Annotated in this window: 54 protein-coding genes, 3 riboswitches and 3 other annotated features (1 of these 60 cut by a window edge); of the genes, 46 read left to right on the top strand and 8 right to left on the bottom strand. The window is 36.6% G+C overall.

From position 1 onward, the window contains the following. Nucleotides 1-182: 182 nt before the first annotated feature. Both ytfJ and BAU27_RS04305 read left to right on the top strand, forming a co-directional pair. On the top strand, nucleotides 183-650 hold the full coding sequence (ytfJ, locus tag BAU27_RS04310) for a GerW family sporulation protein (RefSeq protein WP_071744814.1): 468 nt from the start codon (nucleotides 183-185) through the stop codon (nucleotides 648-650). A gap of 108 nt (nucleotides 651-758) precedes the next feature. After that, entirely contained in the window at nucleotides 759-848 is a 90-nt protein-coding gene (locus BAU27_RS04305; RefSeq protein ID WP_000608227.1) for a hypothetical protein, read from the top strand. 373 nt (nucleotides 849-1221) lie between these two features. On the opposite strand, the gene BAU27_RS04300 is transcribed toward BAU27_RS04305, so the two are convergent. Together BAU27_RS04300 and BAU27_RS04295 are read right to left on the bottom strand one after the other, a co-directional pair. Beyond that, nucleotides 1222-1461 (bottom strand): YkuS family protein, encoded by a 240-nt coding sequence (locus BAU27_RS04300; protein ID WP_002149532.1) that lies wholly within the window; start codon nucleotides 1459-1461, stop codon nucleotides 1222-1224. Between the two features lie 86 nt (nucleotides 1462-1547). Next, entirely contained in the window at nucleotides 1548-1787 is a 240-nt protein-coding gene (locus BAU27_RS04295) for a DUF3911 family protein (RefSeq protein WP_071744815.1), read from the bottom strand. Between the two features lie 59 nt (nucleotides 1788-1846). On the opposite strand from BAU27_RS04295, the gene BAU27_RS33310 reads away from it, so the two are divergent. The 21 genes from BAU27_RS33310 (at nucleotide 1847) to BAU27_RS04190 (ending at nucleotide 20452) form a co-directional block, all read left to right on the top strand. Further along, nucleotides 1847-2062 (top strand): hypothetical protein, encoded by a 216-nt coding sequence (locus tag BAU27_RS33310; protein ID WP_071770197.1) that lies wholly within the window; start codon nucleotides 1847-1849, stop codon nucleotides 2060-2062. Nucleotides 2063-2203: 141 nt separating this feature from the next. Beyond that, the gene (ilvE, locus tag BAU27_RS04285; protein ID WP_071770196.1) at nucleotides 2204-3100 is read left to right on the top strand and encodes a branched-chain-amino-acid transaminase; all 897 of its coding nucleotides are present in this window, start codon (nucleotides 2204-2206) and stop codon (nucleotides 3098-3100) included. A gap of 16 nt (nucleotides 3101-3116) precedes the next feature. Continuing rightward, nucleotides 3117-3343: a binding site (T-box leader), on the top strand. A gap of 72 nt (nucleotides 3344-3415) precedes the next feature. Next, a complete protein-coding gene (ilvB, locus tag BAU27_RS04280) occupies nucleotides 3416-5116 on the top strand; it encodes an acetolactate synthase large subunit (protein WP_071770195.1) in 1701 nt (566 codons plus the stop codon). Next, complete coding sequence (ilvN, locus tag BAU27_RS04275; RefSeq protein ID WP_000822951.1) at nucleotides 5113-5625, top strand: acetolactate synthase small subunit; 513 nt, start codon at nucleotides 5113-5115, stop codon at nucleotides 5623-5625. Before ilvB ends, ilvN begins: the two co-directional genes overlap by 4 nt. 26 nt (nucleotides 5626-5651) lie before the next feature. Continuing rightward, the gene (ilvC, locus tag BAU27_RS04270; protein ID WP_071770194.1) at nucleotides 5652-6662 is read left to right on the top strand and encodes a ketol-acid reductoisomerase; all 1011 of its coding nucleotides are present in this window, start codon (nucleotides 5652-5654) and stop codon (nucleotides 6660-6662) included. A 1-nt stretch (nucleotide 6663) separates the two neighbouring features. Beyond that, the gene (leuA, locus tag BAU27_RS04265; protein WP_071770193.1) at nucleotides 6664-8184 is read left to right on the top strand and encodes a 2-isopropylmalate synthase; all 1521 of its coding nucleotides are present in this window, start codon (nucleotides 6664-6666) and stop codon (nucleotides 8182-8184) included. Between the two features lie 76 nt (nucleotides 8185-8260). Then, nucleotides 8261-9325, top strand: a complete 1065-nt coding sequence (gene leuB / locus BAU27_RS04260) for a 3-isopropylmalate dehydrogenase (protein ID WP_071744820.1) — start codon at nucleotides 8261-8263, stop codon at nucleotides 9323-9325. Further along, nucleotides 9325-10719 carry a 3-isopropylmalate dehydratase large subunit gene (gene leuC / locus BAU27_RS04255; RefSeq protein ID WP_071770192.1) on the top strand — a complete coding sequence of 465 codons (1395 nt, stop codon included), beginning with the start codon at nucleotides 9325-9327 and terminating at the stop codon, nucleotides 10717-10719. The genes leuB and leuC overlap by 1 nt, the downstream gene beginning before the upstream one ends. Beyond that, nucleotides 10697-11278, top strand: a complete 582-nt coding sequence (gene leuD, locus BAU27_RS04250; protein ID WP_071770191.1) for a 3-isopropylmalate dehydratase small subunit — start codon at nucleotides 10697-10699, stop codon at nucleotides 11276-11278. The genes leuC and leuD overlap by 23 nt, the downstream gene beginning before the upstream one ends. A gap of 308 nt (nucleotides 11279-11586) precedes the next feature. Beyond that, on the top strand, nucleotides 11587-12849 hold the full coding sequence (locus tag BAU27_RS04245) for an ATP phosphoribosyltransferase regulatory subunit (RefSeq protein ID WP_071770190.1): 1263 nt from the start codon (nucleotides 11587-11589) through the stop codon (nucleotides 12847-12849). Then, complete coding sequence (gene hisG, locus BAU27_RS04240) at nucleotides 12825-13460, top strand: ATP phosphoribosyltransferase (RefSeq protein ID WP_071770189.1); 636 nt, start codon at nucleotides 12825-12827, stop codon at nucleotides 13458-13460. The genes BAU27_RS04245 and hisG overlap by 25 nt, the downstream gene beginning before the upstream one ends. Before the next feature lie 11 nt (nucleotides 13461-13471). After that, nucleotides 13472-14761, top strand: coding sequence for a histidinol dehydrogenase (hisD, locus tag BAU27_RS04235; RefSeq protein ID WP_071770188.1), 1290 nt, complete (start codon nucleotides 13472-13474; stop codon nucleotides 14759-14761). Then, nucleotides 14761-15345 (top strand): imidazoleglycerol-phosphate dehydratase HisB, encoded by a 585-nt coding sequence (gene hisB, locus BAU27_RS04230; protein ID WP_071770187.1) that lies wholly within the window; start codon nucleotides 14761-14763, stop codon nucleotides 15343-15345. Before hisD ends, hisB begins: the two co-directional genes overlap by 1 nt. Next, complete coding sequence (gene hisH / locus BAU27_RS04225) at nucleotides 15346-15975, top strand: imidazole glycerol phosphate synthase subunit HisH (protein ID WP_071770186.1); 630 nt, start codon at nucleotides 15346-15348, stop codon at nucleotides 15973-15975. Further along, the gene (gene hisA, locus BAU27_RS04220; RefSeq protein ID WP_071770185.1) at nucleotides 15948-16667 is read left to right on the top strand and encodes a 1-(5-phosphoribosyl)-5-[(5-phosphoribosylamino)methylideneamino]imidazole-4-carboxamide isomerase; all 720 of its coding nucleotides are present in this window, start codon (nucleotides 15948-15950) and stop codon (nucleotides 16665-16667) included. The genes hisH and hisA overlap by 28 nt, the downstream gene beginning before the upstream one ends. Continuing rightward, nucleotides 16661-17419, top strand: coding sequence for an imidazole glycerol phosphate synthase subunit HisF (hisF, locus tag BAU27_RS04215; protein WP_071770184.1), 759 nt, complete (start codon nucleotides 16661-16663; stop codon nucleotides 17417-17419). The genes hisA and hisF overlap by 7 nt, the downstream gene beginning before the upstream one ends. Continuing rightward, nucleotides 17416-17721, top strand: a complete 306-nt coding sequence (gene hisI / locus BAU27_RS04210) for a phosphoribosyl-AMP cyclohydrolase (RefSeq protein ID WP_071770183.1) — start codon at nucleotides 17416-17418, stop codon at nucleotides 17719-17721. Before hisF ends, hisI begins: the two co-directional genes overlap by 4 nt. 11 nt (nucleotides 17722-17732) lie before the next feature. Next, nucleotides 17733-18056: a phosphoribosyl-ATP diphosphatase gene (hisE, locus tag BAU27_RS04205; protein WP_000389488.1), complete on the top strand. Its 324-nt coding sequence runs from the start codon at nucleotides 17733-17735 to the stop codon at nucleotides 18054-18056. Nucleotides 18057-18069: 13 nt separating this feature from the next. Continuing rightward, nucleotides 18070-19089 carry a histidinol phosphate phosphatase domain-containing protein gene (locus BAU27_RS04200; protein ID WP_071770182.1) on the top strand — a complete coding sequence of 340 codons (1020 nt, stop codon included), beginning with the start codon at nucleotides 18070-18072 and terminating at the stop codon, nucleotides 19087-19089. A gap of 68 nt (nucleotides 19090-19157) precedes the next feature. Further along, nucleotides 19158-19334 (top strand): YozQ family protein, encoded by a 177-nt coding sequence (locus BAU27_RS04195; protein ID WP_071770181.1) that lies wholly within the window; start codon nucleotides 19158-19160, stop codon nucleotides 19332-19334. 146 nt (nucleotides 19335-19480) lie between these two features. Continuing rightward, nucleotides 19481-20452 carry an NAD(P)-dependent oxidoreductase gene (locus BAU27_RS04190; RefSeq protein ID WP_071744833.1) on the top strand — a complete coding sequence of 324 codons (972 nt, stop codon included), beginning with the start codon at nucleotides 19481-19483 and terminating at the stop codon, nucleotides 20450-20452. Between the two features lie 32 nt (nucleotides 20453-20484). Here the strand turns inward: BAU27_RS04190 and pssA are convergent, their stop codons facing one another. Together pssA and BAU27_RS04180 are read right to left on the bottom strand one after the other, a co-directional pair. Further along, the gene (gene pssA / locus BAU27_RS04185; protein ID WP_002158661.1) at nucleotides 20485-21186 is read right to left on the bottom strand and encodes a CDP-diacylglycerol--serine O-phosphatidyltransferase; all 702 of its coding nucleotides are present in this window, start codon (nucleotides 21184-21186) and stop codon (nucleotides 20485-20487) included. A gap of 182 nt (nucleotides 21187-21368) precedes the next feature. Continuing rightward, on the bottom strand, nucleotides 21369-23255 hold the full coding sequence (locus BAU27_RS04180; protein WP_071744834.1) for an LTA synthase family protein: 1887 nt from the start codon (nucleotides 23253-23255) through the stop codon (nucleotides 21369-21371). 259 nt (nucleotides 23256-23514) lie between these two features. Between BAU27_RS04180 and BAU27_RS04175 the strand changes: the two genes are divergently transcribed. The 12 genes from BAU27_RS04175 to BAU27_RS04115 all read left to right on the top strand — a co-directional run bounded on the left by BAU27_RS04175 (nucleotide 23515) and on the right by BAU27_RS04115 (nucleotide 34519). Continuing rightward, nucleotides 23515-23913 carry a DUF3888 domain-containing protein gene (locus BAU27_RS04175; protein WP_071744835.1) on the top strand — a complete coding sequence of 133 codons (399 nt, stop codon included), beginning with the start codon at nucleotides 23515-23517 and terminating at the stop codon, nucleotides 23911-23913. A gap of 89 nt (nucleotides 23914-24002) precedes the next feature. Beyond that, nucleotides 24003-24184, top strand: a riboswitch (Lysine riboswitch). 180 nt (nucleotides 24185-24364) lie between these two features. Next, on the top strand, nucleotides 24365-25681 hold the full coding sequence (gene lysA, locus BAU27_RS04170) for a diaminopimelate decarboxylase (RefSeq protein WP_071770180.1): 1317 nt from the start codon (nucleotides 24365-24367) through the stop codon (nucleotides 25679-25681). Nucleotides 25682-25792: 111 nt separating this feature from the next. Next, nucleotides 25793-25901, top strand: a riboswitch (SAM riboswitch). A 72-nt stretch (nucleotides 25902-25973) separates the two neighbouring features. After that, nucleotides 25974-26117 carry a YezD family protein gene (locus tag BAU27_RS04165; RefSeq protein WP_000116163.1) on the top strand — a complete coding sequence of 48 codons (144 nt, stop codon included), beginning with the start codon at nucleotides 25974-25976 and terminating at the stop codon, nucleotides 26115-26117. A gap of 86 nt (nucleotides 26118-26203) precedes the next feature. Continuing rightward, entirely contained in the window at nucleotides 26204-26908 is a 705-nt protein-coding gene (locus BAU27_RS04160) for a phosphoadenylyl-sulfate reductase (protein WP_071770179.1), read from the top strand. 39 nt (nucleotides 26909-26947) lie between these two features. Beyond that, on the top strand, nucleotides 26948-28084 hold the full coding sequence (gene sat / locus BAU27_RS04155; protein WP_071770178.1) for a sulfate adenylyltransferase: 1137 nt from the start codon (nucleotides 26948-26950) through the stop codon (nucleotides 28082-28084). 12 nt (nucleotides 28085-28096) lie between these two features. Then, complete coding sequence (gene cysC / locus BAU27_RS04150) at nucleotides 28097-28690, top strand: adenylyl-sulfate kinase (RefSeq protein ID WP_071744839.1); 594 nt, start codon at nucleotides 28097-28099, stop codon at nucleotides 28688-28690. Between the two features lie 11 nt (nucleotides 28691-28701). Continuing rightward, nucleotides 28702-30324 (top strand): nitrite/sulfite reductase, encoded by a 1623-nt coding sequence (locus BAU27_RS04145; protein ID WP_071770177.1) that lies wholly within the window; start codon nucleotides 28702-28704, stop codon nucleotides 30322-30324. Nucleotides 30325-30335: 11 nt separating this feature from the next. Further along, nucleotides 30336-30536: a DUF3906 family protein gene (locus tag BAU27_RS04140; protein WP_071770176.1), complete on the top strand. Its 201-nt coding sequence runs from the start codon at nucleotides 30336-30338 to the stop codon at nucleotides 30534-30536. An 84-nt stretch (nucleotides 30537-30620) separates the two neighbouring features. Next, a complete protein-coding gene (gene cobA / locus BAU27_RS04135) occupies nucleotides 30621-31397 on the top strand; it encodes a uroporphyrinogen-III C-methyltransferase (protein ID WP_071770175.1) in 777 nt (258 codons plus the stop codon). Nucleotide 31398: 1 nt separating this feature from the next. After that, nucleotides 31399-32151 (top strand): sirohydrochlorin chelatase, encoded by a 753-nt coding sequence (locus BAU27_RS04130; protein WP_071770174.1) that lies wholly within the window; start codon nucleotides 31399-31401, stop codon nucleotides 32149-32151. Then, the gene (locus tag BAU27_RS04125) at nucleotides 32126-32743 is read left to right on the top strand and encodes an NAD(P)-binding protein (RefSeq protein WP_071770173.1); all 618 of its coding nucleotides are present in this window, start codon (nucleotides 32126-32128) and stop codon (nucleotides 32741-32743) included. Before BAU27_RS04130 ends, BAU27_RS04125 begins: the two co-directional genes overlap by 26 nt. Nucleotides 32744-32804: 61 nt before the next feature. Beyond that, nucleotides 32805-33052: a binding site (T-box leader), on the top strand. A gap of 111 nt (nucleotides 33053-33163) precedes the next feature. Further along, nucleotides 33164-34519 (top strand): sodium-dependent transporter, encoded by a 1356-nt coding sequence (locus BAU27_RS04115; RefSeq protein ID WP_071770171.1) that lies wholly within the window; start codon nucleotides 33164-33166, stop codon nucleotides 34517-34519. A gap of 30 nt (nucleotides 34520-34549) precedes the next feature. Here the strand turns inward: BAU27_RS04115 and BAU27_RS32205 are convergent, their stop codons facing one another. Continuing rightward, nucleotides 34550-34711: a hypothetical protein gene (locus BAU27_RS32205; protein WP_175546520.1), complete on the bottom strand. Its 162-nt coding sequence runs from the start codon at nucleotides 34709-34711 to the stop codon at nucleotides 34550-34552. Between the two features lie 99 nt (nucleotides 34712-34810). Beyond that, entirely contained in the window at nucleotides 34811-36085 is a 1275-nt protein-coding gene (locus tag BAU27_RS04110; RefSeq protein ID WP_071770170.1) for a murein hydrolase activator EnvC family protein, read from the bottom strand. Nucleotides 36086-36576: 491 nt separating this feature from the next. On the opposite strand from BAU27_RS04110, the gene gltP reads away from it, so the two are divergent. From gltP to BAU27_RS04065, 9 genes are all read left to right on the top strand, one after another. Further along, the gene (gene gltP, locus BAU27_RS04105; protein WP_071744847.1) at nucleotides 36577-37851 is read left to right on the top strand and encodes a glutamate/aspartate:proton symporter GltP; all 1275 of its coding nucleotides are present in this window, start codon (nucleotides 36577-36579) and stop codon (nucleotides 37849-37851) included. Nucleotides 37852-37918: 67 nt separating this feature from the next. Beyond that, on the top strand, nucleotides 37919-38437 hold the full coding sequence (locus BAU27_RS04100) for a ribonuclease FAU-1 family protein (protein ID WP_071744848.1): 519 nt from the start codon (nucleotides 37919-37921) through the stop codon (nucleotides 38435-38437). 120 nt (nucleotides 38438-38557) lie between these two features. Continuing rightward, nucleotides 38558-38663: riboswitch (SAM riboswitch) on the top strand. A gap of 94 nt (nucleotides 38664-38757) precedes the next feature. Continuing rightward, nucleotides 38758-40074 (top strand): Na+/H+ antiporter NhaC family protein, encoded by a 1317-nt coding sequence (locus BAU27_RS04095; protein WP_071744849.1) that lies wholly within the window; start codon nucleotides 38758-38760, stop codon nucleotides 40072-40074. Nucleotides 40075-40303: 229 nt separating this feature from the next. Further along, nucleotides 40304-40660 carry a lmo0954 family membrane protein gene (locus tag BAU27_RS04090; protein ID WP_048370510.1) on the top strand — a complete coding sequence of 119 codons (357 nt, stop codon included), beginning with the start codon at nucleotides 40304-40306 and terminating at the stop codon, nucleotides 40658-40660. Between the two features lie 50 nt (nucleotides 40661-40710). Further along, nucleotides 40711-41373, top strand: a complete 663-nt coding sequence (locus BAU27_RS04085; protein ID WP_071744850.1) for a PspA/IM30 family protein — start codon at nucleotides 40711-40713, stop codon at nucleotides 41371-41373. A gap of 108 nt (nucleotides 41374-41481) precedes the next feature. After that, the gene (gene liaF / locus BAU27_RS04080) at nucleotides 41482-42222 is read left to right on the top strand and encodes a cell wall-active antibiotics response protein LiaF (protein WP_071770169.1); all 741 of its coding nucleotides are present in this window, start codon (nucleotides 41482-41484) and stop codon (nucleotides 42220-42222) included. Then, the gene (locus BAU27_RS04075; protein ID WP_071744851.1) at nucleotides 42222-43277 is read left to right on the top strand and encodes a sensor histidine kinase; all 1056 of its coding nucleotides are present in this window, start codon (nucleotides 42222-42224) and stop codon (nucleotides 43275-43277) included. Before liaF ends, BAU27_RS04075 begins: the two co-directional genes overlap by 1 nt. Further along, nucleotides 43274-43906 carry a response regulator gene (locus BAU27_RS04070; RefSeq protein ID WP_000598709.1) on the top strand — a complete coding sequence of 211 codons (633 nt, stop codon included), beginning with the start codon at nucleotides 43274-43276 and terminating at the stop codon, nucleotides 43904-43906. Before BAU27_RS04075 ends, BAU27_RS04070 begins: the two co-directional genes overlap by 4 nt. A gap of 10 nt (nucleotides 43907-43916) precedes the next feature. Continuing rightward, a complete protein-coding gene (locus tag BAU27_RS04065) occupies nucleotides 43917-44273 on the top strand; it encodes a DUF3992 domain-containing protein (RefSeq protein WP_139254602.1) in 357 nt (118 codons plus the stop codon). A gap of 24 nt (nucleotides 44274-44297) precedes the next feature. On the opposite strand, the gene brnQ3 is transcribed toward BAU27_RS04065, so the two are convergent. Continuing rightward, nucleotides 44298-45653: a branched-chain amino acid transport system II carrier protein BrnQ3 gene (brnQ3, locus tag BAU27_RS04060; protein WP_071770168.1), complete on the bottom strand. Its 1356-nt coding sequence runs from the start codon at nucleotides 45651-45653 to the stop codon at nucleotides 44298-44300. Between the two features lie 57 nt (nucleotides 45654-45710). After that, nucleotides 45711-45969: a binding site (T-box leader), on the bottom strand. A 262-nt stretch (nucleotides 45970-46231) separates the two neighbouring features. On the opposite strand from brnQ3, the gene BAU27_RS04055 reads away from it, so the two are divergent. After that, nucleotides 46232-46441 (top strand): hypothetical protein, encoded by a 210-nt coding sequence (locus BAU27_RS04055; protein WP_000880630.1) that lies wholly within the window; start codon nucleotides 46232-46234, stop codon nucleotides 46439-46441. A gap of 39 nt (nucleotides 46442-46480) precedes the next feature. Here BAU27_RS04055 and BAU27_RS04050 read toward each other — a convergent pair whose 3' ends face one another. Beyond that, nucleotides 46481-47257 carry a class I SAM-dependent methyltransferase gene (locus BAU27_RS04050; RefSeq protein ID WP_071770167.1) on the bottom strand — a complete coding sequence of 259 codons (777 nt, stop codon included), beginning with the start codon at nucleotides 47255-47257 and terminating at the stop codon, nucleotides 46481-46483. A gap of 108 nt (nucleotides 47258-47365) precedes the next feature. Here BAU27_RS04050 and BAU27_RS04045 point away from each other — a divergent pair, with 108 nt between their 5' ends. Then, nucleotides 47366-47370 carry the 5' portion of a YhfM domain-containing protein gene (locus BAU27_RS04045; RefSeq protein ID WP_071770166.1) on the top strand. 847 nt of this gene lie beyond the right edge of the window, so 5 of the gene's 852 nt are visible here — the first part of the coding sequence; the start codon lies at nucleotides 47366-47368; its stop codon lies off the right edge, out of view.

The following is a 47370-nucleotide window of genomic DNA, read 5'->3' as shown; positions in this document are numbered from 1 at the left end:
GGCTGGGGCGAAGAAGTTAGGTGGGAGTCGGGCTGCCCGTAAACGCCCGATTGGTGAAGGCTAATAATCAGTGGGGGATGAACAAAACCCCACTGATTAAAGTTTCACTTTATCCGAGCCTGTACAGGGAGTAATATCCAATTGGAAAGTGAAAATGTTTTTTTAAAATAGGAAAACTAAGTATGACTTCCTCTATTTTGGAAAGTATAAAAAAGAATAATGAGGAAAGGGTGCAATACATAATGGAACATCCAATTGAAAATTTAATGAAAACAGCAATGACAAATTTAAAAGAGATGGTAGATGTAAATACGATTGTTGGAAGTCCAGTTTCAACAGCTGACGGAAATGTAGTATTAACAGTGTCTCAAGTGGCTTTCGGTTTTGGAGCTGGTGGAAGTGACTTTAAAGGGGAGTTTATTTCTGAAAAACATAATGGCGGACAAGGGCAGCATAAAGAGAACAAGCAAAATCATCCATTCGGAGGCGGAAGCGGGGCTGGGGTTTCTATTAGCCCAGTTGCTTTTTTAGTAGTTGGTTCTAACGGTGTGCAAGTATTGCATCTCAATAGTAGTACACATTTAATTGAAAAAGCTCTAAATACTGTACCAAGTACTGTAGATAAATTTGTAAATGGTCGCCACAAGTGAACTTGCATTTTTTAGGAATTATGATATATTAGAAAAAGTGCGCTTTAGGATGATCGGAATAATTGAACTGTAAATATATATGATGTGTGGAATAAGGGAGAGGAATTTATGATTAATATCAAAAACTTAGTAGTTGGCTTATTTATGTTAGTAAGCGGTTTTGTTGTATATGTAATAAAAGAAAAAGCTCCATTCTAAAACAGACAAACCGTTAATGTCTGTTTTTAATTTGTAAAAAATGTTGACAAGTTATTGTATTGGTGTTAAAATTTTAATTCGTGTCTCGGTTAAAGCTAGTGTAAAGTAAATAAATCTTATGAATATAATACGAAAAGTTTGCGAAAGATCGGGTAGTCTTACCAACAACTTTTGTGAACAAACCCTATAAATTGTATATGTAAGCTTTATATGTATACTAGTGAATCAAGGAGCGGTCAGTGGAACCGTAATGATGAGAGAGAGGTAGGGCTTTCATCCAGTATATGTTACTTTCCCGTTAGGTGAATATAAAAAAGAGGGCTCCTTTTGAAAAGGGGCCCTCTTTCTTTTGTGTATTGTGATTTGTAAAAATTTAAATGCGACTTTCAACTTGCTGACAAATTTCATCTGTTGTTAAACCATGAGCTGTAATTACCGATCCTTTTATTGATGTATCTGCAATACCCATCATATTAGAATCTTGCCCAGTTACAACACAACAATCGCACCCCTGTGCATCGTGTTCTGAGTTAAGTGTAACGACTTCATGTCCATGTTGCTGAAGAGCTTGTTGAACATCTGTTAACGAGTTTTCAACGCCAATTCTAGCCATAATTCTCACCTCCTACCATCTAGTCGTTAGTATGCTCAAGTTTTTACTATATATTTATGAAAAGATGGTAGGAAGAGAATATTTGTTTAGTCGTTATATACACCAGTAAGCATTTGACTTACGAACTGATCGTTTAAAGTATCTTGGGCGGAAGAAGTATTTGAATGAATGCCGATTGAAGCAATAAAATTATTATGTTCTTTATTATTTGGTTCTACCTCTACATAATTATCGAATTTACAAAAACCTTTCGTATCCATTAGATCAAATAGTTGAAGCATTTCTACTACCTCTTGTCTCGTTCCTTTAATTTGTACACACGCCATATTGATTTCCTCCTTCATTTTGACAAATTGTTTTTTAAAAATAGGATTATGATTACGAAATGAAAAATATGAATGTTATTTTTAGACAGCGTTATTTTTATTATTTTCCCCCTTTTTCAGCAAAAGTCGTTGTATATTCCCGAATTTATAAAAACGGACGTCCGTTTATTGAATACAATAGATTCGTATCAATTGACAAAAATCCTGCTTTTAAACAAATATTTTTTTTAGTGGAAATTGGCGAAAAAAAATTTTTGACTTTTTGTAAACGTTAACAATGCTGTTAAATCAATATAATCAAAGATGTACGTACGATCAAAAATTAAAAATTTTCTAAAAATTCACTTGATTTATTTAGAAAGGAGAGTAAACTAGGAAACAATAAAAAACTCATAGAACATAGGGGGCGCTTTCCAGTGAACGAGCAATGGATTTTCTTAAATGGAGAATTTGTTCCAAAAGACGAAGCAAAAGTTTCAGTATATGATCATGGCTATTTATATGGCGATGGAGTGTTCGAAGGGATTAGGGTGTATAGCGGTAATGTTTTCCGTTTGAGAGAGCATCTTGTCCGGTTATATGAATCAGCGAAATCCATCATGTTAGAAATTCCATATACGTTAGAAGAAGCAACGAAGATCGTTGTTGAAACGATTCGACATAACAAACTATCTAATGGATATATCCGCCTAGTTGTGTCAAGAGGACCAGGGAATCTTGGATTAGATCCTGATTCTTGTACGAAACCAAATGTAGTAGTAATTGCAGAACAACTATCTTTATTCCCACAAGAATATTATGAAAAAGGGATTCCAATTATAACAGTTGCAACGCGTCGTAATCGCCCAGATGTTTTGTCGCCTCAAGTAAAATCTTTAAATTACTTAAATAATATTTTAGTTCGCATCGAAGCGAAATTAGCTGGAGTACAAGAAGCACTTATGTTAAATGATCAAGGGTATGTAGCTGAAGGCTCTGGAGATAACGTATTTATTGTAAAAGGAAATAAATTAATTACACCGCCAAGTTCTGCTGGGGCGTTAGAAGGTATTACACGAAACGCAATTTTAGAAATCGGCGAAAAGCTTGGGTATGACGTAAGAGAAGAATTATTCACAAGGCACGATGTATATGTAGCTGATGAAGTGTTTTTAACAGGAACAGCTGCTGAAGTCATTGCTGTTACGACAGTAGATGGTAGAACGATTGGTTTAGGAAAAACAGGTCCATATACAAATCGTCTATTAGAAGAATTTCGTAAATTAGTTGTAGAAGATGGTGAGAAAATTTACGAAGAAAATAAAGTTGGATAATAACTCTTTATGACATGATAAAACGTTGATAGGGAGGAGTAGTTGATTGTGAAGCCTCACAGAGAGTCGGTGGTTGCTGAAAACCGATGGTTCACGTCGACGAACATCGCCCTTGAGTGCTAAGCTGAAGCATTTGTCTAGGCTTAGACGGTAGCTCCGTTATTAGCTAGACTCATCCCGAGTCACTGAGGCAAGAGTATTCTTGCAAAGAAGGGTGGTACCGCGAAATCTTTCGTCCCTTCAGCACATAGCTGGAGTGTGGACGTAGGATTTTTTTATTTTATAAAGGGTATAAAAAGGGGGCTTATAAGAAAAATGTCTTCAAAAACAGAAGAGAAACTGGCAACTGGTGCACAGCTATTGTTAGAAGCGCTAGAAAAGGAAAGAGTAGAAGTGATTTTCGGTTATCCAGGTGGTGCTGTTTTACCTCTATATGATGCGCTTTATGATTGTGAGATTCCGCATATTTTAACGCGGCATGAACAAGGTGCAATTCATGCCGCTGAAGGATATGCAAGAATTACAGGGAATCCAGGAGTTGTAATTGCAACAAGCGGGCCTGGTGCTACAAATGTTATTACTGGTCTAGCTGACGCGATGATTGATTCATTACCGCTTGTTGTATTTACAGGGCAAGTAGCAACAACGTTAATCGGGAGTGATGCTTTCCAAGAAGCTGATATTATGGGGCTTACGATGCCGGTGACGAAACATAATTATCAAGTACGAAAAGCATCGGATTTACCTCGAATTATTAAAGAAGCATTTCATATAGCTAGAACAGGAAGACCGGGACCAGTTGTAATTGACCTTCCGAAAGATATGGTAGTAGAGAAAGGTGAGCGATGTAGTGATGTACAAATGGATTTACCAGGATACCAGCCTAATTACGAACCGAATCTACTACAAATAAACAAATTATTACAAGCGATTGCGACTTCAAAAAAGCCGTTAATTTTAGCTGGAGCAGGTGTATTACATGCAAAGGCATCGAAAGAATTAACAAGCTTTGCTCGTAAATATCAAATTCCTGTTGTGCATACATTACTTGGTCTTGGTGGTTTTTCGCCTGATGATAAATTATTTCTTGGGATGGGAGGAATGCACGGTTCTTACACGGCTAATATGGCGTTATATGAATGTGATCTACTAATAAATATAGGAGCAAGATTTGACGATCGTCTTACTGGGAATTTAGCATATTTTGCTAAAGAAGCGCTTGTCGCACATATAGATATTGATCCAGCGGAAATCGGAAAAAATGTGCCGACTGAAATTCCAATTGTTGCGAGTGCGAAGCGGGCGTTAGAAGTATTACTTCAAACAGAAGGAAGTAAAGAAAATCATCATGAATGGCTCTCTTTATTAAAGAGTAGAAAAGAAAAATATCCATTAACTTATAAACGAAATTCTGAAAGTATTAAACCTCAATACGCGATTGATATGCTATATGAAATTACGAAGGGAAAAGCCATTGTAACAACAGACGTTGGGCAACATCAAATGTGGGCAGCACAATATTATCCGCTGAAAAATCCAGATAAATGGGTAACCTCTGGAGGCTTAGGAACAATGGGATTTGGATTTCCAGCAGCAATTGGTGCACAAATTGCAAAGCCAGAGGAATTAGTTATTGCCATTGTCGGTGATGCGGGATTTCAAATGACCCTGCAAGAACTAAGTGTATTAAAAGAGCATTCTTTACCAGTTAAAGTGTTTATTTTAAATAATGAAGCTTTAGGAATGGTAAGACAATGGCAAGATGAGTTTTATAATAAACGATATTCGCACTCCATACTTTCGTGTCAACCAGATTTTGTTGCCCTTGCGAATGCATACGGCATAAAAGGCATCCGTATTGATGATCCACTTCTTGCAAAGAAGCAATTAAAGCATGCGATTGAATTACAAGAACCAGTATTAATTGATTGCCGCGTACTTCAATCTGAAAAGGTTATGCCGATGGTTGCCCCAGGAAAAGGGGTTCACCAAATGGAGGGAGTGGAGAAAAGGTGAAGAGAATTGTTACAGCGACAGTTCGAAATCAAAGCGGTGTGTTAAATCGAATTACAGGCGTTATGACACGTAGACATTTTAATATTGAAAGTATTTCAGTAGGGCATACGGAATCGTCGGATATTTCAAGGATGACGATTGTTGTACATGTTGAAAGTGAACAGCAAGTTGAACAGTTAATTAAACAACTGCATAAGCAAATCGATGTCCTAAAAGTCTCTGATATTACAGAAGAGGCAATGATTGCTAGAGAACTCGCACTTATTAAAGTGGCAACTTCAAGTGTAACAAGAGCAGAATTATATAGTTTAATTGAACCGTTCCGAGCCGCTGTAATAGATGTTGGAAAGGATTCCATAGTGGTGCAAGTAACAGGTACCCAGGAGAAAGTAGAAGCGTTAATTGAATTGCTTCGTCCATACGGTTTGAAAGAAATTGCTAGAACAGGTGTAACAGCATTTACGCGTAGTATGAAAAAACAAGATAAACAAGTGATGTTAATTCAATAATTATTTAAATATAGGGGGAAATGAAAATGGCAAAAGTTTATTATGAGAAAGATGTAACGGTAAATGTATTAAAGGAAAAGAAAGTAGCAATTATCGGATATGGATCGCAAGGTCATGCGCATGCGCAAAACTTACGTGATAACGGATTTGATGTAGTAGTTGGACTGAGAAAAGGAAAATCATGGAATAAGGCGAAAGAAGATGGCTTTTCTGTATATACAGTAGCGGAAGCAGCAAAACAGGCGGATGTAGTAATGATTCTACTACCTGATGAATTGCAGCCAGAAGTATATGGAGCTGAAATTGCACCAAACTTACAAGGCGGGAATTCTCTTGTGTTCGCACATGGCTTTAATGTTCACTTTGATCAAGTAAAACCGCCAGCTAATGTAGATGTATTTCTAGTAGCGCCGAAAGGCCCGGGGCATCTAGTGCGCCGTACGTTTGCTGAGGGCGGAGCTGTTCCTGCATTGTTTGCAGTATATCAAGATGCAACAGGAGTTGCGACTGAAAAAGCACTTTCTTATGCTGATGGAATTGGAGCGACGAGAGCTGGTGTATTAGAAACAACGTTTAAGGAAGAAACAGAAACAGATTTATTTGGAGAGCAAGCTGTGCTTTGTGGCGGAGTAACTGCGCTAGTAAAAGCTGGATTTGAAACGTTAGTTGATGCAGGATATCAACCTGAACTTGCATATTTTGAATGTTTACATGAATTGAAACTCATTGTTGATCTTATGTACGAAGGTGGACTTGAAAATATGAGATATTCAGTTTCAGATACAGCGCAGTGGGGCGACTTCGTATCAGGACCACGCGTTGTTACTGAAGATACGAAGAAAGCGATGGGAGAAGTGTTAGCAGAAATTCAAGATGGTACATTTGCAAGAGGTTGGATTGCAGAACATAAAGCAGGAAGACCAAATTTCCAGGCGACAAATGAGAAAGAAAATGAACATGAAATCGAAGTGGTTGGACGTAAATTACGCGAAATGATGCCTTTCGTACAGCCACGAGTAAAGGCAGGGATTAAATAATATGAAGCAGATTTTGTTCATGGATACGACGCTTCGTGATGGCGAACAATCACCAGGAGTTAATTTAAATGAACAAGAGAAATTGCAGATTGCAAGGCAACTAGAGAGACTTGGTATTAATGTAATGGAAGCGGGATTCGCAGCAGCTTCTGAAGGTGATTTTCAATCGGTAAAACGTATCGCAAATACCATTCAAAATGCTACGGTTATGAGTTTAGCTAGAGCGAAAGAAAGTGATATTCGAAGAGCCTATGAAGCGGTGAAAGGTGCTGTCTCTCCTCGTTTACACGTATTTTTAGCTACAAGTGACATTCATATGAAACATAAGCTTTGTATGTCAAAAGAAGATGTATTAGATAGCATTCATCGCTCGGTTACGCTCGGAAAATCGTTATTTCCGACAGTGCAATTTTCAGCAGAAGATGCAACAAGAACATCGAGAGTATTTTTAGCTGAAGCAGTAGAAGTAGCGATTCGTGCAGGAGCGAATGTAATCAATATTCCTGATACAGTTGGATATACGAATCCAGAAGAATATTATTCTCTTTTTAAATACTTACAAGAATCTGTTCCTTCGTATGAAAAAGCAATTTTCTCTTGTCACTGTCACGATGATCTTGGGATGGCAGTAGCGAATTCGTTAGCTGCGGTTGAAGGCGGAGCATTGCAAGTAGAAGGAACGATTAATGGAATTGGAGAAAGAGCGGGGAATGCAGCTCTAGAAGAGGTCGCAGTTGCTCTTCATATCAGAAAAGATTTCTATGAAGCAGAGTCTTCTATGACGTTAAAAGAAATTAAAGCGACAAGTACATTAGTAAGTCGTTTAACAGGTATGGTTGTACCAAAAAATAAAGCGATTGTTGGAGCGAATGCATTTGCTCATGAATCAGGTATTCATCAAGATGGTGTTTTAAAAGAAGTGACGACATATGAAATTATTGAACCGACCCTTATAGGTGAATCTCAAAATCTATTTGTACTTGGAAAACATTCTGGTCGTCACGCATTTACGGAAAAAATGAAAGAACTAGGCTATGAATTTACAAAGGAAGAACGTGATGCGGTATTTGAAGCTTTTAAAAAATTAGCTGATCGTAAGAAGGAAATTACTGAAGAAGATTTACGAGCGCTTATGCTTGGTGAAGCAGCATTTGCGGCGCAGCAATATAACATTACGCAATTACAAGTGCACTTCGTATCAAATAGTACACAATGTGCGACAGTTGTGCTGAAGGATGAGGAAGGAAACGTATACGAAGATGCAGCGACTGGTTCTGGTAGTATTGAAGCGATTTACAATGCAATCCAAAGAATTTTAGGATTAGAATGTGAATTGGCAGATTATCGCATACAATCTATTACGCAAGGTCAAGACGCACTTGCCCATGTTCATGTTGAATTAAAAGAAGGAATGCATCAAGTATCAGGTTTTGGTGTTGCACAAGACGTATTGGAAGCTTCGGCGAGAGCTTATGTCCACGCGGCAGGGAAATTGAAATCTTTTATAGCGCTTGTAAAGTAAATGTTAGATAAGTGAGGAAAGTTCTCCTCACTTATCTAATTAAAGTTCTGAAAATTCAGTTAAAGGGGTGCTTAAGTTGGAAAAACGTATTGTTTGTTTAGCTGGTGATGGTGTTGGTCCGGAAATTATGGAAAGTGCGAAGGAAGTATTGCATATGGTAGAGAGGCTATATGGACATCATTTTCATTTACAAGATGAGTACTTTGGTGGGAGTGCTATTGACGTAACTGGGCAACCATTACCGCAGCGAACACTTGCCGCTTGTTTAGCAAGTGATGCGGTTTTACTTGGAGCGGTTGGTGGCCCACGGTGGGATGGTGCGAAAGAAAGGCCAGAGAAAGGATTATTAGCTTTAAGGAAAGGACTTGGTGTATTTGCGAATGTTCGACCTGTAACGGTAGAAAGCGCAACTGCACATTTATCGCCATTAAAAAACGCTGATGAAATTGATTTCGTTGTTGTTCGTGAATTAACAGGTGGCATTTATTTTTCTTATCCGAAAGAACGAACAGAAGAAGTGGCAACAGATACTCTTACTTATCATCGTCATGAAATTGAACGTATCGTCTCGTATGCTTTTCAATTAGCGAGCAAACGGAAGAAAAAAGTTACGTCTATTGATAAGGCGAATGTTTTAGAGTCTAGTAAATTATGGCGAACTGTTACGGAAGAAGTAGCTCTTCGCTATCCAAATGTTGAATTAGAGCATATTCTAGTCGATGCAGCTGCTATGGAATTAATTCGTAATCCAGGTCGATTTGACGTTATCGTAACAGAAAATTTATTTGGTGATATTTTAAGTGACGAGGCTTCTGTATTAGCGGGATCGTTAGGAATGCTTCCATCAGCAAGCCACGCTGAAAATGGTCCTTCGTTATACGAGCCTATTCACGGATCAGCACCGGATATTGCGGGGAGAAATAAGGCGAACCCAATTGCGATGATGCGTTCTGTTGCAATGATGCTTGGACAATCATTTGGATTAATGAGAGAAGGGTCTGCAATTGAATCCGCAATATCTGCAGTTCTTCAATCGGGAAAATATACAGCAGACATTGGGGGAGATGAGACGACAACTTCATTTACGAAGGCAGTTATTCAAGAGATGGAAGAGCAAGCGCTAGTAGGGAGAGGAAGATAATGGGGAAAAGATTACTAGATAAGCTTTGGGAGAGACATGTAGTTGCGACAAACGAAAATGGATTGGATTTATTATATATCGATCTTCATCTCGTTCATGAAGTAACGTCACCGCAAGCCTTTGAAGGCTTGCGGCTTACAAATAGAACTGTTCGGAGACCAGAATTAACATTTGCAACGATGGATCATAATATTCCAACGAAAGATGTTTGGAATATTACCGATCGTATTGCGAAGCAGCAATTGGATACACTTCGTGAGAACTGCAAACAATTTCAAGTGTCATTAGCTGATATTGGTGATGAAGAGCAAGGGATTGTCCATGTTATAGGACCAGAACTTGGACTCACGCAGCCAGGGAAAACGATTGTTTGCGGTGATAGTCATACAGCAACCCACGGTGCTTTCGGAGCGTTAGCATTTGGCATTGGTACGAGTGAAGTAGAGCATGTATTAGCAACGCAAACGCTGTGGCAACGAAAACCGAAAGCGATGGGTATTGCATTAAAAGGAAAGTTACAGAAAGGTGTTTATGCAAAAGATATTATTTTACATCTCCTTTCAAAGTACGGCGTAGCAGTTGGAACTGGATATGTAATGGAATTTTACGGTGAGACGATTCATGCTATGGAAATGGAAGAGAGAATGACACTTTGCAATATGGCAATTGAAGGAGGAGCGAAAGCTGGTATCATTGCACCAGATGAAAAAACATTTTCTTATGTAAAAGGGCGTAAATATGCACCGAAAGACTATGGAACTTTTACGGAAAAATGGTCGGAGCTTTATACAGATTCAGATGCAATTTATGATTTGCATATTTCGATAGACGTTACGGATTTAGCACCGTATGTTACTTGGGGAACAAATCCTAGTATGGGTGTTCGCATTGATGGAAAATTACCAGAAAAGCGTGATGAAAATGATGAAAGAGCATTTTCGTATATGGGATTGAGTCCTGGACAAAGCACTTTTGAAATTCCAGTTCAGCATGTTTTCATAGGATCTTGTACAAATTCCAGGCTATCTGATTTAGAAATTGCCGCATCTGTTGTAAAGGGGAAAAAGGTAAAAGACGGTGTGCGAGCCCTCGTTGTTCCTGGGTCTAAAAAGGTAAGAGAAGCAGCAATGCAAAAAGGATTACATCGCATATTTGAAGAAGCGGGGTTTGAATGGAGAGAGCCTGGATGTTCAATGTGTCTTGGAATGAATCCGGATCAAGTGCCGGAAGGAGAACATTGTGCATCTACTTCAAATCGTAACTTTGAAGGAAGACAAGGAAAAGGAGCACGAACGCATTTAGTTAGCCCAGCAATGGCAGCAGCAGCTGCGTTATATGGTCATTTTGTTGATATTAGAAAGGAGAGTTACGATGGAGCCATTTCGTATTCATAAAGGTACTGCCGCAGTACTTATGAATGACAACATTGATACAGATCAAATTATTCCGAAGCAATATTTAAAGAGAATTGAAAGGACGGGATTTGGACAGTATTTATTTGATGAGTGGCGCTACGATAATGAGCGTCATGAAAATCCTAATTTCCCTCTTAATGCTCCAAAAAGAAAAGGGGCAAGTATATTAATTACAGGTGATAATTTTGGGTGCGGTTCTTCAAGAGAACATGCTCCGTGGGCGCTTGCTGATTATGGTTTCCGCGTTATTATCGCCGGAGGGTTTGCAGATATTTTTTATATGAATTGTATGAAAAATGGTATGTTACCAATTGTAATGGATAAAGTAATGCGAGAACAACTTGCTAAAACTGATGCGAGAGAACAAATAGAAGTAGATTTAGAGAATGAAGTAATTACAACGAGTACGCACAGGTTTCATTTTACAATCGAGAAAATGTGGAAAGAGAAATTATTAAATGGTCTAGACGAAATTAGTATTACGATGCAATATGAACAAGAAATTGGAGAGTATGAAAGGAAAGTAGCTTTACATTAAGAAATAACAGAATTTTTAAAATGTATTTACATTCAGAATTAAGTGTTATATACTATGTAAAAATCAGAGGAGAAAGGGAGTAAGTATTATGAATATCGTACAATCTATTAAAATGCTTACACAACTACATCATCATACATAAAACCCTTGAACCTAGCGTGAAAACGTGTAGGTACAAGGGTTATTCCCGTTGTACCTACACTCTACTAAAGAGCCTTGTAGGTATTTTGTCTACAAGGCTCTTTTTATTTTCGGTTTAGGTGAATGAAATAGGCATACATTAGAAAGGGAAAGGTGTGAGAATTTAGATGACAAAATGGAAACGTGCAAACCCAAGTGGAACGAGAGACTATTTATTCGAAGAATGTACGTTAATTGAAGAAGTAGAACAAAAATTAAGGCGTACTTTTTTAGAGCGAGGTTATGAAGAAATAAGGACACCGACAATAGAATTTTATGATGTTTTTGCATTTCGAAGCAGGCCGATAGATGAGGAAAAGATGTATAAATTTTTTGATGAAAAGGGACGGATTATCGTGTTACGCCCAGATATGACAATTCCTTTAGCGAGAGTGATGGGAACGCAGAGCTGGGATACTCCGCTTAAACTGACGTATAGCGGGAATGTATTTCGGGCGAATGAGTCCCATTCTGGAAAATATAATGAAATCGTACAAAGTGGTATTGAAATTATCGGGATTGATAATGTAAGAGCTGAAATTGAATGCGTAATAAGTGTTATTCAGGCACTTCAAAAGTTAAAGGTGCAATCTTTTACAATTGAGATTGGGCAAGTACAGTTATATAAATGTATTGTAAAAAAACTCTCCATTCGTGATGAAGAAGAGAGTGTGCTTAGAACATATATTGAAAGTAAAAATTATGCTGCTCTATCAAATTTTATTAGAGAAAAAAAATTAGATCGATGTGATGAAACAGTAAGATTACTTGAGAAATTGCCAAGGCTATTTGGAAATTTAGAAGTTATTGAGGAAGCAGAAAAACTCGCCTCAAGTAATGAAATGAAAATGGCGATTGCCAGAGTGAAAGAAATATATGAAGCAATTGAAAAACTAGGCTATGGATCTTACATCTCAATTGATTTAGGTATGATTCAACATTTGGATTATTATACAGGTGTTATTTTCAAAGGGTATATATATGAAATTGGAGAAGAAATTGTTAGTGGAGGAAGATATGATGAGTTAATTGGGAATTTTGGAGAGATGCTACCGGCTGTTGGACTCGCGGTGCAAGTCAATCAAATTGTGAAGGCGCTGCAAGAGCAGCAAGAACCATATGAACGAAAGAAAATAGATATTATGATTCATTATGAGTTAAATAGATTAGCAGAAGCGGAAAGATTACGAAATTTACTTCAAAAGGACGGGAAAAAAGTAGAGCTATCTTTATTCCCTAATTTAAACGACACCTTTCAATTTGCCAGAAAAAATAAAATAGTAACGGTCGTAGAGGCAAAGAACGAATCATTAGTGGAATATGTATGGAAAGAGAAATGGGTATTCCAGAAAGAAGGAGAAACTTCATGCGTAACATTCAAATTGCGTTAACAAAAGGAAGATTAGAGAAGCATGTGATTCCATTGTTTGAGCAGATTGGAATTGATTGTTCGGAGCTCAAAAATAAAGGACGAAAGCTTGTCTTTCAAAGTAGAAATACAGATATCTCATTTATTTTAGTGAAAGCAGTAGATGTTGCTACTTATGTAGAACATGGAGTAGCTGATATTGGGGTCGTTGGAAAAGATATTTTAATGGAAAACGAGAAAGATGTTTATGAAATGTTGGATTTAGGAGTAGGCGTGTGTAAGTTTTGTGTTGCTTCTATTCCTACTTATAATCCGAAGAGTTACCGGAAGAAACGCATTGCTACGAAATATCCACATATTACTTCTAACTATTTTCATGATAAAGGGGAGGATGTAGAGATTATAAAAATAGAAGGTTCTGTAGAAATCGCTCCTATTCTTGGATTGGCAGATGCGATTGTTGATATTGTTGAAACAGGAAAAACATTACAAGAAAATGGACTCATTGTATTTGAGGAAATGTGTTCTATATCTGCTCGAATGATTGTAAATAAGGCTGCATTAAAAACTAAAAAAGACGAAATATTCAGTATTGTAAATATGATGGAGCAAGAAATTTTGTCAGGAAAATAGGGGGGCTTGTAATGGAGATAGTTTGTGTGGATTTCCAAGTTGCGTTATCGAAAATAAAGTTGCTACGAGAAAACGCTAATATAATAGAAGGAACTGTTCAAAGAAGTGTAAACGAAATCGTTCAAAATGTAAGGGAGAGTAAAGATGAGGCTGTATCTTTCTATACAAAAAAGTTCGATGGTGTGGAGGTTAAAGAGTTTCGTGTAAGTGAGGAAGAAATAAAACAAGCGAGTAGGTTTGTAGAGAATTCATTTTTAGATGCGTTAAAAGAGGCAAAGAAAAATATTATTTCGTATCATGAAAAGCAAAAAAGACAATCGATGTTCGATTGCACGAGTGAGGGCATCATTAGAGGACAAATCATTCGGCCTTTAGAAAATGTAGGGGTATATGTGCCAGGCGGAACTGCTTCGTATCCTTCGTCAGTATTAATGAATGTATTGCCAGCAAAAATCGCAGGCGTGGAAAAAATTGTAATGGTGACGCCGCCGAATCAAGGAGGAATTGATCCACATATTTTAGTTGCTGCAAGCCTTGCAGGAGTAGATGAAATTTATACGATAGGTGGTGCGCAAGCAATTGCTGCTTTAGCATACGGGACGGAATCGATTCCGAAAGTGGATAAAATAGTTGGACCAGGAAATTTGTACGTCGCTCTAGCGAAACGAGAAGTATACGGAATAGTAAATATCGATATGATTGCTGGACCATCAGAAATTGTAGTTATTGCTGATGAAACCGGCAATGCAAAATATATTGCTGCTGATTTATTATCACAAGCGGAGCATGACGAGAGAGCAACAGCAATTTGCATTACAACGAGTATAGAGTTAGCGAAAGAAGTAGAAAGAGAGATAGAAAGACAGCTAGCGACATTACCAAGAAGTGAAATTGCACGTGAATCGATAAATAGAAATGGAGCCATCTTTATCGTTTCTTCTTTAGATGAGGCACTAAAGTTATCGAATGAAATCGCTCCAGAACATTTAGAGTTACATATAAAAGAGCCGATGAATGCTCTAGCGTATGTGAAACATGCAGGATCTATTTTTCTTGGACCATATGCACCGGAACCGCTCGGTGATTATTTAGCAGGACCGAATCATGTGTTACCGACAAGTGGAACGGCAAAGTTTTTCTCACCGTTATCAGTTGATGATTTCGTGAAAAAATCAAGCTTTCTATCTTATACGGAGGAAGCGTTAAGAGATGTACAACATCATATTGTAGAACTTGCAAATAAAGAAGGGTTACATGCGCATGCGAGAGCAATTCAAATAAGATTTGAGGAGGAAGAATAATGCGTGAGTCCAGTCAAATACGTGAAACGACAGAAACAAAAATAAAATTAAGTTTGCAGCTTGATGAAAGCAAGAATGTTTCTGTGCAAACGGGAGTTGGATTTTTTGATCATATGTTAACTTTATTTGCAAGGCATGGAAGATTCGGTTTGCAAGTGGAGGCGGAAGGCGATGTATTCGTTGATGCGCATCATACAATTGAAGATGTTGGAATTGTACTCGGAAATTGCTTGAAAGAAGCGTTGCAAAATAAAGAGGGGATTAACCGCTACGGTTCAGCGTATGTACCGATGGATGAATCGTTAGGATTTGTCGCGATTGATATAAGCGGACGCTCATATATTGTATTTCAAGGTGAATTAACAAATCCGAAACTAGGAGATTTTGACACGGAATTAACGGAAGAATTTTTTAGAGCAGTTGCCCATGCAGCAAATATTACGTTACATGCTCGCATTTTATACGGGAGCAATACACATCACAAAATTGAAGCTCTATTTAAAGCGTTTGGTCGAGCGCTTAGAGAAGCAGTCGAAAGAAATACCAACATTACTGGTGTAAATTCAACGAAAGGGATGTTGTAATTGATTGCTATTATAGATTATGGAATGGGGAATATTCGCAGTGTGGAACAAGCATTAAAATATATTGGAGCAGACCACATCGTAACGGATGATAAAGAAGAAATATTGAGAAGTGATGGCGTTATTTTACCGGGAGTAGGCGCATTTCCGAAAGCAATGGACGTTTTAGAAGAAAAAGATTTAGTATGTGTGCTAAAAGAATTTGGGAGTTCGGGAAAACCACTTTTGGGCATTTGCTTAGGAATGCAGCTTTTATTTGAAAAAAGTGAGGAGCTACAAGACTGTAACGGATTAAATTTATTGCCAGGTGTCATTAGAAAGTTAAAAGTTCCTTATAAAATTCCACATATGGGGTGGAATGAATTAAAGAAAGATGGAGAAATATCGCTTTGGAATGGAGTAGAGGACGGTTCTTTCGTATACTATGTCCACTCTTATTATGCAGATTGTCCAAATGAAATTGTGTATGGGTCAAGTGAGTATGGAGTGCAAGTACCTGGTTTTGTAGCAAAAGGAAATATATATGGCGCACAGTTTCATCCTGAAAAAAGTGGTGACATTGGAATGCAAATGTTGAAAAATTTCAAAGGGGTGGTAGAAGCATGGAAATCTTCCCAGCTATCGATTTAAAAGAAGGTCGATGTGTTAGACTTTATCAAGGGGAATTTAGTAAGGAAACAGTAATGAATGAAGACCCGGTTGCGCAAGCGCTCATATTTGAAAAGTTTGGAGCGAAAATACTACACATTGTTGATTTAGATGGTGCAATTGCTGGGGAGTCAGTAAATTTGTCCGTAATTAAAAGGATATGCAGGGCGGTACGTATTCCTGTGCAAGTTGGAGGAGGAGTTCGATCACTTGCGGCAGTAGAGAAGTTATTGTTAGTCGGTGTAAAAAAAGTAATTTTAGGAACAGCTGCTCTTTATGATAAGGCATTTTTAGAAGAAGCAGTTCGTCTATACAAAGAGAAAATCATAGTTGGAATTGACGCAAAAAATGGTTTTGTAGCAACGAGAGGCTGGCTTGATATGTCTGAAATTTCTTACATTATTTTAGCAAAGCAAATGGAGAATTTAGGTGTTCAAACGATTGTGTTTACAGACATTTCGAAAGACGGGACGCTGGCAGGGCCAAATTTTGAGCAATTAGAGTTATTACAAAAAAGCGTAGGCATTCGTCTCATTGCTTCTGGAGGAGTAGCATCTATTCAAGATGTGAAAAAATTAAATGACATGAATATATATGGCGTCATAATTGGAAAGGCACTTTACGAGAAAACGATTGATTTAGAAGAAGTGTTACAGGTGACGAAGCTATGTTAGCGAAACGAATTATTCCATGTCTAGATGTAAAAGGAGGGCGAGTCGTAAAGGGTGTGAATTTTATAGGGTTACAAGACGTCGGTGATCCTGTTGAAATAGCAGCTTTATATAATGATGCGGGAGCAGATGAAATCGTATTTTTAGATATTACTGCGACGCATGAAGGGCGAAAAACGATTATAGATGTTGTAGAACAAACAGCTTCGAAAGTATTTATTCCTCTTACAGTTGGAGGAGGGATTTCAAGTGTGAAAGATATGTACAATTTACTAAGAGCTGGAGCAGATAAAGTTTCAATAAACTCAGCGGCAGTGAGAAGTCCGAAGTTAATCCAGGAAGGTGCAGAACATTTTGGCTCACAATGTATTGTTGTAGCAATTGATGCTAGAAAAGTAGAGGAAGATAAATGGAATGTATACGTGAACGGCGGAAGAGTCGATACAGGGATGGATGCAATCGAATGGGCGAAGCATGTTGCCCAGCTAGGGGCAGGAGAAATTTTACTAACGAGTATGGATGCAGATGGAACAAAAAATGGATATGATCTTCGGTTAACAGAAGCAATTTCAAAAAGTGTTTCCGTCCCAGTCATCGCATCTGGAGGGTGTGGTCATTCGGATCACATTATAGAAGTCTTTCAAAAGACAACTGTTGACGCAGCATTGGCAGCATCAATCTTTCACTATGGCGAGGCAACTGTACAGGATGTGAAGAGGAAATTAAGAGAAGCAAACGTTGAGGTGCGGTTATGAAACCTAACTTTTCAAAAGGATTGATACCAGCTGTTGTTATCGAGGAAGATACGAAAGAAGTTTTAATGCTAGCTTATATGAATGAAGAAGCGTATGAAAGAACGCTAGAAACGAAAAAAACATGGTTCTATTCCCGCTCGAGACAATCGTTGTGGAATAAAGGAGAAACATCAGGTAATGTTCAATATGTTCAGTCACTTTATTTAGACTGTGATCAAGATTCAATCGTTGTTGTCGTAAAGCAAATAGGGCCTGCTTGCCATACGGGAGAAAAAACGTGTTTTCACTATAAAATTATATAGGGGGGATACATATGGAAGATATCCTTAAGTTATTATTTGAAACAATTGAAGAACGAAAGAAAAATCCACTCTCTGAATCATATACGAATTATTTATTTTCAAAAGGTGAAGATAAAATTTTAAAGAAAATTGGTGAGGAGTGCACCGAAGTAATTATCGCGTCTAAAAATAATGATAAAGAAGAACTAGTAAAAGAAATGGTTGATGTGTTCTATCACTGTTTTGTTCTATTAGCTGAAAAAAATATTTCGTTAGAAGATGTCATGCAAGAAGTGAAAGAAAGAAATGGAAAGCTTTCGAGAGTAGGAGATCGAAAAGAAATAGATACATTATAAGGAGGGAATATGGATGAAAGTGGACTATCACCTTCATTTAGAAGAAGGGCCTTATTCAATAGGTTGGCTTGCTAAAATAAATGATGCACTACAATATTATGAACCGCTTAAAGAAGATAAACATTCAATAGGATGGCTTATGAAAGCACAAGAACGCCTGCAAAAACGTGTGAAGGAAGGCCCATTTACAGCGAAATGGATTGATTTATATTTAGAAGAGGCGTTGCGAAAAGGGATAAAGGAAGTGGGCATTGTCGATCATTTATATCGATTTCACGAGGCGAAAGGATATTATGAAAAATATGTAGATATTAGTGATTCAAAACTCGGTCGTTTACAGAAGGAATGGCTAGACCAAGTAAGAGTAACGTCTCTTTATGATTTTACAAAGGCGATTGAAGAGGCAAAAGAGCGATGGAGTAAACGAGGGGTAACGCTCAAACTTGGAATTGAAGCGGATTATTTTATCGGCGGCGAACAAGAGCTAAAAGAGTTACTAGCATTAGGAGACTTTGATTATGTAATCGGTTCAGTCCATTTTATAGAGGGGTGGGGATTTGATAATCCAGATGCGAAAGAGTATTTTGGTAAGCATGATTTACATACTTTATATCATGCGTTTTTCGCTACAGTTGAAAGTGCGGTTCGTTCTGAACTCTTTGATATAATAGCTCATCTTGATAACATAAAAGTATTTAATTATCGGTTAGATGAGAATAAACAGCTTTTTTATTATAAGGAAATTGCGCGTGCGCTAGTAGAAACGAATACCGCAACAGAAGTAAATGCAGGATTGTACTATCGCTATCCTGTTCGTGAAATGTGTCCAAGTCCACTATATTTACAAGTGTTAGCTAAATATGGAGTTCCAATTACGATTTCTTCGGATGCTCATTATCCGAATGATCTAGGGAAATACGTAAAAGAAAATGTGCAAACATTACGGACTCACGGTATTACTCAAATCGCAACATTTTCGAAACGAGTAAGAGTAATGAGACAACTTGAAGAAGAAGTAACAATTTCAAAATAAAACACGATTTTTTGATGAAAACCACCCTTTTTGTTCAAAATAAGAAAGAATGAAAAGGAGGGTAAAAAATGGTGAAACAACAAAATAAACAAAACGTACAAGCGACAGATCAAGTGATAGATCAAGCTTATACTTCTGAAACGAATAATACAGCTAACTCAGTTATCGAGGAACAAATTAGCGATACAGTTGCAGAAGGAACAATTGATGCGAAGCTTGGAAAAGAATCGCAAGAGAAGGCGTAAGAAGAGAGGAGAGATGAATCTCCTCTTTTCTTATGTGAAAAAATGACGATTTTCAAAACTATAATCAAATTCCTTGGTTTTTATATGTGGATTTCTTACAATGAAATATAAGAGATATCTTATTTTGCATAGAAGAGGTGTTAGTAGTGGCGAAAATATTAGTAGCAGGGAAAATTCCAGAAATCGGATTAGAACTATTAAAGGATCATGATGTAGAAATGTATGATAAAGAAGAATTAATTTCTTTAGATGAATTAACAGAGCGTGTAAAAGATAAAGATGCATTGTTAAGCTTACTTTCTACAAAGGTGACGAAAGAAGTTATTGATGCGGCACCTCATTTAAAGATTGTTGCAAACTACGGTGCTGGTTACGATAATATTGATTTCACTTATGCAGGAGAAAAAGGAATTGCAGTATCGAATACACCGAAAGTATCAACTGAAGCGACAGCAGAATTAACATTTGCACTTCTGTTAGCAGCTGCACGTAGAATTCCTGAAGGTGATACGTTATGTCGTACAACTGGATTTAACGGATGGGCACCGTTATTCTTCTTGGGCCGCGAAGTACACGGTAAGACAATCGGAATTATTGGCCTTGGAGAAATTGGGAAGGCAGTTGCAAAGCGTGCGAAAGCATTTGGAATGGATATTTTATATACGGGGCCAAATCGTAAGCCTGAAGCGGAAAGTGAACTGGGAGCAACATATGTAACATTGGAAGAATTATTACAAACAGCAGACTTTATTACAATTAACTGTGCTTATAATCCGAAATTACATCATATGATTGATGAAGAACAGTTTAAAATGATGAAGAAAACAGCATATATTATAAATGCTTCACGTGGACCAATTATGCATGAATCAGCACTTGCTCATGCACTAAAAACGAATGAAATTGAAGGTGCAGCTCTTGACGTATTTGAATTTGAACCGAAAATTACAGAAGAGCTAAAAGGATTAAAGAATGTAGTACTTGCTCCTCATGTAGGAAATGCAACATTCGAAACTCGTGATGCGATGGCTGAAATGGCAGTGAGAAATATTTTAGCTGTATTAAACGATGAAGAACCTGTAACACCTGTAAATCAAAAATTATTAGTTACAAAATAAAAAGAAACCTTCCAATTTCGGAAGGTTTCTTTTTATTTTTCTTTATTTGCTTTTTTAGAAGGTCTTTGTCTAAGGAATTGAGATAGCATATACAAAATATATAGTGGAATGGCAATGAATAAGAAAACAGAAAAATTACCAAAACCTGTTTGGTACATTGTGATAATGCTTCCAACTAAAAATAGTGTAATAATGATGCTATATCGTGGAATTGGTACATCCTTTAAACTTGGGATGCGAATTCGGCTCACCATTAAAAATGCGAACGTTACAAATACTGTAATAAGAACGATTTTTGGAATGGTATTTGAAAATAATGTTAGGAAAGCGACAAGCCCTCCTGCTGCAGTAATCGGAACTCCAGTGAAATATTTCATAGAAGTAGAAGATGGTGTTACATTAAATCGTGCTAAGCGATATGCTCCGAACAGTGGGAATAATCCCGCTATGTATAGTCCAATGATTCCGTAGTTGGAAAAAGATGTGTAATACATTAAAACAGCAGGTGCTGCGCCAAATGTTACAACATCTGCGAGTGAATCAAGCTCTTTTCCCATTTGTGAATCAACGCGTAATAAACGAGCAACACGACCATCAAGACTATCTAACATCATCCCGATAAGTACTAAAATAGCAGCTGATTTATAATATCCTAAAGATGCATAGCCAATTGACAAGAATCCGCTATATAAATTTCCGAGCGTAAATAAGTTTGGAATAGCTGCTCTATACAAAATCTGATCCCTTGCTTTCTGTTATAAATTCTTAATTAGTGTATGAAAGTTTACTTATTTTATCATACCATAAATTTCTTCCTCATACGAAAGAAATTCCCAATTTGTGAAAGATTTCATAGAGGACAAGATTGAAGTATAAGTAAAAAAAGAAGCAACTTTTCATAAAGTTGCTTCTTACATTATTCAAATTTTGTTATCATCGTTCCAGTTTTATATCGATTATTAGGATCGAATCGTAATAAATCTCCATAGATCAGTTTGTCGGATAGTTTTAAATCTGTTTTTGCTTTTTCAATATACGGCTGACATAGCGCTACATCTGCCTCTTCACCGGAGCTTTTTTTGTAGCACATATTTTTTGTGTACACATAATCCTCTGTTACAAAACTACCATCGCGCATTACCATGAGAGGGTCTTTTTCTTTTATAAATAAGTCAGTTCCAAATTCAACTGATTGATTTGTTTTAATACCAAGTAAATGAAGAAGCGTCGGTTTAATATCAATTTGTCCTGATACTTTAGAAATAACTTTTCCTTCTTGACCAGGTACATGAATAATAAGAGGGACGCGCTGTAATTGCATAGAATCAAACGGTGTAATAGCGTCTTTCCCAAGGAACTGGGCCATAGATGCATTATGGTTTTCGGAAATGCCGTAGTGATCTCCATAAATGACAATAACAGAATTGTCGTAAAGTCCTTCTTCTTTTAATTGGTTAATGAATAATTTGAGAGCTTCATCCGTGTAGCGGACCGTTGGGAAATAGCGATTTAGAACGCCGCTTTCCGAATTAAACTCATCAACATATTGATCTTCTGGATTTAGAAGAAATGGAAAATGGTTTGTTAAAGTAATAAATTTTGTATAGAACGGTTGTGGTAAAGATTTTAGCTTTGGAATAGATTGTTCAAAGAACTCTTTATCTTTTAATCCCCAACCGACAGACATTTGCTCCGTTCCTACGTAATCATTTAAATTAAAGTAACGATCATATCCAAGTGCAGGGTACATTACATCACGATTCCAAAACGTTTTATCGTTTGAATGGAAGACAGCAGAAGAATATCCGTATTTCTTTAATTGTTCTGGTGTAGCTGTATATTCATTCGTTGCATGAGTGAAGAATACAGAACCACGGTCTAACGGATAAAGTGAGTTTTCAACGATAAATTCAGCATCAGAAGTTTTACCTTGTCCCGTTTGATGATAGAAGTTATCAAAATAGAAACTATCTTTAATAAACTCATTTAAAAATGGAGTAATTTCTTTTCCATTTATCTTTTTATTAATAACAAAACTTTGTGTAGATTCCATTGAAATTAAAATTACATTTTTACCCTTTGCAGCTCCAAATAAGTTTTTATCAACTTGTTTATCTTTTGAGTCTGTATAGTTTTTAATTTCAGAGAACCCGTCTCCACTTGCAAATACACGCTCGGCTGAAGACTTAGATTGAAGGGTAATATCAAATAGATGATATGTGTATAACCCTAAATTTTTCACGACAGTTTGACGATCAAATGAGCGTGAGAACATTTGTGGTTTATATATAACTGAAACAACAATTTGTAGTGCTAATAATGCTGTTACACCGCTAAAGAAAGTTCGCTTCTCAGAGCGAGAAAGCGGCGTCTTGTCACAGAATGATGGGAATTTACGTGAAATAAACATTAAAATAATTGCATCTGCAAATAAAAGTAATGTTTTATACGTAAATAGTTCTTTAATGCTCGTTCCTAAGTCAGCCATATTATTTGTTTGGAATAAAACAGGGAAAGTAACAAAATCGTTATAGAACCCGTAAAACATTGCATTTCCAAATAAAATAAATGACAGTATAAAACTAATTACAATAATAATTCGGTTTCGGTACTTAGATGCAAGTAAAGCGAAACCAAAAAATAAAAGTAACGAAGCTAGTGGGTTAATAAAAAGCATAAATTCTTCAAAGAAGTTATCAATTCTAATATCAAATGCTAGCTTGTACACAATATATGTTTTTATCCATAATAAAACGACTGCAACTAGTGCAAATCGTAATTTTGGAAACAGACGTTGTAGCATAATATACTCCTCTCTTAAAAGCATGACAGTTCTTGTGAGTCCCTTTGAATAGCGCTTCACTTTATATATACGAACAGTCCTTTATTATTATGATTATTATACTATGAGTATCATTATACGAAAATAAAAGCGGGTTGTGGGCTTTTTTTGCAACAATTGAGTAGAAAAAGCGAAGTGGGAGACAATAAAATGGAATTTCTATGTATGATTATTATCATTCGTTAAACATAGAAAGTATCGCAATGGTACGGAGGTTATGATGCGAAAATTATTATATCTAATAGTATGCATTAGTTTTATGCTTTTTTCTTCACCGAGTGTATCAGTAGCACAATATGATGCACCGCTCATGGAAGATGCTCTTTATTCGGTGTTATTTCCAAAAATAAATGAAGCGATTGAGAAGCAATATGGAAAATTAAAACCGTTTGATTGTCCTAAAATTATTAGTTTAAAAAAACTTTATAGCGGTACATATTTATTTCAAGCAGTAATTGAAATAACGAAATATGAATCAGGAATAGGTGGTAAAGTACTTCCTCCATTTGAGAAGATAAGTATGACATTTAACAATGAAGAAGGAGAATGGACTGTTACAAAAATATCTATAAAGCGCTTACCGGATGAAACGAAATTAAACTGTAAAAAAACAATTTAAAAAATTGTTTGACAAATAAAATGTTCCTTTGGTATTGTTAATAGCAACAATTAGATGTTTGAAAATTAAATAGACTTACCTCATCTACTCTCAAAGGTAGAGGCCGCGATAGGAAAGAGTAAGCTATGGGAGATTTAATGGAATCTGTGATCATAGGTTGAAAGGGACTATTGCCGAAATATAAGAATAACCATCTTATTCATATATTGGGACTGCATTGAATAAATGTAGTACTGTCATAAGATTTATTTTATGGAGAGCTATTTGGAGATGTTGATGCGGTTTCTTATTTTGAGAAGATAACAACTCGTTTATTTTTTCAATATATATTTTTCCTAATAAGAAACGCGTGTGAACATTGTTCCGCGCGTTTTTTGTCTATCTAAAAGCGTGCTGCAATGAATAGAAGATTGGGGTTATGAGTTTTAGAGGAAATAAGGGAGGAATTCAAATGTATTTACACGGCACAAGCCGAATCAATGGGCAAGGACACTTAGAAATTGGTGGGTGCGATACGACGCAGCTAGCAAAACAATACGGAACACCACTTTATGTATACGATGAAGAGTCTATTCGAGGAAAGTGCCGCGCGTTTCATCGTGCTTTTAAAGAAAGTGGTTTCTCTTATCAAGTAGCATATGCAAGCAAGGCGTTCTTGTGCATGGAGATGTGCCGAGTAGCTCGTGAAGAGAATATGTCATTAGATGTTGTTTCTGGAGGAGAATTATATACTGCGCTTCAAGCAGGATTTCCAGCATCGCGCATTCATTTTCACGGCAATAATAAAACAGAAGAAGAGATCGTGATGGCTCTTCAGGCGAATATTGGTTGTTTTGTCGTAGATAATTTCTTGGAATTAGAAATTTTGCATGATTTAGCAGTGCAACATGGAAAGTTTGTGAGCATATTAATCCGTGTAACGCCAGGAGTAGAGGCACATACACACGAATATATAACAACAGGTCAAGAGGATTCGAAATTTGGATTTGGTGTTTCAAATGGTCAAGCGATGCAAGCAATTGAGCTAGCTTTGCAAAAATCAAATTATAATGTGCTAGGAATTCACTCGCACATCGGATCACAAATATTCGAAACGGCTGGTTTTGTTCGAGCAATTGAAGTACTACGTCAATTTTTAGAAGAAGTGAGAGAGCGAACAAACTATGTAGTGAAAGTATTGAATGTAGGTGGAGGGTTCGGTATACGTTATACGGAGTCTGATACACCGTTAACACTTGAAACATATGTGGAGGCTGTAACGAGTACGATAAGAGAGCAGTTTACAGTATGTGAATACCCGCTTCCAGAAATATGGATTGAACCAGGTCGTAGTATCGTAGGTGATGCTGGAACAACAATTTATACAGTCGGATCGGTGAAAGAGATTCCTGGTATTCGGAAATATGTTTCAGTCGATGGTGGGATGACAGATAATTTAAGACCAGCTTTATATAACGCTCGTTATGAAGCAATGTTAGCGAATCGAGGGAATGATGAGAATGAGGAACTCGTTTCGATTGCTGGGAAATGCTGTGAAAGTGGAGATATGCTGATTTGGGATATTAACTTACCGCAAGTTGCTTCTTCTGATTTACTAGCAATTTCTTGTACGGGGGCATATGGGTACTCGATGGCGAATAATTATAATCGTATTCGTAGACCAGCTGTCGTCTTTGCAAAAGGCGGAACATCACAAATCGTTGTAGAGCGTGAAACGTATGAAAATATTATTGGGAACGATCGCATACGTATTAAAGAGCTTGTTTAGGTAGGGAAAAGGAGTTGTTCTGAGGGGCAATTCCTTTTTTATAAAATAATTAAAATATATCGGAAAACTAGGATTGAAAAAAATCAGAATTGTGATAAAATACAAATACAAAGCTTATCAAGAGAAGCGGAGGGAACTGGCCCGGCGAAGCTCGGCAACCTGCTTATAGAAAGCAAGGTGCTAAATCCAGCAAAATGGAATCCATTTTGAAAGATAAGGTAAAATATATTACCGAACAGTCTTTTCGAAATGGGAAAGATTTTTTTTATGAATAAAAAGGGGGGCTGTTCGCGTGAGCGTACGGGAACATTTTGAGGAAGTATCTGAGAAAATTCAAGCGATGCTTGCTGATATGAAATATGGCTCAATTACAATTGTTGTGCAAGATGGAAAAGTAATTCAATTAGAGAAAAGTGAAAAAGTACGTTTAAAGTAAAAAGCGCTGACTAGAAAAACTAGAGGCGGTTTTAACCTATTTTATTAGGTTAAAACCGTCTTTTTGCTTTTACAGGGGGAAAAAACATGTTGACGTATGAAACGTGGAAAGAAAATGGTGTTTCATTTTCAGAAGAAGATGAAACGAAAGGCGCGCTATCCGTATTAAGTTGGGCTTATAAAGAATATAAAGATGAAATCGTATACGCATGTAGCTTTGGATTAGAAGGTATGGTATTACTGCATCTTATAAACCAAGTAAATCCATCTGCTAAAGTTGTATTTTTGGATACAAATGTTCACTTTCAAGAAACGTATGAATTAATTCAAAAAGTGCGAGAGCGATTTCCTTCATTAAATATTATAGAAAAACAGCCAGAGTTAACACTTGAAGAACAGGCGAAGATCCATGGAGAGAATTTATGGGAAAGTAATCCGAACCTCTGTTGTAAAATTAGAAAAATATTACCGTTAGAAAAATCATTAGCAGCGGAAAAAGCGTGGATATCGGGCGTAAGAAGGGAACAATCAGAAACACGTAAGCATACAAATTTTATAAATCAAGATCATCGCTTTCAATCTATTAAAGTTTGTCCACTTATTCATTGGACGTGGAAAGAAGTGTGGCGATATGTATACAAACATAGTTTGCCATATAATCCATTGCATGATATTGGCTATCCAAGTATTGGGTGTGAAAAATGTACGTTACCTGTAGGAGATGGTGGTGACTCAAGAGATGGTAGATGGGCGGGGAAAATGAAGACAGAGTGTGGCCTTCATTTTCAATAAGATAGATTTTGAAATAAAGCTAAGAAGGGATATAAAAAGATGAGTACAACAAATGAATTAGTAAACCGTATTGATGAAACATATGACATATCGAACATTGTAAAAGAAATTGAGCTAGACAAAATTGCGCTTAGTGATTTAGAACTTCTGGCGATAGGAGGATATAGTCCACTTACGGGATTTTTAGGGAAGAGGGATTATGATTCAGTCGTAGAAACGCTCCGTTTAGCAAATGGTAGCGTGTGGAGTATACCAATTACATTACCAGTAACAGAAGAAGTAGCAGAGAGACTGAAAGTAGGAGAGGAGGTAAAACTTGTTAACGATGGAAATGTATATGGTGTCATTCAAATAGAAGATATTTTTGTACCTGATAAAGAAAAAGAGGCGTTACTTGTATATAAAACGACGGATGAAGATCATCCGGGAGTAAAAAAATTATATGAACGACCAAATGTTTACGTAGGAGGAGCTATTATTCTTACAAAACGTTTTGGGAATAATCCATTTCCTTCTTATCATTTAGATCCAATTGAAACGAGAGAAGAATTTAAAAAACGTGGTTGGAAAACAGTAGTCGGATTTCAAACGAGAAACCCGGTACATCGTGCTCATGAATATATTCAAAAGTCAGCTCTTGAAATTGTAGACGGTCTCTTTTTAAATCCACTTGTTGGGGAAACGAAGTCAGATGATATTCCTGCGGATGTAAGGATGGAAAGCTACGAAGTATTACTTCAAAACTATTATCCGGAAAATCGTGTCTTTTTAGGTGTATTCCCTGCAGCGATGCGTTACGCAGGACCGAGAGAAGCGATATTTCATGCATTAGTAAGAAAGAATTTTGGATGTACCCACTTTATTGTAGGGCGCGATCATGCTGGGGTAGGAGATTATTACGGAACATATGAAGCACAAGAAATTTTTACGAACTTTACAGTAGAAGAGTTAGGAATTACGCCACTATTTTTTGAACATAGTTTTTACTGTACTAGATGTGAAGCGATGGCTTCAACGAAAACGTGTCCGCACGGAAAAGAGGACCGTGTCATTTTATCAGGTACAAAAGTAAGAGAAATGTTAAGAAATGGTGAGATTCCGCCAAGTACATTTAGTCGTAAAGAAGTAGTGGAAGTGCTAATTAAAGGTTTGAAAAAAGAAGTAGTAACAGAATAGGGAGAGAATGAGATGGATACGAATACTACTTGGCATACAGCTTCTGTTTCAAAAGATGAGAGAAGAGTGAAGAATGGGCATCACAGCTTTGTAGTTTGGTTTACTGGTTTATCAGCTTCAGGTAAATCTACAGTAGCGAATGCGGTTGCTCGTAAACTGTTTGAAAAGAATATCGGAAATTATGTGCTAGATGGGGATAATATTCGCCAAGGTTTAAATAAAGATTTAGGTTTTTCTGAAAGTGATCGCATGGAAAATATAAGACGTATTGGTGAAGTGGCGAAGCTATTTGTAGATCAAGGTACTGTTGTTCTTACAGCGTTTATTTCACCGTTTCGAGTAGACCGAAAACAAGTAAGAGATCTATTAGCTGCAGATGAGTTTATAGAAGTGTTTGTAAAATGTCCAATTGAAGAGTGCGAGAAACGTGATCCGAAAGGACTTTATAAAAAGGCGAGAAAAGGTGATATTAAAGAGTTTACGGGAATTGATTCACCGTATGAGGAACCAGAACGAGCGGAATTAATTGTAGAAACGCACAAGTATTCTATTGAAGAATGTGCAGAACAAATTGTGAAGTACTTACAAGAGCGTAGTTTCATATAGGGGGATAAAAGATGAGTTATGAAAAAGTGTGGGCTAATAATGAAAAATTAAATCAAACAGAGAAAAAGAAATTAGAGAAAGACGGATTAGAAATATTTAATGATATTCCCTACTATGCGGAGAATGGATTTGAATCTATTCCGAAAGAAGAGTGGGACGCTTTTAAATGGGCGGGATTGTATTTACAAAGACCGAAAGAAGCTGGCTATTTTATGATGCGTGTAAATATTCCTTCGGGGATTATTACGAATGCACAGGCAGAAGTGCTTGCTTCTATCGCTGAGGATTATGGGCGTGATGTAATAGATATTACGACAAGACAGGCGATTCAGTTTCACTGGTTAGAAATTGGGCAAATTCCAGATATTTTCAAACGATTAGCAAGAGTGGGGTTATCTTCAGCAGGGGCGTGTGGTGATATAACGCGTAATATTACAGGGAATCCACTTGCTGGCATTGATGCGAATGAACTATTTGATACAACGCAAATTGTGAAAGAAGTATATGACTATTTCCAACATAATGAAGAGTTTTCTAACTTACCACGTAAATTTAAAATGTCTATTAGTTCTAACATTTATAACTCAGCAAACGCAGAGATTAACTGTGTTGCATTTACACCTGCTACGAAAGAGATAGATGGTGAGAAAAAAGTTGGTTTTCATATAAAAGTAGGCGGGGGATTATCAGCCCGTCCATATTTAGCTGATGAATTAGATGTGTTCGTTTTACCAGAAGAAGTGAAGGCGGTAGCGATTGCAATTGCTACTATATTCCGTGATTTTGGATATCGTGAAAAACGTCATTTAGCCCGTTTGAAATTTCTTGTTGCTGACTGGGGTGCGGAGAAATTTAAAGAGAAATTAATAGAGTATACAGGACCATTGCAAAGCAAAGGGGAAAGTGCACTCAAAGGATGGAATGCAGGATACTTTTATGGCGTCCAAGATCAAAAACAAGAAGGATTAAAATATGTCGGTTTTAATGTACCGGTAGGGCGTTTACATGCAGAAGAAATGTTTGAGATTGCTAGAATTGCAAAGCAATATGGAAACGGGCAAATTCGTACTTGTAACTCACAAAACTTCATTATTCCGAATGTTCCGCCAAAAAATGTTGCAGGATTATTAAGTGAACCGTTGTTTGAAGCAATTTCAGCAAATCCGAAATCGTTTATCGGTCATGCGGTTTCATGTACTGGCATTGAGTATTGCAATCTTGCACTAGTAGAAACGAAAGAAAGATTGCGTAAAATCGCCGAATACTTAGATACACAAATCGCACTCGATGTTCCGGTTCGAATTCATATGGTAGGATGCCCGAATTCATGTGGTCAACGTCAAATTGCTGATATTGGTTTGCAAGGAGTAAAAATGAAAACGAAGGAAAAAGGAATTGTTGAGGCATTTGAAATATATGTAGGTGGAACGCTATTAGACGGAGGAGCATATAACGAAAAGTTAAAAGGGAAAATAGATGGAGAAGATTTGCCTGATGTCCTCGTATCATTTTTGAATTATTTCCAAAAGAATAAACTACTAGCCGAAACGTTTTATGATTTCGTCGGACGTGTTGGAGTGGAAGAATTACAAATTGTACTAAATAACGTATTAGAAGAAGTAATAGCATCTTAGGAGGGGGCAATATGGACTTATATCGATTTGAAGCTGTATTAGTAAATAGTATTGTTCCAATTGTTGTCGTTGCTCAGAGTGAAGAACAGGCATTTAGGCTTGCGGAAATTGAGCTTGAAAAACATTTTTTACCGTTACCAGAAGTGAAAGAGATTTCTTTGTTTGAAAAAAAGAAGATTCGAAAAGGGGCGGCATTTGTTATTCATGAGTAGAGAACATGTAATACGAAATAATAGTAACTTCCATTCGTGATTAAGAGTGGAAGTTTCATTTTATAGTAGAAATGAGGAGAGATGATGGGAAAGGTTTATATCGTCGGGGCGGGTCCTGGTGATCCGGATTTAATTACTGTTAAAGGGTTGAGATGCATCGAGAAGGCTGATGTCATTTTGTACGACCGTCTCGTAAATAAAGAATTGCTTTCTTATGCAAAGCCTGAAGCGGATTTAATTTATTGCGGGAAACTCCCAAATTATCACACGATGAAGCAAGAGACAATTAACACATTTCTTATTAAATATGCGAAAAAAGGAAAGGTTGTAACGAGGCTTAAGGGCGGAGATCCATTTGTATTTGGAAGAGGTGGAGAAGAAGCTGAAGCGTTAGCGAAGCAAAGTATCCCATTTGAAATTATTCCTGGCATTTCAGCTGGTATAGCTGCTCCTGCTTACGCTGGAATTCCAGTAACACACCGCGATGCAAGTGCAAGTTTTGCTATTGTGACAGGGCATCGGAAAGAAGATGCTGAAGAGGAAGTGAAGTGGGAAAATTTAGCGAAAGGTGTGGATACATTAGCGGTCTATATGGGGGTTAGTAATTTACCTTATATATGTGAACAACTTATAAAGTACGGAAAAGAAAAGAGTACACCTGCTGCTATTATTGAGCGGGGGACGACATCTATGCAACGTACAGTTACAGGGACGTTAGGAACGATAGTAGAAGTAGCTAAAAAAGAACAGATTCAAAATCCAAGTATGATTGTTATTGGAGAAGTTGTCCGTTTTAGAGAAAAGATACATTGGTTTGAGAAACAAGCGGAAAATGCATATCCAGTAAGCGGAGTATTGTAAAATGAAGGCTGTCTTATATATATGTCATGGAAGCCGTTTGAAAGCAGCAAAAGAAGAAGCGGTTGCATTTATTACGTCATGTATGAATCGTGTAGAGGCAAATATTCAAGAAGTTTGTTTTTTAGAGTTAGCGAGTCCTTCTATTGAAGAAGGATTTCGTACATGTGTGAAGCGTGGTGCTACAGAGATTGTCGCTATTCCTGTTTTTTTATTAGCGGCAGGGCATGTAAAGAAAGATATTCCGCTTGAATTGCGAAAATTAAACGAGGAATATCCGGATATCAAAATAGTGTATGGTAATCCATTTGGTGTATCAGAAGTGCTTGTAAAAGCGGTATATAACGGAAGTGGCATTAAAGACTATGAAGAAGAAGTAACACTTTTGCTTGTTGCAAGAGGGAGTAGTGATCCGGAAACTTTACAAGACATAAATTGGATCTCTTCTTTATTTCAAAAAGAAGAGAACATTAAAGAGGTGGAAGTTAGTTATTTAGCAGCTGCAGAGCCGAAGTTTGATGAGAAGTTGAAAGAAATTGTAGAACAAAAAGAACGGAACATTGTTGTGTTACCTTACTTATTATTTACAGGCTTACTTATGAAACATGTTGAGAAAGAAGTGTGTCAATATGAGTCGGAAGAGATAAAAATAAGTCCATATTTAGGGAAGAATGTGGCGTTTCGAGAGATGTTAATTCAGAAAACAGAGGAAATACTGAAGGGAGAACAATATGTATCCACTTACAGTGCGAGTTGATAAGAAACGTGTGGTTGTCATTGGCGGAGGGAAAGTGGCAGGGTTTAAAATTGTTCCCTTACTAAAACAAGGTGCGGATATAATTGTGATAAGTACAGAATTAGATGCGAATTTAGTAAAACTTGTAGAAGAAAAGCAAATTCGTTGGTATCAAAGGGAGTATGAGAAAAGTGATATCGACGATGCTTTTTTAGTAGTCGCAGCGACTAGCGATTCGGTACTAAATGAACAAATTGCTGAAGATGCCTCGGCAAATCAATTGGTAAATGTTATTACGAATCCGGAAAGTGGAAATGTTCATTTTCCGGCGGCAATTCATCGTGGACTACTTAATGTAGCTGTTTCTACTGGAGGGGCTAGTCCAAAACTTGCAAAAAAAATTCGTGATGATATTGCAAATAAATATGATGAGACCTATGAATCATATCTTGATTTTTTATATGAAGTTAGAATAAAAGTGAAAGAATTGCAGGTAGAGAAAAGGAAGAAAAATATATTATTGCAAGAAGTATTAAAGTCGGTATATGTTCAAAATGAACAAAAAAGAGAAATTTTTTTACAAGAATTAGAGAGGGAACTTCATGTAGGATAGTGAGTGAATTGTGCTTTACAAATGTAAAAATATAATTTATAATCACAAGTAACTTCAATAGATGAAATCGATGAGCAAGAAGAGTACGTATATTTGAGGCGTTCAGAGAGCTGGGGTAAGGTGTGAGCCCGGTACGATAAAATATACAGAATGGGCTTGCGAGAGGTATGCTGAACATTGCAGTAGGCAACCCGGGTTCCGCCGTTAAAAGGATAGAGTATCGGAGTTTTCCTGTACTTGAACAAGTGGGATTTATCAATCCAATTGAGGTGGTACCACGGTATTTATATTACATATATCGTCCTCTACATGCATATTTGCGTGTAGGGGACTTTTTTATTTTCTAAAGGAGGTGTGCGAGTATGAAATGAAAGTGTATAATTAGTAAAAGTTTAAATATTCAGAAAAGGAGAAATTATAATGAAAGAAACACAGCAATGGACGTCGAAAATAGGCTTTGTACTCGCAGCAGCCGGAGCCGCAGTAGGTCTTGGGGCAATATGGAAATTTCCATATGTTGCAGGTAATGGCGGGGGAGGCGCATTCTTCCTTGTATTCTTACTATTAACTGTATTTATTGGTATGCCTCTCCTTATAGCTGAATTTGTTATCGGACGTAGTACCCAAAAAGAGGCGGTTACAGCTTATAAAATATTAGTACCAAATAGTAAGTTATATCCTTGGATTGGTCGTATGGGAGTTGTTACTTGTTTTAGCGTACTATCTTTTTATAGTGTTGTAGGCGGATGGATTTTACTTTATTTATACTATAGTGTCACAGGTAGTTTCTGGAACGGTGTAGTCGATTATGGGCAATTGTTTGGTGAAACAATTTCAAATCCAGCAAGTGCTATTGGAGCACAATTCATCTTTATGCTTTGTACCATTTTTGTTGTTAGTAAAGGTGTGGAAAAAGGCATAGAAAAAGCAAGTAAGTACATGATGCCGCTATTATTCATTTTATTTATTGCTATCATTATTCGTGCCTTAACGCTTGATGGCGCTATGGCTGGGGTAGAATTCTTCTTAAAACCAGATTTTTCAAAGCTCACAGCAGATACGATTTTATATGCGATGGGACAATCTTTCTTCTCACTAACGGTAGGTGCCTCGGTAATGGTAACGTATAGTTCGTATTTAAAGAAAGAAGAGCATTTAGCTAAATCAGCAACATCTATTGTAAGTTTAACTGTATTTATTACAGTACTTGCAGGATTAGCGATTTTCCCAGCGATTTTCGCATTAGGAGTTAAACCGACAGAAGGACCAGGGCTACTGTTTATCGTTCTTCCTGCTGTCTTTGCAAAAATTCCATTTGGACAATTTTTCTTCATTATGTTTTTAGTATTATTCTTCTTTGCGACTTTAACATCTGCGATTTCAATGCTAGAAATTGTAGTAGCATCTGTTGCGAAAGATAATGAGAAGAAGCGTCCATCAGCTTCGTTATTAATTGGTATTCTTATTTTTGCAGTTGGAATCCCATCAGCGTTATCGTTTGGAATTATGAGTGATGTGAAAATATTTGGTAAGACATTCTTTGATTTCGTCGATTTTTCGGTAAGTAATGTGTTACTGCCATTAGGGGTACTAGCCATTTCGCTATTCGTACCAAATAAAATGAGTAAAGAGTTATTAATGAAAGAATTAGAAGTTACGGAAACGAAAGGAAAAACATTATTTAACATTTGGTTCTTCTTACTTCGTTATGTTATTCCGGTAACTGTAATTATCGTATTTTTAAATGCGATAGGCGTATTTAAAATGTTTGCATAATAAAAAGACGGAGATTTCTCCGTCTTTTTATTATGTTGTAGAAGTATTTAATAAGCGATTATATGCTTTATAAGCTGTGACAACTGCGATAAATGATCCAATTAAAAATAACGCTGAGCCGCCGAATGTAAATAACCGGCCGATGTATGCTTCTCTAGCTTCTTCTAATTCTTCTTGTAATTGTGTATTCATATTTATCACCCCGCAAAATATAGGCATTTAGTTGTAGTTTATGTAAAACGCCTAAAAAGTGTGAAGTAGTAAAAAAAACTCGGTATGCACCGAGTTTTTTTATAATCCGATATAAGGAGACGGATCAACTGCGTTTGTCTTACCAACATTCCATTCCCCAATATGAAGTTCGAAGTGTAAATGTTGTCCGTAAGATTGACCGGTATTTCCCATAAAGCCAAGTTGATCGCCTTGTTTTACAGTTTGTCCATTGGATACAGAGCGACTATTCATATGTGCATACACTGTCGTATATGTTTTTCCGTTAACACGGTGAGATAAGTAAACAACGTTTCCGTAACTAGAGGATAATTCTGAACGGATAACAACACCATCTGCAGCGGCAATAATTGGAACTGTTCCCGAAGCTGCGATATCGATTCCTTTATGGTTATCTAAAGAACGTGCGCCGAATCCAGAAGTTTTTGATCCAGCCGCTGGTTTAATAAATCCACCTTTGTTCGTATCTTGCGGTGTTGGTGCGGCTTGTGTGCTTTCTTTAGCAGAAGCAGCGGCTTGTTTTTTTGCTTCCTCAGCCTTGCGTGCCTCTTCCGCTTTCCGAGCTTCTTCCGCACGTTTTTCCTCTTCAATTGCTTTTTGAACAGCTTGACGCTGGTTTTCTAAAATACCTTGTGACTCTTCTAATCCTTCAATCTCGGAATCTACTTTTGATACTTTCGTATGTAGATCTTTAATAAGAGTTTGTTGCTGTTGTTGATTACTTACTAACTCTTGTTGTTTTTGCTCTAATTTTTGTTCAGATTCTTTCAGTTGTTGCTCTTTTTTCTCAACAGCCTCTTTTTCTGTCGTTACAGCATTTTGATCGTTTGTTTGCTTTTTCACAATATCGGTATCGTTATTTAAAATTAAACTTACAGAGTACATATTATCAACAAGATCGGCAATATTTGCAGAACTTGTTATTACTTCTGTAATGATACTCGTACGAGGCTTTTCTTGCATAGATTGTAGTCGTTGTTTAATAACTTCCTGTCGTGTATCTATGTTCGTTTGTAATTGCTCTATATGCTTCTTTTTTTCAGTAATAACTTGCTGTGTGTTGCTAATTTCTTTTTTTGTATCGTTTAATTCAGCTTCGTTTTTATTAATAGAAGTAGTTAAATCATCAATTTTCTTTTGTAATTCTTGGATTTCTTTTTCTATTTGTTCTTTCTCAGCTGATTTATTTTGTAAGTCATTTTGTTTGCCTTCTAATTCAGATTGAATATTAGATAATTTATTTTCATTCGTTTCAGCGTATACGGGTGAAAGTAACGGGGAAACGAAAATCGTTCCAGCTGCTAAAACACTAAACGCTGCAAATTTCTTTTTCATTGTTGTCTGGCTCCTTTCCCTATGAATGTTATATATCATAAGAAGAAGAGTGTCTATCGTTGTAATCATAATGTAAAGAGAATTTTATAATTTTGCTAAGTTTTGTCGGAATTTAGCATCTTTTCGTAGTGTTTGTCATAAAGTTAAAATTCTTGAATGTATGAAAAAGGTATCAATTTCTATATTGTTTAAAAAAATCATGGGAAATGATGGAGTTTTCCATAATGAAACAGTACTTCAAAAATCTATCAATCACTAGTGAGGAATCGATTTCATGTGAGGTTTTCTGACATGAGGTTTATTTTTGTCAAGAAAATTATTTGCGTTCGGGCAAACTTATTTTGTTGTCAGATTTTAATTTTTGATTTATGATTTTTAACAGGGACAAAATGTAGTGAATTGTCGAATAATATGTAATACTCTTAATTTCAAGTTTTATAGACATAGAATGAGAGATAGAGTGACACATCGAAGAGGGGGTTACCACAAGTATGAAAAGAATAGGACTTGCATGGCAAATTTTAATAGGACTTGCGCTTGGTATTGCAGTTGGGGCTATTTTCTTTGGCAATCCAGAAGTGGTGAAGTACTTACAACCAATTGGTGATATTTTCATCCGATTAATTAAGATGATTGTTGTACCGATTGTTGTAGCGAGTATTGTTGTTGGGGTTGCTGGTGTTGGCGATGTTAAGAAGTTAGGCCGACTAGGCGGAAAAACAATTATTTACTTTGAAATTATTACAACGATTGCAATTGCTGTTGGTCTATTAATAGCAAACATTTTCCAACCTGGAAAAGGCGTTGATATGGATAAGTTAACAAAAACAGATATTTCTAAATATACACATACGACAGAGCAAGTACAAAGTCATTCGTTCGCGGATACGTTTGTAAATATTGTTCCGACGAACATTATGAAATCATTAGCTGAAGGTGATATGCTTGCTATTATCTTCTTCTCAGTATTATTTGGTTTAGGTGTAGCAGCAATTGGTGAGCGTGGCAAACCAGTTCTGCAATTTTTCCAAGGTGTAGCAGATGCAATGTTTTATGTAACGAACCAAGTTATGAAGTTTGCGCCATTTGGTGTATTCGCATTAATTGGTGTTACAGTTTCTACATTCGGATTAGCTTCATTAATTCCATTAGGGAAATTACTCATTGTAGTATACGGAGCAATGATATTCTTCGTTGTGGTCGTATTAGGACTTACAGCGAAAATATTCGGTATTAACATTTTCCAATTCTTTAAAATTTTAAAAGACGAGCTGATCTTAGCGTACTCTACAGCAAGTTCAGAAACGGTTTTACCGAAAATTATGGAGAAAATGGAGAAATTCGGTTGCCCGAAAGCAATTACATCTTTCGTTATTCCAACAGGTTATTCATTTAACTTAGATGGATCAACGTTATATCAAGCAATTGCGGCAATTTTCTTAGCGCAAATGTACGGTATTGAATTATCCATTACACAACAAATTACGTTATTACTTGTATTAATGGTTACATCAAAAGGTATCGCGGGTGTACCGGGCGTATCATTCGTTGTATTATTAGCAACACTTGGTACAGTAGGTATTCCAGCTGAAGGTTTAGCGTTTATTGCAGGTATTGACCGTATTCTAGATATGGCTCGTACGGCAGTTAACGTTGTAGGTAACTCTTTAGCGGCTGTAGTTATGTCTAAGTGGGAAGGTCAATATGACGCTGAAAAAGGACAAGCCTATTTAAAAGAGATATCTGAAAAGGGTCAAGCGGCTTAATTATGATTTGAAAAGCTCTCACATATTATGTGAGAGCTTTTCTGTATGTAGAAGAGGAGCGAAAGTTATGAAACGTAAGTACGGTGATGGTTCTACGTGGAAGCGATTAATAGAGAAGACATACACAGTAAAACGAGTTGAAGCAGGTATGTTAGGAATATTGGATATAAAAAAGGTGAGAGAGCCTAGTTATAAAGAATACAATAGTAAAGAGATTTGCATTGCAGGTGATGGGTATACATGGATGCAATATTTTATAAGCGACAAAAACTTTGCAATTACAGCTATGTTAGACAATCAAAAACAATTAGTGCAATATTATATCGATGTGACGAAAGAATTTAAAATTGACGATCGTGGTTTGCCTTATTTTGATGATTTATACTTAGATGTAGTATTGTTACCGAGCGGTGAGATTTATGTATTGGATGAAGATGAGTTAGAGGATGCCTATAATATAGGTGATGTTACTAAGGAAGAATATGAATTAGCATGGCGTATAACAAAATGGATTGTAGCAACGATAAAAAATGGAGAATTTTCTTGGATTTCAATATTAGATAAAGAAATCGAAAAGTTAAAATGATTGTTGTATTCAAATTTTTGCATAATTACCAAAAAAATCTATACAAAAAATAATTGACTTTTGTTTTGTAAGCGAGTAAAGTTAGGGAAGAAATTATTATTAAAAAATAAATATGAAACCTTCTTATAAAGAGAGGCGGAGGGACTGGCCCTACGATGCCTCGGCAGCGGACTCGATTTCAGAGTGCTGTGCCAAATCCAGCAAGCATGTGCTTGAAAGATGAGAAGAGCGTTTCTTATAGATGTATAAGACCTCTTCTCATTGGAAGAGGTCTTTTGTTATTCATTAGAAAAAGGTTGAAACTAGGGAGAGATGGTACTTTGAAAGAAACGAGAGGAAATGGTTTAGCTTTATTACCACTTGGTATATTTTTGGCGCTATTTATTGGTTCTGGAATTATTACAGGTGATTTCTATAAATTGCCGATACTTGTAGCAATTTCAATTGCTGTAGGGGTCGCTTTAGTGATGAATCGTAAAGAAAGCTTTAATGCGAAAGTAGAACGATTTGCTAAAGGTGCAGGAAATCCGGATATTATGATTATGGTATTAATTTTTGTACTTGCAGGGGCGTTTTCTGAAACAGCAAAAGGAATGGGCGGAGTTGATTCAACTGTTAATTTAGCGTTATCTATTTTGCCACCAGGATTTATCGTTGCTGGAATTTTTGTTATAGGGGCATTTATTTCATTAGCGATGGGAACTTCAATGGGAACAATTGCAGCACTAGCACCAATTGCTGTAGGGATTAGTGGGCAAACTGATATCTCAATTGCACTTGCGATGGCTACTGTTGTGGGCGGAGCGATGTTTGGTGATAATTTATCATTTATTTCAGATACAACAATTGCTGCTGTTCGTTCACAAGGAACAGAAATGAAAGATAAGTTTAAAACGAACTTTTTAATTGTATTGCCAGCTGCTATTATTACAATTGTACTATTAGTAATAATTACTTTAGGAAGTGATACACAAGTTAAAGCCCATAGTTTCGACTGGATAAAGATTTTACCGTATGCAGGAGTACTTATTACGGCGTTACTTGGTTGGAATGTACTTATTGTGTTAACTGGTGGAACTGTATTATCAGGTGTTATAGGGCTTATAGATGGAAGTTACACGTTAGAAAGTTTCTTTAAAAGTGTAACGACTGGCATGGGCAGTATGATGGAGCTAGTATTACTTGCTATATTAATCGGTGGTATGGTTGAACTGATCCAATATAATGGTGGTATTCAATATTTAATGAATCTTTTAACGCGTAATATTCGTTCGAAAAAAGGAGCAGAGTTCGGTATTGCTGGTTTAGTGAGTATGACGAATATGTGTACAGCGAATAATACGATTTCGATTATTTTTACAGGTCCTCTTGCGAAGAACATTGCGGATCAATATGAAATTGATCCACGTAAATCAGCGAGTGTACTAGATCTTTTCTCTTGCTGTATACAAGGGTTAATCCCATATGGTGCTCAAATGTTAACTGCGGCAGGATTTGCTGCGTTATCTCCGGTTGAATTGTTACCATATGCATTTTATCCGATCTTAGTTGGAGTATGTGGAATCATTTCTATATTAATTGGTTTCCCGAGATTTTCTAAAGTGGCGGAAAAAAAAGAGTATCATAAAACAGCATAATTAAATATGGATGTTATTCGTAGTAACAGAAGCCGTACAGAGAATATTCTCTGTACGGCTTTTTATGTGTGATAAAAGAGGGAATTATCCTATCCTACCTTCTGTTTTTACAAAAGGCTGAATTTAACTCAGTCTTAAGTCTGAGTTAAAAACGGTTCTTAAGCTCGTTATGGAAAAAAGAAAAAATAGTTAAGATAAGAGTATCAAATCGAAGGGAGGCAAGCACAAGATGAAACAATTTCTAGCGTTTATCGCGGCCGGTATTTTGGCTTTAATTGCTCTTGGTAGTCTTGCTGGTATTGTAGGATTCGCAATCGGAGCAGGAGTTGTGTACTGGAGCTATAAATCATTTGTGCGAGCACAATCATTTTTTGGAAAGTTAGCTTGGGGTATTGTTGGTTTAATCGGTTTGTCCATTGCACTTTCTCATTCCCCAGCATTAATCGGTATCGCAGCATTAGTAGTTTTATACTACGGATACCGTGAGTGGAAAAAAGAAAAAAACGTAGTTGTTGATTCTGCTCCAGAAAGTTCTAAACCATATAGCAACTTTGAAGATGAGTGGAACAAGTTAATGAAAAACTAATATAAAATAAATTAAATTAAATTATAAAGTAGAAGAGAGGAAGATTTATAATGAAACAATCTTTATTCGGACGTGTACGCGATGCAATTTTAGCTGATTTTCATAATGTGTTAGATGAGAAAGAAAGAAAAAATCCAATTGCTATGTTAAACCAATATTTACGCGATAGTGAGCGTGAAATAACAAAAATTGAGAAGTTAATTCAGCGTCATAAAACATTAAAATCTAACTTCGCTCGTGAGCTTGAGCAAGCACGCTATTTTGTTAACAAAAGATCAAAGCAAGCTATCATTGCTCAAGAAGCAGGCGAGTTACAACTGCATGAACGTGCATTAGAAGAAGTAGCGTATTATGAAGGGCAAGTAACTCGCTTAGAAGAAATGTATGCTGGTGTTGTAGAGCAAATTGATGAGTTAGAGCGTCGTCTTTCAGAAATGAAAAATAAATTAAAAGAAATGAACGCAAAACGTATGGAATTAATGGCGCGTGAAAATATGGCACATGCAAACCGTCGTATGAATACTGCTATGCATAAAATGGATGAAAATAATCCGTTCTTACGATTTGAAGAAATTGATGATCACATTCGTGACTTAGAGCTTCGTATAAATGAAGAGCATGAGCGTGATACATTTGATATGAAAATTGCAAAACTAGAGCGTGAGATGAAAGAGAAAAATGAAGTATCATTAACGAAAGAAGTAACAAAATAATTGTAGTATATAATAAAACAGGCTTATGATATAGTGATAGAAGAAAAGGTGTTGGAAAGCAATGCCTTTTCTTCTATGTATATGTGACAAAGAGGGAGGGGAGCTGAAATGAAGAAGCACTTTTCAAAAACACAATTAATGGGGATGCTCCTCATCATATTTGGATTCGGTCTTTTTCTTGATATGATACTTGGACATTTTGAACCAGGTGGTCTAATATTTGCATTTATTATGATTATGTTTGGAAGGCATTACCGAAAGAAAAATCGTTATGTAAGAGGAAATGTATTTTTATTTGTTGGTGGTATTGTATTCTTATTCTTCTTATTTTCATCAGCAGCATTCGTACTTGTTGTATTTGCTTGTTTAGCTTTAATTGGTTATCAACTTATTCAACAAGGGCACCAGCAAAAAGCAATGAAAGTTGAAATTAAAGAAAAGGGATATATAGATGAAGAAAAACAAATATATCGTATAGAACCGTACATAAAAAATATGTTCGTAGGTAATGTACGAATGATGGATCATATTTATGAACTTGAGGATATTAACGTCCAATATGGCGCTTGTGATGTCGAGATTGATTTAACAACTGCGATGATTCCAGAGGGAGAAACGGTAATTGTTATTCGGGGAGTCGTTGGTAACATTCGTTTATATGTGCCATATGATATCGAACTGTCCTTAAATCATTCTGTTATTGTTGGGCGAGTGCTCTTGCCGGGACACGAAGAAACAGGATTTAACCGTAATGTTACGTTTAGAACAGAACAGTATAAAGAAGCTCCTCGCCGTATAAAAATTATTTCTTCGCTTGTCGTAGGTGATACGGAAGTGAGGAAAGTATAATGAAAAAACAAAAGAATATTTCGTGGATGTATATTCGTTATTCTATGTTGTCCTCTGTGAGTATCGCACTTATTTGTACAATTGTATATGTATGGAAAAGCGAACAACAAGTTTATGATTTACTATGGAAAGAATCCATTGCTTCTGTTCCAATTGGCTTGTTTATTATGAGTACTAGTCTTCTTATCGGAGGAATTGTAGGGTATGCAATCGGTTATTATATAGAGCAGCGTATACAAGGATTAAATACTTTTCTATTTGAAGTAGAGCGAGGGAATTTTCCGAGTGATGTTTCGTTTACTGCGGATGATGAATTTCATGAAGTGGAACGAAAAGTAATCGTTCTGGCTCGTCGATTAGAGGAGCAAGCGGGGCTATTTCAAAAAGTAACGAATGAACGAGCTCATTGGAATGAAGAGATGAGACAAGAAGCGATTTCCCAAGAGAGGCATCGATTGGCGAGGGAGCTGCATGATTCTGTAAGTCAGCAGCTTTTTGCAATGTCGATGATGATGTCAGCTATTAATGAACAAGTAGCTGAAATTCCAGACACGACGAAAAAACAGTTGCAGCTTGTTGAGAATATGGTTGTAAATGCACAATCAGAAATGAGAGCATTGCTCCTTCATTTACGCCCAGTGCAGTTAGAAGGTAAGAAACTAACAGAGGGTATAGAAGAATTATTAACAGAACTGTCTAGAAAGCAACATATGAAAATTGAATGGTTAGTTGAACCGATTCAATTAAAAAAAGGTGTAGAAGATCATTTATTCCGTATTGTACAAGAGGCGCTGTCTAATACTTTACGACATGCGAAGGCAAAGAAAACCGAAGTACGCCTTCGTAAAATTGATCAATATGCGATTTTGAAAATTATTGATGATGGTGTTGGGTTTAAGGTTGGGGTTAATAAGGCAGGTTCATACGGCTTAAGGTCAATGCAAGAGCGAGTTCATGAAATTGGTGGTACATTAAAAGTCCTTAGTTTTCCGAATAAAGGTACGCAAATAGAAGTGAAAGTACCGATTATGATTGAGAGAGGGGGAGAATCATGATAAAAGTATTACTAGTTGATGATCATGAAATGGTTCGAATGGGTGTATCAGCATATTTATCAACGCAGCCAGATATTGAAGTAGTTGGAGAAGCTGAAAATGGAAGAAAAGGTTCAGAGTTAGCCTTGCAGTTAAGACCGGATATTATTTTAATGGACCTTGTTATGGATGAGATGGACGGAGTTGAAGCGACACGCGCTATTATTCAAGAATGGCCAGAAGCGAAAATTGTAGTTGTAACGAGCTTTTTAGATGATGAAAAGTTATATCCTGTTATTGAGGCGGGAGCGACAAGTTATTTATTAAAAACATCAAGAGCGAGTGATATTGCAGACGCTGTACGAGCTACTTATGATGGGGAAACGGTATTAGAGCCGAAAGTTACTGGCAAAATGATGTCTCGTATGCGTCAGAAGAAAGAACAACCTTTGCATGAGGAGTTAACAGAAAGAGAGTCTGAAATTTTGTTATTAATTGCAGAGGGGAAAAGTAATCAAGAGATTGCAGATGAGTTGTTTATTGCCCTTAAAACAGTAAAGACACATGTGAGTAATATATTAAATAAGCTAAATGTAAGTGACCGGACACAGGCGGTTATTTATGCGTTTAGACACCAATTGACGAAATAAAAAGGAAGCTTTGACTATATATGGTCAAAGCTTTTGGTTGACGGTCAATTATGTAAGCGTTATCATTAAGGTGTTAACAGTACATACAAAGGGGAGAGAGTGTATGTTAGTTCAAACGATATTTGGAATGAATGAAACGAAAAAATTAGGTAACTATGTGGATGCGCTGCAAGCACTTTGTGAACAATATGATATTGAAACAGATCGTATTGCAATTATTGAGGCAACAGAAGAATATTATTTATTTCTAGTAAAGCAAGAAGATTGCTATGATGTTGTAAAAGTAGAAACGGTGGATACGAATATTGATTACTATACGAAAGCTTATAAAGTAAGTAGCTTTAATCATACTTCTTATCAAATGTAAAAAACTCCCGAAATGGGAGTTTTTTTATGATGCTTTCGATTCAGGTGAATGGTCCGTTAATGGTACTGCTTTTGCACCACTTAATTTTGCGATAACAAAACCGATAATAGCCCCAACTAATGCTGGCACTAACCAGCCAATTCCTTCATTATATAATGGAATAAACTCGAAATAAGATGTGATAAATGAAACAGGAATATTCCCTTGTTTTAATCCATCAAAAACGCTAACAACTGCTGTTCCGATTAAAGCACATACATAAACAGATCGATAGCCACCGAAATATTTATGAAGTAATGATAATAACACGAGTACAATTGCAACTGGATATACAACAAGTAAAATAGGAACAGAGATTGCGATAATTTTTGTTAAACCTAAATTGGCAACTAATAATCCTAACAAGCAAATGACGCTTGCTAACGTTTTGTATGAAAATTTTGTCAATAATGTTGAGAAGTATTGACTGCATGCAGATACAAGTCCAACGCATGTTGTTAAGCAAGCGAGTGTAACGATAAGAGATAACAGAATTAGACCATATGGACCGAATAATTGTTGTACGATAACGGTAAGTAGCTGTCCTCCATTGTTTGCGTATCCAAGAGAGACACTAGTTGTACCGAGCCAGCCAAGTGCACCATATACAAGTACGAGGCCAGTAGCGGCAATAAGTCCTGCTTTTGCTGTTGCGATGGCAATTGATTTACGGTCATTCACACCTTTTGAGCGAATTGCATTTACAACGATAATCCCAAATGCAAGTGCTGAAATGGTATCCATCGTTAAGTATCCTTCCATAAAACCTTTGAAAATTGGAGAAGTTTGATACTCTTGCATAGCTGGTCCAGATTGCCCGAGGGGTGTAAATACACTCTTAACGAATAATAAGAAAATAGAGAGTAATAAAATAGGTGTTAATACACTTCCGATACGATCGACGAGCTTAGAAGGGTTTAAACTAAGCCAAAATACGATAGCAAAGAAGATGACTGTGTATAAAAATAGCGCTAGGCTGCTAGAGCGAATAGATTCTGGTAAGAAAGAACTAACTCCCATTTCATAAGCGACATTAGCGACACGCGGAATGCCCATAGATGGACCAATTGCAATGTATACAATTACCGTAAAGAATATTCCGAATGATGGGTGAACATGACTCGCAAGTTGCTGCATGCCATTTCCTGATAGAGAGATGGCGATTACAGTAAGTAGCGGTAAGCCGACTCCTGTTAGTAAAAACCCAATCATCGCTGGCCAAAAGTTTTCACCAGCATTTTGTCCAAGCATTGGAGGGAAAATTAAATTTCCTGCCCCAAAAAATAAAGAAAATAGCATAAGGCCTGTGAAAAAAACGTGCTTTTTTGATACAGTGTTCATTGTTTTTCCTCCTTTTTTGTAAATTCATTGTAAGAACACAAAAAACTCGTCCCTTAAGAAAGGGACGAGTTATATTTACCCGCGATACCACCCTAATTTATACATGTAGAAATATATCTATATGTATACGGCTTTACAACGTACAACATGATACGTGTTCCTTGTAACGGGGGACGACCGGTAAGAACTTACTTCAGCATTCGGTTCTACTTCTCGGAGATGATTTTCGGTTACGAACTGAGCATTGGCTTTCAGCAAAATACCAACTCTCTGGGGAACAGCCCTATAACGTACTCGTTCTCGTCAATGAATTTTTATTCAAGTATTCTGACAACATTTTCACATGTTTTTTTCAGAAAGTCAACATATTTTTTGGGAAATACACTTTCCTGTAGAAATATAGCTGAGAATATAAGGATTAATGCTGTTTGTAAAAATGCTGTAAAACATTATAGAGAATTGTAAAGTTTATGGAGAAAATCGATATTTAGAGGAGTAAAGAAGGTATTGTTAGAATTTACAGAGAATAATACAACAATCCACTTGTTGGAAAGAACAAACCAAAAGAGGTGACTGAAATGCTTGCGATGGGAGTATTATTTGGCATTATTGCTATAATTGGTTTTATGTGGTTATATTATTCGCGTTCGTTTAAACAAGCAGAAGTTTTACTCTTTCAAAAAGGTAGTTTGTTGACAAATCAGTCTAGATATTTAGTATGTCCGAAGTGTGGAAGTGCACAGGCCAGGAGTGGAGGATATCAAGAGTGTTGCAAAATTAGATTATGAAAGAAGGAAGCCTCACATTATTTTGTGAGGCTTCCTTCCTTACAATTTCATGGCGCTCCAAATGGTCCAACGATCTCTTTCGATAATAGGAAAGACGTTTTGTAATGCTGTTTGGATATGATGTAGAAGTTGAGAAAGTTCATGATCTGTTAATTCATATAGAATGGATCGTCCGGTTCGAGGAGATAAATCTTGCAGCAATGCTTCTACAGAATCATGTGTTTTTCGTACTTCCCATTGTGTTTGAATGGGGAAAACTTGAAGAGAATATTTTTGTAATTCTTGCTGTATAGTAGTGGTTTTTGGTCTTCTTTTTGATTCTATTTCAATGAGTTTTGGAAATACAGAGAAAAAGTATCCACGAATGTGTTCAGGACTTCCTGGAATTGTACAATCTTCAATAGTTCGGTCTTGTAAAATAATTATACCGTCTTTTTTTAATATGCGAGAAGCCTCTCGGATAAATATAGGAATATCTTGTAAGTGATGAATGACGGCACGCGAAATGATAAGGTCGAATGTTTCGTTAGGGTATGGAATGTTGTGCGCATCACCGTGAATGAATGAAATGTTTGGGAAGCCGTTACAATTTTCTTTTGCAGCTTGTAATATTTCTTTTGAAAAATCAAGTCCAACAACACTTTTGGCTCCCATAAGAGCAAGTTCTTTCGTATAAATGCCGCCACCACAACCTATATCAATTACTTGTTTATTTTGCACATCTGCAATATTGTTTATTGTTTCCTGCCATGAAATATGTGCGTTACGACTTGCATACGTATACCTATTATTTGCATCATGAAAATTAATGGACATTATAAAATCCTCCCTTCATTGTATAGTATAGCTCATTCTATATAATGTAACGTTTTTGTTTCATGTATGAGGATTATAAGAATTTCTTATTGGAAAAGGAGAATCGATTTGAA

Source organism: Bacillus sp. NH11B (assembly GCF_001884205.1).
Taxonomy (GTDB): domain Bacteria; phylum Bacillota; class Bacilli; order Bacillales; family Bacillaceae_G; genus Bacillus_A; species Bacillus_A proteolyticus.
Note: the sequence above shows the minus strand (reverse complement) of the source record. Positions and strands in the feature narration are given on the sequence as shown.

What these genes read in the sequence shown, in the direction of transcription:
- leuA (WP_071770193.1), top strand. Translation starts at nt 6,664, where the DNA reads ATGAAGCAGATTTTGTTCATGGATACGACGCTTCGTGATGGCGAACAA.
- BAU27_RS04180 (WP_071744834.1), bottom strand. Translation starts at nt 23,255, where the DNA reads ATGCTACAACGTCTGTTTCCAAAATTACGATTTGCACTAGTTGCAGTC.
- brnQ3 (WP_071770168.1), bottom strand. Translation starts at nt 45,653, where the DNA reads ATGAACACTGTATCAAAAAAGCACGTTTTTTTCACAGGCCTTATGCTA.
- hisG (WP_071770189.1), top strand. Translation starts at nt 12,825, where the DNA reads ATGCGTAACATTCAAATTGCGTTAACAAAAGGAAGATTAGAGAAGCAT.
- gltP (WP_071744847.1), top strand. Translation starts at nt 36,577, where the DNA reads ATGAAAAGAATAGGACTTGCATGGCAAATTTTAATAGGACTTGCGCTT.
- cysC (WP_071744839.1), top strand. Translation starts at nt 28,097, where the DNA reads ATGGATACGAATACTACTTGGCATACAGCTTCTGTTTCAAAAGATGAG.
- leuD (WP_071770191.1), top strand. Translation starts at nt 10,697, where the DNA reads ATGGAGCCATTTCGTATTCATAAAGGTACTGCCGCAGTACTTATGAAT.
- BAU27_RS04100 (WP_071744848.1), top strand. Translation starts at nt 37,919, where the DNA reads ATGAAACGTAAGTACGGTGATGGTTCTACGTGGAAGCGATTAATAGAG.
- BAU27_RS04115 (WP_071770171.1), top strand. Translation starts at nt 33,164, where the DNA reads ATGAAAGAAACACAGCAATGGACGTCGAAAATAGGCTTTGTACTCGCA.
- BAU27_RS04245 (WP_071770190.1), top strand. Translation starts at nt 11,587, where the DNA reads ATGACAAAATGGAAACGTGCAAACCCAAGTGGAACGAGAGACTATTTA.
- BAU27_RS04160 (WP_071770179.1), top strand. Translation starts at nt 26,204, where the DNA reads ATGTTGACGTATGAAACGTGGAAAGAAAATGGTGTTTCATTTTCAGAA.
- BAU27_RS04075 (WP_071744851.1), top strand. Translation starts at nt 42,222, where the DNA reads ATGAAAAAACAAAAGAATATTTCGTGGATGTATATTCGTTATTCTATG.
- BAU27_RS04130 (WP_071770174.1), top strand. Translation starts at nt 31,399, where the DNA reads ATGAAGGCTGTCTTATATATATGTCATGGAAGCCGTTTGAAAGCAGCA.
- BAU27_RS04305 (WP_000608227.1), top strand. Translation starts at nt 759, where the DNA reads ATGATTAATATCAAAAACTTAGTAGTTGGCTTATTTATGTTAGTAAGC.
- lysA (WP_071770180.1), top strand. Translation starts at nt 24,365, where the DNA reads ATGTATTTACACGGCACAAGCCGAATCAATGGGCAAGGACACTTAGAA.
- BAU27_RS04195 (WP_071770181.1), top strand. Translation starts at nt 19,158, where the DNA reads ATGGTGAAACAACAAAATAAACAAAACGTACAAGCGACAGATCAAGTG.
- BAU27_RS04055 (WP_000880630.1), top strand. Translation starts at nt 46,232, where the DNA reads ATGCTTGCGATGGGAGTATTATTTGGCATTATTGCTATAATTGGTTTT.
- BAU27_RS04125 (WP_071770173.1), top strand. Translation starts at nt 32,126, where the DNA reads ATGTATCCACTTACAGTGCGAGTTGATAAGAAACGTGTGGTTGTCATT.
- BAU27_RS04085 (WP_071744850.1), top strand. Translation starts at nt 40,711, where the DNA reads ATGAAACAATCTTTATTCGGACGTGTACGCGATGCAATTTTAGCTGAT.
- BAU27_RS04050 (WP_071770167.1), bottom strand. Translation starts at nt 47,257, where the DNA reads ATGTCCATTAATTTTCATGATGCAAATAATAGGTATACGTATGCAAGT.
- BAU27_RS04110 (WP_071770170.1), bottom strand. Translation starts at nt 36,085, where the DNA reads ATGAAAAAGAAATTTGCAGCGTTTAGTGTTTTAGCAGCTGGAACGATT.
- cobA (WP_071770175.1), top strand. Translation starts at nt 30,621, where the DNA reads ATGGGAAAGGTTTATATCGTCGGGGCGGGTCCTGGTGATCCGGATTTA.
- ytfJ (WP_071744814.1), top strand. Translation starts at nt 183, where the DNA reads ATGACTTCCTCTATTTTGGAAAGTATAAAAAAGAATAATGAGGAAAGG.
- BAU27_RS04295 (WP_071744815.1), bottom strand. Translation starts at nt 1,787, where the DNA reads ATGGCGTGTGTACAAATTAAAGGAACGAGACAAGAGGTAGTAGAAATG.
- ilvC (WP_071770194.1), top strand. Translation starts at nt 5,652, where the DNA reads ATGGCAAAAGTTTATTATGAGAAAGATGTAACGGTAAATGTATTAAAG.
- BAU27_RS04175 (WP_071744835.1), top strand. Translation starts at nt 23,515, where the DNA reads ATGCGAAAATTATTATATCTAATAGTATGCATTAGTTTTATGCTTTTT.
- hisI (WP_071770183.1), top strand. Translation starts at nt 17,416, where the DNA reads ATGAAACCTAACTTTTCAAAAGGATTGATACCAGCTGTTGTTATCGAG.
- hisA (WP_071770185.1), top strand. Translation starts at nt 15,948, where the DNA reads ATGGAAATCTTCCCAGCTATCGATTTAAAAGAAGGTCGATGTGTTAGA.
- hisD (WP_071770188.1), top strand. Translation starts at nt 13,472, where the DNA reads ATGGAGATAGTTTGTGTGGATTTCCAAGTTGCGTTATCGAAAATAAAG.
- BAU27_RS04090 (WP_048370510.1), top strand. Translation starts at nt 40,304, where the DNA reads ATGAAACAATTTCTAGCGTTTATCGCGGCCGGTATTTTGGCTTTAATT.
- sat (WP_071770178.1), top strand. Translation starts at nt 26,948, where the DNA reads ATGAGTACAACAAATGAATTAGTAAACCGTATTGATGAAACATATGAC.
- BAU27_RS32205 (WP_175546520.1), bottom strand. Translation starts at nt 34,711, where the DNA reads ATGAATACACAATTACAAGAAGAATTAGAAGAAGCTAGAGAAGCATAC.
- liaF (WP_071770169.1), top strand. Translation starts at nt 41,482, where the DNA reads ATGAAGAAGCACTTTTCAAAAACACAATTAATGGGGATGCTCCTCATC.
- BAU27_RS04145 (WP_071770177.1), top strand. Translation starts at nt 28,702, where the DNA reads ATGAGTTATGAAAAAGTGTGGGCTAATAATGAAAAATTAAATCAAACA.
- leuC (WP_071770192.1), top strand. Translation starts at nt 9,325, where the DNA reads ATGGGGAAAAGATTACTAGATAAGCTTTGGGAGAGACATGTAGTTGCG.
- BAU27_RS33310 (WP_071770197.1), top strand. Translation starts at nt 1,847, where the DNA reads ATGAAAAATATGAATGTTATTTTTAGACAGCGTTATTTTTATTATTTT.
- BAU27_RS04070 (WP_000598709.1), top strand. Translation starts at nt 43,274, where the DNA reads ATGATAAAAGTATTACTAGTTGATGATCATGAAATGGTTCGAATGGGT.
- BAU27_RS04140 (WP_071770176.1), top strand. Translation starts at nt 30,336, where the DNA reads ATGGACTTATATCGATTTGAAGCTGTATTAGTAAATAGTATTGTTCCA.
- hisF (WP_071770184.1), top strand. Translation starts at nt 16,661, where the DNA reads ATGTTAGCGAAACGAATTATTCCATGTCTAGATGTAAAAGGAGGGCGA.
- BAU27_RS04200 (WP_071770182.1), top strand. Translation starts at nt 18,070, where the DNA reads ATGAAAGTGGACTATCACCTTCATTTAGAAGAAGGGCCTTATTCAATA.
- hisE (WP_000389488.1), top strand. Translation starts at nt 17,733, where the DNA reads ATGGAAGATATCCTTAAGTTATTATTTGAAACAATTGAAGAACGAAAG.
- ilvB (WP_071770195.1), top strand. Translation starts at nt 3,416, where the DNA reads ATGTCTTCAAAAACAGAAGAGAAACTGGCAACTGGTGCACAGCTATTG.
- hisB (WP_071770187.1), top strand. Translation starts at nt 14,761, where the DNA reads ATGCGTGAGTCCAGTCAAATACGTGAAACGACAGAAACAAAAATAAAA.
- BAU27_RS04300 (WP_002149532.1), bottom strand. Translation starts at nt 1,461, where the DNA reads ATGGCTAGAATTGGCGTTGAAAACTCGTTAACAGATGTTCAACAAGCT.